General features: G+C 55.1%; 51 protein-coding genes (2 of these 51 only partly in view). 25 read left to right on the forward strand and 26 right to left on the reverse strand.

Annotation, left to right across the window (positions count from 1 at the left end):
- A protein-coding gene (gene araD / locus QLG08_RS04430) for an L-ribulose-5-phosphate 4-epimerase (RefSeq protein WP_015700217.1) crosses the window boundary here: on the forward strand, nt 1-643 show its 3' portion. It extends 56 nt beyond the left edge of the window; the window shows 643 of its 699 coding nt (coding positions 57-699); the start codon falls outside the window, past its left edge; it ends in the stop codon at nt 641-643.
- A gap of 271 nt (nt 644-914) precedes the next feature.
- Nucleotides 915-1,781: a crotonase/enoyl-CoA hydratase family protein gene (locus QLG08_RS04435; protein ID WP_013025921.1), complete on the forward strand. Its 867-nt coding sequence runs from the start codon at nt 915-917 to the stop codon at nt 1,779-1,781.
- 4 nt (nt 1,782-1,785) lie between these two features.
- Here the strand turns inward: QLG08_RS04435 and pdeR are convergent, their stop codons facing one another.
- The 5 genes from pdeR to QLG08_RS04460 form a co-directional block, all read right to left on the reverse strand.
- Complete coding sequence (gene pdeR / locus QLG08_RS04440; RefSeq protein WP_014605742.1) at nt 1,786-3,771, reverse strand: cyclic di-GMP phosphodiesterase; 1,986 nt, start codon at nt 3,769-3,771, stop codon at nt 1,786-1,788.
- Nucleotides 3,772-3,927: 156 nt separating this feature from the next.
- The gene (locus QLG08_RS04445; protein WP_072403963.1) at nt 3,928-4,218 is read right to left on the reverse strand and encodes a CstA-like transporter-associated (seleno)protein; all 291 of its coding nucleotides are present in this window, start codon (nt 4,216-4,218) and stop codon (nt 3,928-3,930) included.
- Nucleotides 4,211-6,277, reverse strand: a complete 2,067-nt coding sequence (locus QLG08_RS04450; RefSeq protein WP_013025918.1) for a carbon starvation CstA family protein — start codon at nt 6,275-6,277, stop codon at nt 4,211-4,213. Before QLG08_RS04450 ends, QLG08_RS04445 begins: the two co-directional genes overlap by 8 nt.
- Nucleotides 6,278-6,467: 190 nt before the next feature.
- Complete coding sequence (locus tag QLG08_RS04455) at nt 6,468-8,402, reverse strand: exoribonuclease II (protein ID WP_014593800.1); 1,935 nt, start codon at nt 8,400-8,402, stop codon at nt 6,468-6,470.
- A gap of 111 nt (nt 8,403-8,513) precedes the next feature.
- Nucleotides 8,514-10,817, reverse strand: coding sequence for an FdhF/YdeP family oxidoreductase (locus tag QLG08_RS04460; RefSeq protein ID WP_105077031.1), 2,304 nt, complete (start codon nt 10,815-10,817; stop codon nt 8,514-8,516).
- A gap of 250 nt (nt 10,818-11,067) precedes the next feature.
- Here QLG08_RS04460 and QLG08_RS04465 point away from each other — a divergent pair, with 250 nt between their 5' ends.
- From QLG08_RS04465 to QLG08_RS04475, 3 genes are all read left to right on the forward strand, one after another.
- A complete protein-coding gene (locus QLG08_RS04465; protein WP_210475686.1) occupies nt 11,068-12,654 on the forward strand; it encodes a PTS transporter subunit EIIC in 1,587 nt (528 codons plus the stop codon).
- 256 nt (nt 12,655-12,910) lie between these two features.
- Nucleotides 12,911-13,048: a hypothetical protein gene (locus tag QLG08_RS04470; protein WP_014605744.1), complete on the forward strand. Its 138-nt coding sequence runs from the start codon at nt 12,911-12,913 to the stop codon at nt 13,046-13,048.
- A gap of 271 nt (nt 13,049-13,319) precedes the next feature.
- Nucleotides 13,320-14,216 carry a LysR family transcriptional regulator gene (locus QLG08_RS04475; RefSeq protein ID WP_282472824.1) on the forward strand — a complete coding sequence of 299 codons (897 nt, stop codon included), beginning with the start codon at nt 13,320-13,322 and terminating at the stop codon, nt 14,214-14,216.
- Here QLG08_RS04475 and QLG08_RS04480 read toward each other — a convergent pair.
- The 7 genes from QLG08_RS04480 to sapA all read right to left on the reverse strand — a co-directional run bounded on the left by QLG08_RS04480 (nt 14,213) and on the right by sapA (nt 21,719).
- Nucleotides 14,213-15,328 carry an oxidoreductase gene (locus tag QLG08_RS04480; protein WP_014605754.1) on the reverse strand — a complete coding sequence of 372 codons (1,116 nt, stop codon included), beginning with the start codon at nt 15,326-15,328 and terminating at the stop codon, nt 14,213-14,215. The two genes, QLG08_RS04475 and QLG08_RS04480, sit on opposite strands and share 4 nt — an antisense overlap.
- A gap of 189 nt (nt 15,329-15,517) precedes the next feature.
- Entirely contained in the window at nt 15,518-16,306 is a 789-nt protein-coding gene (fabI, locus tag QLG08_RS04485) for an enoyl-ACP reductase FabI (protein WP_014605755.1), read from the reverse strand.
- A 141-nt stretch (nt 16,307-16,447) separates the two neighbouring features.
- Complete coding sequence (sapF, locus tag QLG08_RS04490; protein ID WP_014605756.1) at nt 16,448-17,251, reverse strand: putrescine export ABC transporter ATP-binding protein SapF; 804 nt, start codon at nt 17,249-17,251, stop codon at nt 16,448-16,450.
- A 1-nt stretch (nt 17,252) separates the two neighbouring features.
- Nucleotides 17,253-18,248, reverse strand: a complete 996-nt coding sequence (gene sapD / locus QLG08_RS04495) for a putrescine export ABC transporter ATP-binding protein SapD (protein ID WP_210452693.1) — start codon at nt 18,246-18,248, stop codon at nt 17,253-17,255.
- A complete protein-coding gene (gene sapC, locus QLG08_RS04500) occupies nt 18,248-19,138 on the reverse strand; it encodes a putrescine export ABC transporter permease SapC (RefSeq protein WP_210452692.1) in 891 nt (296 codons plus the stop codon). The genes sapD and sapC overlap by 1 nt, the downstream gene beginning before the upstream one ends.
- Nucleotides 19,125-20,090, reverse strand: coding sequence for a putrescine export ABC transporter permease SapB (sapB, locus tag QLG08_RS04505; RefSeq protein WP_014605757.1), 966 nt, complete (start codon nt 20,088-20,090; stop codon nt 19,125-19,127). The genes sapC and sapB overlap by 14 nt, the downstream gene beginning before the upstream one ends.
- Nucleotides 20,091-21,719 (reverse strand): ABC transporter substrate-binding protein SapA, encoded by a 1,629-nt coding sequence (gene sapA, locus QLG08_RS04510; protein WP_210452691.1) that lies wholly within the window; start codon nt 21,717-21,719, stop codon nt 20,091-20,093.
- Between the two features lie 191 nt (nt 21,720-21,910).
- Between sapA and QLG08_RS04515 the strand changes: the two genes are divergently transcribed.
- The gene (locus QLG08_RS04515; RefSeq protein WP_243408592.1) at nt 21,911-22,180 is read left to right on the forward strand and encodes a GNAT family N-acetyltransferase; all 270 of its coding nucleotides are present in this window, start codon (nt 21,911-21,913) and stop codon (nt 22,178-22,180) included.
- 485 nt (nt 22,181-22,665) lie between these two features.
- Here the strand turns inward: QLG08_RS04515 and pspF are convergent, their stop codons facing one another.
- Nucleotides 22,666-23,679, reverse strand: a complete 1,014-nt coding sequence (gene pspF / locus QLG08_RS04520; protein WP_041457657.1) for a phage shock protein operon transcriptional activator — start codon at nt 23,677-23,679, stop codon at nt 22,666-22,668.
- Nucleotides 23,680-23,841: 162 nt separating this feature from the next.
- On the opposite strand from pspF, the gene pspA reads away from it, so the two are divergent.
- The 7 genes from pspA (at nt 23,842) to tyrR (ending at nt 29,685) form a co-directional block, all read left to right on the forward strand.
- On the forward strand, nt 23,842-24,507 hold the full coding sequence (gene pspA, locus QLG08_RS04525) for a phage shock protein PspA (protein WP_014605758.1): 666 nt from the start codon (nt 23,842-23,844) through the stop codon (nt 24,505-24,507).
- Between the two features lie 37 nt (nt 24,508-24,544).
- Nucleotides 24,545-24,772 (forward strand): envelope stress response membrane protein PspB, encoded by a 228-nt coding sequence (pspB, locus tag QLG08_RS04530; RefSeq protein ID WP_013025903.1) that lies wholly within the window; start codon nt 24,545-24,547, stop codon nt 24,770-24,772.
- On the forward strand, nt 24,769-25,119 hold the full coding sequence (gene pspC, locus QLG08_RS04535; protein WP_014593793.1) for an envelope stress response membrane protein PspC: 351 nt from the start codon (nt 24,769-24,771) through the stop codon (nt 25,117-25,119). The genes pspB and pspC overlap by 4 nt, the downstream gene beginning before the upstream one ends.
- 57 nt (nt 25,120-25,176) lie before the next feature.
- Nucleotides 25,177-25,425, forward strand: a complete 249-nt coding sequence (gene pspD, locus QLG08_RS04540; RefSeq protein ID WP_014605759.1) for a phage shock protein PspD — start codon at nt 25,177-25,179, stop codon at nt 25,423-25,425.
- On the forward strand, nt 25,406-26,803 hold the full coding sequence (locus tag QLG08_RS04545; RefSeq protein ID WP_015700229.1) for a YcjX family protein: 1,398 nt from the start codon (nt 25,406-25,408) through the stop codon (nt 26,801-26,803). Before pspD ends, QLG08_RS04545 begins: the two co-directional genes overlap by 20 nt.
- Nucleotides 26,800-27,867, forward strand: a complete 1,068-nt coding sequence (locus QLG08_RS04550) for a YcjF family protein (RefSeq protein WP_013025899.1) — start codon at nt 26,800-26,802, stop codon at nt 27,865-27,867. Before QLG08_RS04545 ends, QLG08_RS04550 begins: the two co-directional genes overlap by 4 nt.
- A 252-nt stretch (nt 27,868-28,119) precedes the next feature.
- A complete protein-coding gene (tyrR, locus tag QLG08_RS04555; RefSeq protein ID WP_044042545.1) occupies nt 28,120-29,685 on the forward strand; it encodes a transcriptional regulator TyrR in 1,566 nt (521 codons plus the stop codon).
- 37 nt (nt 29,686-29,722) lie between these two features.
- Here the strand turns inward: tyrR and tpx are convergent, their stop codons facing one another.
- Nucleotides 29,723-30,226, reverse strand: a complete 504-nt coding sequence (tpx, locus tag QLG08_RS04560) for a thiol peroxidase (protein WP_013025896.1) — start codon at nt 30,224-30,226, stop codon at nt 29,723-29,725.
- Nucleotides 30,227-30,376: 150 nt separating this feature from the next.
- Between tpx and ycjG the strand changes: the two genes are divergently transcribed.
- The gene (gene ycjG, locus QLG08_RS04565; RefSeq protein WP_013025895.1) at nt 30,377-31,360 is read left to right on the forward strand and encodes an L-Ala-D/L-Glu epimerase; all 984 of its coding nucleotides are present in this window, start codon (nt 30,377-30,379) and stop codon (nt 31,358-31,360) included.
- On the opposite strand, the gene mpaA is transcribed toward ycjG, so the two are convergent.
- Nucleotides 31,311-32,042, reverse strand: a complete 732-nt coding sequence (mpaA, locus tag QLG08_RS04570) for a murein tripeptide amidase MpaA (RefSeq protein ID WP_013025894.1) — start codon at nt 32,040-32,042, stop codon at nt 31,311-31,313. The two genes, ycjG and mpaA, sit on opposite strands and share 50 nt — an antisense overlap.
- A 152-nt stretch (nt 32,043-32,194) precedes the next feature.
- On the opposite strand from mpaA, the gene QLG08_RS04575 reads away from it, so the two are divergent.
- The 3 genes from QLG08_RS04575 (at nt 32,195) to QLG08_RS04585 (ending at nt 35,334) form a co-directional block, all read left to right on the forward strand.
- Complete coding sequence (locus tag QLG08_RS04575; protein WP_014605763.1) at nt 32,195-33,814, forward strand: peptide ABC transporter substrate-binding protein; 1,620 nt, start codon at nt 32,195-32,197, stop codon at nt 33,812-33,814.
- A 117-nt stretch (nt 33,815-33,931) separates the two neighbouring features.
- The gene (zntB, locus tag QLG08_RS04580) at nt 33,932-34,915 is read left to right on the forward strand and encodes a zinc transporter ZntB (protein ID WP_013025892.1); all 984 of its coding nucleotides are present in this window, start codon (nt 33,932-33,934) and stop codon (nt 34,913-34,915) included.
- Between the two features lie 290 nt (nt 34,916-35,205).
- Nucleotides 35,206-35,334 carry a hypothetical protein gene (locus QLG08_RS04585; RefSeq protein ID WP_022623200.1) on the forward strand — a complete coding sequence of 43 codons (129 nt, stop codon included), beginning with the start codon at nt 35,206-35,208 and terminating at the stop codon, nt 35,332-35,334.
- A 54-nt stretch (nt 35,335-35,388) separates the two neighbouring features.
- On the opposite strand, the gene ttcA is transcribed toward QLG08_RS04585, so the two are convergent.
- Nucleotides 35,389-36,324 carry a tRNA 2-thiocytidine(32) synthetase TtcA gene (gene ttcA / locus QLG08_RS04590; RefSeq protein ID WP_014605764.1) on the reverse strand — a complete coding sequence of 312 codons (936 nt, stop codon included), beginning with the start codon at nt 36,322-36,324 and terminating at the stop codon, nt 35,389-35,391.
- A gap of 441 nt (nt 36,325-36,765) precedes the next feature.
- Nucleotides 36,766-37,422, reverse strand: coding sequence for an MgtC/SapB family protein (locus QLG08_RS04595; protein ID WP_013025890.1), 657 nt, complete (start codon nt 37,420-37,422; stop codon nt 36,766-36,768).
- Nucleotides 37,423-37,604: 182 nt separating this feature from the next.
- Between QLG08_RS04595 and QLG08_RS04600 the strand changes: the two genes are divergently transcribed.
- A complete protein-coding gene (locus QLG08_RS04600) occupies nt 37,605-37,880 on the forward strand; it encodes a DUF333 domain-containing protein (protein ID WP_014605765.1) in 276 nt (91 codons plus the stop codon).
- Between the two features lie 33 nt (nt 37,881-37,913).
- On the opposite strand, the gene QLG08_RS04605 is transcribed toward QLG08_RS04600, so the two are convergent.
- Complete coding sequence (locus QLG08_RS04605) at nt 37,914-38,906, reverse strand: 2-hydroxyacid dehydrogenase (protein ID WP_015700235.1); 993 nt, start codon at nt 38,904-38,906, stop codon at nt 37,914-37,916.
- A 142-nt stretch (nt 38,907-39,048) separates the two neighbouring features.
- Here QLG08_RS04605 and QLG08_RS04610 point away from each other — a divergent pair, with 142 nt between their 5' ends.
- Genes QLG08_RS04610 through QLG08_RS04620 form a run of 3 tightly spaced genes read left to right on the forward strand, consistent with a single transcriptional unit; the run spans nt 39,049 to nt 42,199 of the window.
- The gene (locus tag QLG08_RS04610; protein WP_133344790.1) at nt 39,049-41,682 is read left to right on the forward strand and encodes a YdbH family protein; all 2,634 of its coding nucleotides are present in this window, start codon (nt 39,049-39,051) and stop codon (nt 41,680-41,682) included.
- Nucleotides 41,679-41,867, forward strand: a complete 189-nt coding sequence (locus QLG08_RS04615) for a YnbE family lipoprotein (protein ID WP_014605768.1) — start codon at nt 41,679-41,681, stop codon at nt 41,865-41,867. Before QLG08_RS04610 ends, QLG08_RS04615 begins: the two co-directional genes overlap by 4 nt.
- An 11-nt stretch (nt 41,868-41,878) precedes the next feature.
- A complete protein-coding gene (locus tag QLG08_RS04620; RefSeq protein WP_105079471.1) occupies nt 41,879-42,199 on the forward strand; it encodes a YdbL family protein in 321 nt (106 codons plus the stop codon).
- A gap of 70 nt (nt 42,200-42,269) precedes the next feature.
- On the opposite strand, the gene azoR is transcribed toward QLG08_RS04620, so the two are convergent.
- A complete protein-coding gene (gene azoR / locus QLG08_RS04625) occupies nt 42,270-42,869 on the reverse strand; it encodes an FMN-dependent NADH-azoreductase (protein ID WP_013025884.1) in 600 nt (199 codons plus the stop codon).
- Nucleotides 42,870-43,116: 247 nt separating this feature from the next.
- Here azoR and hrpA point away from each other — a divergent pair, with 247 nt between their 5' ends.
- On the forward strand, nt 43,117-47,016 hold the full coding sequence (gene hrpA / locus QLG08_RS04630) for an ATP-dependent RNA helicase HrpA (RefSeq protein ID WP_089517325.1): 3,900 nt from the start codon (nt 43,117-43,119) through the stop codon (nt 47,014-47,016).
- Nucleotides 47,017-47,104: 88 nt separating this feature from the next.
- Here hrpA and QLG08_RS04635 read toward each other — a convergent pair whose 3' ends face one another.
- The 5 genes from QLG08_RS04635 to rstA all read right to left on the reverse strand — a co-directional run bounded on the left by QLG08_RS04635 (nt 47,105) and on the right by rstA (nt 52,387).
- Entirely contained in the window at nt 47,105-47,914 is an 810-nt protein-coding gene (locus QLG08_RS04635) for a serine protease (RefSeq protein WP_013025882.1), read from the reverse strand.
- Between the two features lie 278 nt (nt 47,915-48,192).
- Nucleotides 48,193-48,690, reverse strand: a complete 498-nt coding sequence (gene asr, locus QLG08_RS04640) for an acid resistance repetitive basic protein Asr (protein WP_013025879.1) — start codon at nt 48,688-48,690, stop codon at nt 48,193-48,195.
- A gap of 167 nt (nt 48,691-48,857) precedes the next feature.
- The gene (locus QLG08_RS04645) at nt 48,858-50,345 is read right to left on the reverse strand and encodes a carboxypeptidase M32 (protein WP_238493375.1); all 1,488 of its coding nucleotides are present in this window, start codon (nt 50,343-50,345) and stop codon (nt 48,858-48,860) included.
- Between the two features lie 18 nt (nt 50,346-50,363).
- On the reverse strand, nt 50,364-51,665 hold the full coding sequence (gene rstB, locus QLG08_RS04650) for a two-component system sensor histidine kinase RstB (RefSeq protein ID WP_013025877.1): 1,302 nt from the start codon (nt 51,663-51,665) through the stop codon (nt 50,364-50,366).
- Nucleotides 51,662-52,387: a two-component system response regulator RstA gene (gene rstA, locus QLG08_RS04655; RefSeq protein ID WP_014593781.1), complete on the reverse strand. Its 726-nt coding sequence runs from the start codon at nt 52,385-52,387 to the stop codon at nt 51,662-51,664. The genes rstB and rstA overlap by 4 nt, the downstream gene beginning before the upstream one ends.
- Nucleotides 52,388-52,561: 174 nt before the next feature.
- Between rstA and QLG08_RS04660 the strand changes: the two genes are divergently transcribed.
- A complete protein-coding gene (locus tag QLG08_RS04660; RefSeq protein ID WP_013025875.1) occupies nt 52,562-52,972 on the forward strand; it encodes a hypothetical protein in 411 nt (136 codons plus the stop codon).
- Here QLG08_RS04660 and QLG08_RS04665 read toward each other — a convergent pair.
- The gene (locus QLG08_RS04665) at nt 52,969-54,357 is read right to left on the reverse strand and encodes a basic amino acid/polyamine antiporter (protein ID WP_064373842.1); all 1,389 of its coding nucleotides are present in this window, start codon (nt 54,355-54,357) and stop codon (nt 52,969-52,971) included. The two genes, QLG08_RS04660 and QLG08_RS04665, sit on opposite strands and share 4 nt — an antisense overlap.
- 210 nt (nt 54,358-54,567) lie before the next feature.
- Nucleotides 54,568-55,521: a DUF1471 family protein YdgH gene (ydgH, locus tag QLG08_RS04670; protein WP_013025873.1), complete on the reverse strand. Its 954-nt coding sequence runs from the start codon at nt 55,519-55,521 to the stop codon at nt 54,568-54,570.
- A gap of 533 nt (nt 55,522-56,054) precedes the next feature.
- Here ydgH and pntA point away from each other — a divergent pair.
- Both pntA and pntB read left to right on the forward strand, forming a co-directional pair.
- Complete coding sequence (gene pntA / locus QLG08_RS04675; protein ID WP_029568811.1) at nt 56,055-57,587, forward strand: Re/Si-specific NAD(P)(+) transhydrogenase subunit alpha; 1,533 nt, start codon at nt 56,055-56,057, stop codon at nt 57,585-57,587.
- A gap of 3 nt (nt 57,588-57,590) precedes the next feature.
- Nucleotides 57,591-57,671: the beginning of a Re/Si-specific NAD(P)(+) transhydrogenase subunit beta gene (gene pntB, locus QLG08_RS04680; protein WP_238493374.1), read on the forward strand. 1,308 nt of this gene lie beyond the right edge of the window; only the first 81 of its 1,389 coding nucleotides appear in the window; its start codon is at nt 57,591-57,593; its stop codon lies beyond the right edge, outside the window.

The raw sequence follows: 57,671 nt of genomic DNA on the forward strand, positions 1-57,671 counted from the left end.
CAACCTTGTCACCTTCACATGGGGAAACGTCAGCGCGATTGACCGTGAGCAAGGTCTGTTAGTGATTAAACCTTCTGGCGTCAGTTACGATGTCATGAAAGTGGAGGACATGGTGGTGGTCAACCTGGCGACCGGCGATGTGGTGGAAGGCGAAAAACGGCCTTCATCCGATACGGCTACGCACCGGGCACTCTACCTCGCCTGGCCTGAGGTTGGCGGAATCGTCCATACGCATTCACGTCATGCCACCATCTGGGCGCAGGCCGGACGTGCCATCCCCGCGTGGGGCACCACCCACGCGGACGACTTTTACGGTGAGATTCCCTGCACCCGAGCCATGCGCGATGAAGAAATCAAAAATCAGTATGAGTGGAATACGGGGGAGGTGATCATTGAAACCTTCGCCGAGCGCGGACTTTCTCCTTCGGCCATTCCTGCCGTGCTGGTGAATTCTCACGGGCCTTTCGCCTGGGGCAAAGACGCACATGCGGCCGTCCACAGTGCAGTGGTACTGGAAGAAGTGGCTTACATGGGATTGTTTAGCCAGCAGCTCACGGCCGGGCTGCCTCCCATTCAGCAGACCCTGCTTGATCTGCACTATTTGCGCAAACACGGTGAAAATGCCTGGTACGGCCAGAAATAATGCCTGGGGCGCAGCGGTGCCTGCGTCCCGAAATGGCTCGTGATGAGCGAGCCTTAAGGGAAGGACAGTCCCATCAATGCCGGTTATCGGTTCGCGCCTTTCTGTGGTAAAGGCTGCGGATATCAAGAAAGTCTACTAATCATTTAAAGGTGGTGCATCGGGGATCACTCTGGAATTTATGTTGTAAATCAATCTCTCATTTGGTCTGGCCTCACTCTGGATTAGGCTGATGTGGCGCAATTAGCGCATCAAAATAATAGAGGATGAGACAATGACCGTGATTAACCAACCCACATGCAGACTGTTTTCCGAAGCCGGACAAACCACGCAGTTAGTTGCCTATTACGAGGAAGGACGTCGCACCATGTGGATGATGTTGCGCGCCCAGCCACGCCCCAGTTTTAATCATGAGTTGATTGAAGAGATCATGAATCTGAGTTACACGGCGCAGCGATCGGGCTTACCTATCGACTTCTGGGTCACCGGCTCGTTAGTCCCACAAATGTTTAATGCCGGTGGCGATCTGCGCTTTTTTGTGGAATGTATCCGCAACAACCGGCGCGAAGCGTTACGTGCTTATGCCCGTGCCTGCGTTGACTGCATCCACTCGGCGGCACGTGGATTTGACACCGGCGCGGTAACGCTGGCGATGATTGAAGGCAGTGCGTTAGGCGGCGGTTTTGAAGCCGCGCTGGCCCATCACTTTATTCTGGCGCAAAACAATGCGCGGATGGGGTTTCCGGAAATCGCCTTTAACCTGTTTCCCGGAATGGGCGGCTACTCATTAGTCGCGCGGCGTTCGGGCATGAAACTGGCTGAAGAGCTGATTATGGAAGGCGAATCGCACAGTGCCGAATGGTATGAAACCCGTGGTCTGGTCGATAAGGTTTTCCAGCCGGGCGACAGCTACCGCGCCACCCGCACCTTTATCGATACGTTGCGACCTAAGCTCAATGGCGTACGCGCCATGCTAAAGGCGCGCCAGCGGGTACTGCAGCTGTCACGCGCGGAACTGATGGATATCACCGAGGACTGGGTAGATTATGCATTCACGCTCGAAGCGAAGGATATTGCCTATATGGAACGTTTAGTCCAGTTACAAAACCGCCATAGCGCATCACTGCGTAAAGCGGGTTAGATAATTACACGCGGGCAGGATGCTGAGCCAGCCAGTGCCCAAACTGATCGGCGGGCATTGGTTTTGCGTAAAAATAGCCTTGCCGCCCATCGACGCCGCTTTTTAGCACAAAGGCTTCTTCATCGACGGTTTCAATACCTTCGGCAATCACCTGCAAATCAAGCGCCTTCGCTACCGCAACAATCGCCCTGACGAGTGACTGAGAAACGGGACGTTTATTCACATTACGGATAAAGCTTTGATCCAGTTTGATGGCATTAATAGGGACGCGAGCCAGCTGTGAAAGGGAGGAATAACCGGTGCCAAAGTCATCAAGGTGAATCTGGGCACCCAGTTCCTGAAATTTACGCATCAGCTTGAGCGCTTCGGCTTCATTCTCAATCAGGCAGCTTTCCGTCAGTTCGATATCCACCGGGCACTCGGTTAAACCGGCATCCGTCAGGGCTTGTTTCAGGTCACTGTAGATTGTCTGGTCGAGTAACTGGCGCGCCGAGACATTAACCGCGACGCGCAGATAAATATTCTGCTCCCGCCAGGCAATAATTTGCTTCAGCACGTTAAGCATGACCCAGCGACCCAGTGGCACGATCAGCCCGGATTCTTCCGCGTAGGGAATAAATTCCCCGGGTGAAACCAGCCCGCGCTCGGGTGAGTTCCAGCGAACCAGCGCTTCCGCACTGCGCACTTTACCGTCAGCATCCACTTTGGGCTGGTAGTGCACTAATAAATGGTCCTGCTCCAGCGCTTTACGCAGGTTGGTGTCGAGCCAGAGATATTCAAAAACCCGACGGTTCATCTCTTCGGCAAAAACACAATAGCTGCCACGGTTGTTCTCTTTGGCGTGATACATCGCCGTATCAGCGTTACGAATCAGACACTCACGGTCCTCTCCGTGTAGCGGAGCCAGGGCAATCCCGACGGAGCAGCCGCTGTAAACCTCGATGAGGCCGATGCGGAAAGGCTGACGCAGGCGATCGAGAATGCGCGTAGCCATTGCTTCCAGCGCAGCCTGACTGGTGTGCTCAGCCAGCACCACAAACTCGTCACCGCCCAGCCGTCCAAGCGTCTGGTTCTTGCTCAGACAGCTCAGAATCGCCAGGGAAACGGCCTGCAACAGTTGATCGCCGAACATATGACCGTAGGCATCATTCACTTTTTTGAAATTATCTAAATCCAGGTAGACCACGCCGGTTTCACTGCCCTCAGCCCGCTCCAGCGCATGGCTGATTTGCTGGTGAATCGCGTGGCGATTGGGCAGGCCAGTGATGCCATCGGTGTTGGCCATCACGCGCAGGCGCTCTTGCGCACGGCGTTCTTCCGTAATATCCGTTCCTGAACAGATGAGGAAAATTTCATTTTTACCGCTGCCACTGTGAACAAACTTATTACGAAAAAGAAACAGTCGCTGTCCTTTCATCGTCTTGATCCAGCGTTCCACTTCGTAGGAATTTCCATCGCGAAAGAACCCTGCGATGTTCCTGCGTGAGGCCGCGGCTTCCTGTTTGGTCATAAACAGCTGGAAAACATTACGGCCGATCACATCCTGTTCATACAGGCCGGTATACTCTTCGCTGAGGCGGTTAAAGCGTTGAATGTTGCCGCGCTGATCAAGGATAACGATGACCGAGTTGGCCTCCGACACGACCTGTTCAGCAAATGACAGGCCCAGCGTCAGATCGCGCGCCACCGCCGACGTATCGCCCCATGCCGAAGCGGTGCCCGCCCACACGGACTGGTTGATCCGCCGGCCAACAAAATGCATGGCGACCTGCTCGCCGTGAATCGTTAACGTCAGATTAATACTGGAAGTAATAACGGGCATCGCGCGCAATAAACTGCACTGGCCGGGCGTCAGTGGCACAGCAACGCTGGTGTTCGATGATTCATCTAAGGCAAAAAGCAGCGCATCACTGTCTGCGGTTAATCGCCAATGAGGGCTGGTTGTACCAAACAAGGTATACAACAACGATTGCCCTTGTTCATCGGTCATGGTCACTCCCTCCAGGAAGTACATTGCTGGCGTTATCTCGTTATTTTAGCAACAGTATTCATCAACTGACGCCAGCACAAGACGAAACTGTATTTATTTTGCTTTCCAGAAAAAACGGGCAGAAAAAACCCCGCCGAAGCGGGGCACACTTTCTGTTCAGCACGGACATTTTCCCAGCTTACCGGCCTGGCTGGGGAAGCGGGCATCCAGACAATAACGATGAAAGTCCCGCTCGCTCATCGGCGCAATGTCAGGATGATGTTGCCGCATATGCTGCAGGTATTTCGGATAATCCTGCACGCCGACCATCAAACGAAAACTTTGCTGAAGTCCCTCCCACAGCGCTCGCCAGCGAAAACCCACGGGTTTTGGCCTGGAAAGTAACGTGCAGCGCATTATATGCCAGCGACCCTGTGGGCGCGCTACGCGATGGATGCTGTCAACCATGACGAAGCTCCTTACGTAAGGATATGTCTGACTCATGCGTAGTGGGCACATCGCTACGCAGCGCGCGACGAATGACAAAGAAGGCCGCAATCAGCATCGTAACGGCAACCAGCATAAAGAACCCGCACAGGGCAGCATTAATCTGGTTACTGAATACGATGGTTTGCATATCGGCCACGGTTTTCGCGGGGGCGATGATCACGCCATCATCCAGGCCTTTTCGGAATTTATTGGCCTGAGCAAGAAAACCAATTGACGGTTTTTCGTGGAAAATTTTTTGCCAACCTGCTGTCATCGACGTAATAAACAGCCAGATAGTGGGCAGAATCGTCACCCACGCATAGCGCTGCTTTTTCATCTTAAACAGCACGACCGTGCCCAGAATCAGCGCCATCGATGCCAGCATCTGATTACCAATACCAAACAGTGGCCACAACGTGTTAATCCCGCCCAGAGGATCGATCACGCCCTGATAAACGAAGAAACCCCAACCTGCGACGGCGACGGTCGTGCCGGAAAGGTTTCCTAGCCATGAGCGGTTATTGGCCAGTGAAGGCACAACCGTACCGACCAGATCCTGCACCATAAACCGGCAAGCGCGCGTACCGGCATCCACGGCGGTTAAGATAAACAAGGCTTCAAATAAGATGGCAAAGTGATACCAGAAGGCCATCATCGCGCGGCTGTTGAACACCTCCGTAATGATGTGCGCCATGCCGACCGCAAAGGTTGGCGCGCCCCCGGCGCGTGACAGAATTGAGGCTTCTCCCACGTCTCTGGCGATACCGCTTAACATTTCAGGTGTGACGACAAAGCCCCAGCCGTTAATCACCTGAGCGGCATTTTCTACCGTAGTGCCAATCAGTGCAGCAGGGGCGTTCATCGCAAAGTAAACGCCTGGGTCCAGCACGGAGGCGCATATCAGCGCCATGATTGCCACAAACGACTCCATCAGCATCGCGCCATACCCGATAAAGCGAATATGGCTTTCACGCTCAATCAGCTTCGGCGTGGTGCCGCTGGAGACCAGCGCATGGAAGCCGGAGATGGCGCCACAGGCAATGGTGATAAACAGGAACGGGAACAGAGCGCCGGAAAAAACCGGGCCTGAGCCATCAATAAATTTGGTCACAGCGGGCATTTTCAGTTCTGGCATGGCAAAGACGATGCCAACGGCCAGCCCGACAATCACGCCGATTTTCAGGAAAGTAGACAGGTAATCTCTGGGAGCCAGCAGCAGCCAGACCGGCAGCACCGAGGCGATAAAACCATAGATGACCAGTACCCAGGTCAGAGAGGTGCCTTTCAGTGTGAAGAACGGGCCCCAGTAAGGATGCTGAGCCACATCACCACCGTAGATAATGGCCGCCATCATCAGCACAAAACCGATCAAGGAGACTTCGGCGATCTTACCCGGGCGCAGAAAGCGCATGTAAATGCCCATAAACAGGGCGATAGGAATCGTTGCTGCAATGGTGAACAGCCCCCACGGGCTGTTCGCCAGGGCTTTAACCACCACCAGCGCCAGCGCGGAGAGAATGATGATCATCACGCCCAGCGCACCCAGCATGGTAATAACCCCGGCAAAGGCGCCCAGCTCCTGACGGGCCATTTCACCTAAGGAACGGCCGTCACGTCGCGTAGAGATAAACAGGATCAGAAAGTCCTGCACCGCGCCCGCCATCATAACCCCAATCAGGATCCAGATCGTGCCTGGCAGAAAGCCCATCTGGGCCGCCAGAATAGGGCCGACCAGCGGCCCGGCGCCCGCGATCGCCGCAAAATGGTGACCGAACAGCACCCACTTATTGGTGGGCACATAGTCAAGACCATCGCTGAGGCGCTCGGCGGGGGTAAGACGGCGATCGTCCAGTTCAAAAATGTTGCGGGCGATAAACAGGCTGTAAAAACGATAAGCGATGCTGTAACAGGCTACGGCGGCAATCACCAGCCAGACTGCGTTGACGTGCTCGCCGCGGTTAAGCGCCAGCATCGCGAACGCACCCGCGCCAATTAACGCCACTGCCAGCCAGAGCACGCCGTTTTTGACGTTCTTCATAACTCACTCCTTGTAGAGACCGAATGGAAGGCGATCGGATACAACGAGCTAACGTTAATGTAATGTAATGTAAGTGGAAGTTAATAAAGATAAAACTGTGAAGCGTGGAGCAAATTTAACGCGAAGATACAGGGGCAGGCGGAGGAAAAAAGACCGTCGGAGCAGGCTGTGCTGTCCCGACGGTGGTGTCTTAGGCGGCAGGGCGTGCAACAACGCTGCGTGTTTCCATGCGAACTTCCGCAATGGTCACGTCAATCACGTCGGATACGCGGTAAACCACGTCACCTTTAATCTGTACCGTACCGCTTTCCTGGCTGCACACCAGCTCATCGCGCACGGCATGCAGGAACGGCGCAGGAATAAACGCGACGGCGCCATTTTCCAGCAGACGGACCCGCATGCCACCACGCGATACATCAATGATTTCTGCGCTAAACTTGCGGTCAGTTGCGGCAAACGGCGACAGATAGCGGGCATAGAGCCAGTCACCCACGTCGCGCTCGGCCATGCGGTTTAGACGACGACGCTCGCTCATGGTGACTGTCAGCGCATCGTCCGGACGGCCGATGGGTTCGCCGCGCACGATCGCCTTCAGCAGACGATGGTTGATCATATCGCCAAACTTACGAATCGGTGAGGTCCAGGTGGCATAGGCTTCCAGCCCCAAACCAAAGTGCGGGCCCGGCTCGGTGGTGATCTCTGCATAGGTCTGGAAACGACGAATGCGGCTGTCAAGGAACTGAGTAGGCTGCGCATCCAGCTCACGACGCAGTACGCGGAAACCGTCGAGCGTGGTGATCGCCTGCGGATCGGCCGTGATGCCGTGAGTTGCCAGGACAGCGGCGGCCTGTTCGGCGTTTGCTGCGTCAAAACCGGCATGGACGTTGTAAATACCAAAGCCCAGCTTTTCGCGCAGGACGTTGGCGGCACAGATGTTCGCCAGAATCATCGCTTCTTCAACCATCCGGTTCGCTATGCGGCGCGGTTCGGCGACGATTTCCAGCACTTCGCCTTTTTCGCCCAGCAGGAAACGATAGTCCGGGCGATCTTTAAACACCAGCGCGTGGTTTTGACGCCACTCGGCGCGTGACAGGCACAGACGGTGCAGCAGACGAATCTGGTCAGCAATCGCGTCGCTCTGTGGTTGCCATTCGCCACTGTTTTCCAGCCAGTCTGAAACCTCGTCGTAGACCAGCTTGGCTTTGGACTCGATCCAGGCCGCAAAGAACTGCACATCGTCCGCCAGGCTTCCATCCTGAGCCACGGTCACGCGGCAGGCCAGAACCGGCCGACGCACGTCAGGGCGCAGCGAGCAGACATCGTCAGACAGCTCGCGCGGCAGCATGGGAATATTGAAGCCCGGCAGGTAGTTGGTAAAGGCACGCTGCGCCGCCAGCTTATCCAGCTCGCTGCCTTCGGCAACATAAGCGGTCGGATCGGCAATGGCGATAGTGAGACGCAGGGCGCCATCGTCCAGTGCTTCAGCATACAGCGCATCGTCCATATCTTCCGTGCTGGCGCTGTCGATGGTCACAAAATCCAGCGCGGTCAGGTCTTCACGCGTCAGGCTTTCGTCCAGCATCTCGCCAAAGCCGATTTCTGGCGCTTCACGCTCCAGATTATGACGTGACAGTGTCACCCACCACGGTGCAAGGTGGTCGTCGGCTTTAACGATAAATTCGGTGAGTTCGGCATAAAAGCCACGGTCGCCTTTTAAGGGATGGCGACGCATTTCTGCCACGGCCCAGTCGCCATTCTGGAAATCATGGCTCAGTCCACGGACCGGACGACACTGAATCGCGTCTTTGAGCAGAGGATGATCGGGCACGATAGAAAGGCGGTCATCTTTTTTCTGCACGCGGCCAACAAAACGGCTCAGAAAGGGCTCGACCAGCGTTTCAGGCTCGGCACTTTCGCGATCTTTATCGCTGTGGACGATGGCAACGATACGGTCGCCATGCATCACTTTTTTCATCTGTGGCGGCGGGATGAAATAACTTTTCTGTGCATCGACTTCCAGAAAGCCGAATCCCTTTTCGGTGCCTTTAACAACGCCTTCTGCACGGGGCGTTTGCGAGTGAAGCTTCTCTTTAAGCTGCGCAAGCAGCGGATTATCCTGGAACATGATTTTTACGTTTCGTGGCCTAATAGCGGCTGACAGTTTTACGCGAATCGGGGTCTCGCGGCAAGGCAAAAAGCCGGACGAACCGGCTTTTTGCCTGGAGAAAAGCCTGAATCAGGCGATGCGTTGGGTTGCCAGCGCCTGCGTCAGTTCGAGCTTAACCGGCACGGATTTTGAGGTGGGCGTGCCGCTGATATCACCGAAGCTGTTTAACGGAACCAGCGGGTTGGTTTCGGGATAGTAGGCGGCCAGGTTGCCGCGAGGAATGTTATAAGGCACCAGCTTGAAGCCGCTGACGCGACGCGTGACGCCATCATTCCACAGCGTTTCAATATCCACATTCTGCCCTTCGCTGAACCCTAATTCAGCCATGTCATCGGGGTTGATGAAGACGACTTCGCGCTGACCGTAAACGCCGCGATAGCGGTCGTCAAGACCGTAGATCGTCGTGTTGTACTGATCGTGCGAACGCAGCGTTTGCAGCGTGAAGGGCACGTCCTGATCCAACTGCGGAAACAGCGAGTGGGGCAGCGCAGCAGGGCTAAACTCAGCCTTGCCGGTCGGCGTATTAAAACGCAGTTCTGCCGCCGCGTTGCCAAGATAGAACCCGCCAGGCTGATCGCATTTGGTATTGAAGTCGGCAAAACCCGGAATCGTTGCCGCGATATGATCGCGAATCAGGTTGTAATCCGCCGCCAGATCTAACCACTTCACCTTGTCATCACCGAGAACCGCGTGAGCAATACTCGCCACAATTGAGGTTTCAGAACGCTGCGTCTCCGCCAACGGAATCCCCACGCCTTCAGAGGCATGAACCATGCTGAAGGAGTCTTCGACCGTAATGAACTGGTTACCCGTAGCCTGCAGATCGCGCTCGGTGCGGCCCAGCGTAGGCAGAATCAGTCCTTCATGACCCGGCACGAGGTGGCTGCGGTTAAGCTTGGTGCTGATGTGCACCGTCAGACCACAACGGGACAAGGCTTCTTCGGTGCGCGGAGAATCCGGTGCCGCCGCTGCGAGGTTGCCCCCGAGCGCGATAAGCACTTTGATTTCATCACGCAGCATGGCGTTGAGCGCTTCAACAGTATTGTGGCCTGCAGCACGCGGGGGTTCGAAGCCAAAGTGCTGACCCAGCGCGTCGAGGAAAGGCTTAGCCGGTTTTTCATCAATGCCCATGGTGCGGTTACCCTGAACATTGCTGTGACCGCGAACAGGGCACAGGCCCGCCCCTTTTTTGCCTAACTGCCCAAACAGCAGCTGCAGGTTGGTGATTTCACGCACGGTATCAACCGAATGCTTGTGTTGGGTGATGCCCATCGCCCAGGTGCAAATAACCCGATCGGCACTCTGATAAATTGCCGCCGCTTCGCGGATTTGCGCCTCTGTCAGGCCGGACTGCGCCACAATCTGCATCCAGTCGGTGTTATCAACCGCTTCAAAATAGGCCTCAACGCCATGGGTTTTGGCATTCAGGAAAGCCTGGTCGAACAGGCCGCTTTCGCCTGCCGCAAGGCGTGCACGATGCGTTTCCAGCAGGGCTTTCACCATGCCGCGAACGGCAGCCATATCACCGCCCAGATGCGGCTGGTAATAGGCAGAGCTTATGGTGCCCGCTTTAGACGTGACAATTTCCAGCGGCTTTTGCGGATCGGCAAAACGTTCCAGACCGCGCTCGCGTAGCGTGTTAAAGGTCACGATTTTTGCGCCATGGTCGGCGGCGTGACGCAGGCTGTGCAGCATGCGCGGATGGTTTGTCCCCGGATTTTGGCCAAAGACAAAAATGGCATCGGCATGGTCAAAATCGTCAAGACGGATGGTGCCTTTACCCACGCCGATGCTGCGTTTCAGGCCCGCACCGCTTGCCTCGTGACACATATTGGAGCAGTCCGGGAAGTTATTGGTGCCCAACATGCGGCCAAACAGCTGATAAAGCCAGGAGGCTTCATTACTGGCGCGACCAGAGGTGTATAGCTCCATCTGATCCGGGTTATCCATCGCTTTAATATGTTGTGCGATGAGCGCAAAGGCATCATCCCAGCTGATGGGTTCGTAATGATCGCTTTCGGCGTTGTAGCGCAACGGATGTGTCAGGCGGCCCTGATATTCCAGAAAATAGTCGCTTTGTGCATACAGGGTTGCCACGCTGTGTTTGGCAAAAAAGTCGGTATCAACAACGCGGCGCGTGGCTTCCCAGGTGACGGCTTTTGCACCGTTTTCGCAGAAGCTAAAGGTACTTTTATTGTCATCGCCCCAGGCACAGCCCGGGCAGTCGAAGCCGCGTGCTTTGTTCATGCGCATGAGGTTACGCAAATTTTTCAGCGCAGCTTTACTGTCGAAAACAAAACGTGTGGTGGCTTCCAGTGAACCCCAGCCGCCCGCTGCGGCACGGTATGGCTTAATTTGACGCTTAAATTTCATCATGTGTGCAGGCTTATTTTTATGTTGGACGAATGTTGCAAGGATATATCCTGATGGTAAAGATTAGTGTGCTATTCACGACAAAGCTTGTCTAATTGATTGGCTTAATGGTGCGATAGCTGGCGTTTATCGTGGGGCACGCCAAGTGTGATGGTGTTCATGTTTTACCTTTTCGTAACCTTGCCATAACGGGTGTTATCGGCACATCGCGCTAATACTTGCTGTTTAAAACAGAAAAGGGCGCGACACCATGAAACAACTGACCAGCCAGATCCATGCGTTTGGCAAGGCGTTGATGATGCCGATTTCGGTGATTGCGGCGGCCGGCATCTTTCTGGGGCTGGCAGCCGCCATGCAGAATCCCGCCGTCACCGGTGAAGCCTTCGCACAGATGCAGGTTGCCCAGCTTATCATCGGGTTTATTCGCAAAGTCGCAGGCGCGCTCTTTGCTAATCTGCCGCTGTTCTTTGCCGTGGCCAGCGCCATCGGGCTGGCAAAAGCGGAAAAGCCGACGGCAGCCTTTGCCGCAGTTATCGGCTATATCGCCATGAATGTCGGCATTAACGCCACGCTGGCCGCCAGGGGCATTACCGCCGCCACGACCACACCTCAGGCGCTGCAGCAGGCCGGAATGGATCAAACCACGGCCATGATGACCTCGGCGGAATATATCCAGATGCTGGGCATCTTCACCTATAACATGAGCGTACTGGGCGGCGTGATTGCCGGACTGCTTACCGTCATGTTGCATAACCGCTTTTATACGCAGCAGCTCCCCACGGCGATCAGTTTCTTTGGCGGACGCCGTTTTGTGCCCATCGTGACGGTGGTTTTCCTGCCGCTCATCGGCGTGCTTCTGGCGCTCGTCTGGCCCACTATCGGTGAAGGTATTGCCTGGGTAGGACAGATGATCGGTCGGAGCGGGCAGTATGGTGCGTTCCTGCTGGGCGCTTCAGAACGTATTCTGATCCCGACGGGCCTGCATCACATCCTGAATGAAACCGTGCGCTTTACGCCCATCGGCGGTATGGCCATCGTGGACGGGCAGACGATTGTTGGTGCGTTGAATATCTTCAATACCTCGCTGACCCATCCCGGGATGATTCCTGATGCGACGCTCCGCACCGCCACGCAGTTTCTGGCGCAGGGAAAAATACCGGTCATGATGTTTGGCCTGCCGGCCGCGGCCCTGGCGATCTATCACACCGCAAGGCCTGAGCATAAACAGCGCGTTAAGGCGCTGGTCATGGCTGGCGCGATGACGTCCTTTACCACCGGGATCACCGAACCACTGGAGTTCTGCTTTATTTTTGTTTCGCCGGTGCTCTATCTGCTGCATGCATTTCTAACGGGCCTGTCATTTATGCTGATGTCGATGCTACATCTGATGATTGGTAACGTGCAGGGCGGCATTATCGATCTGGTGGTCTTCGGCGTGCTGGGTGGCAGTAAAACCCACTGGTGGTGGACGCTGGTGCTTGGGGCAATCTACGCACCGGTTTATTACTACGCGTTTCGTTATGTGATTACGCGCATGCATGTCGAAACGCCCGGGCGGGAAACGGACGATGAAAAACCCCAGCTTGTTGAAGCCAGCGAGCGCACTAACGTGATCATCAGCGGACTGGGCGGGGCGGCCAATATAGAGGATGTCGATTGCTGCTTCACGCGTTTGCGGGTTCGCGTCAAAGACATGAAAGAAGTGGTGGATCAGACGTTAATGCGTACCGGCGCGAATGGTATTAACCGCGTGAGCGAACAGGATGTGCAGGTGATTTATGGCCCACAGGTTGAGAAAATCGCACAAGAGGTGAAATCAGCGTTGGGCGTCGGATAATCCCCCTTCACCCGGCAAAGGTGCGAGCACGGTGCCTTTGCCGTTTGTCACTCCTGTGCATTGCCCGCCTTCCTGCTCACTGTCCATTGTCCCCTTAAAGCGCGCCTCCGCGACAATCCATACGCTTGTAACAAACTGGTCACAATATATAAGCAGGGCTTTATGTTTCATTTTGTGAACGGGGCTTGTACTTTACCGGTAACACTCTAAGGTAAGAGGTGAAGGTTAAATACACGCAATCAAAAGGGGGTTATTAATGGCTAAACACAGTCTGATTAAAATCGTTGAAATATCAGCAATTATATTCTTTGCGCTGGTGGTGATTTATTTACTGGCTACCGGCGTCCTGTCTTCCACAGGGATTGATCACGCCTGGCCGTATCCCACGAAGTGAGTGTCGCAATACCAGGGAAACACCAATAAAAATTACAAATAATACAATGTTAAGATCAACAATAACCCCAATCTATTGCCCACATGGGGCGTTCTCCACCTGATTGTCTGATGTATCGCCGTCTTAATAGCGCTTCCACACTACGCCGCATGCACGAAACCGCAAGCGCCCGCGATCTCTTTACCACAATGCTATCTCCGACTGGCAATCTGTTAACCCATCGGCACATAATAGGTGTTCATTAGAACGGTGTGACGGCGGGTAAAAGAAAATCGATATCAAGCAACTCATCTATCTCTGTAATCTCGAACGCGAACGCCATTTTGGTCGTGCCGCCGAAGCCAGCTTTGTCAGCCAGCCAACCTTATCGATGCGGTTAAAAAACCTGGAGCGTGAACTGGGCCTGTCGTTGATCAACCGCAGTAACAACTTTGCCGGTTTCACGCCGGAGGGCGACAGGGTGCTGGCTTGGGCACGGGAAATCGTTTCGGTTTATCAGGGGCTGAAGCTGGAGGTCGAGTCGTTAAAACACGGCGTGAACGGTACGCTTCGCCTCGGTGTGGTCCCGCAGTGCAGCGTTTCGTTGGCAGAACTGTTAAAAGCGGTGCAGGCTCGTTATCCGCAGCTGGATTACCGCATTGCCGTGTTAAGTGCCGATCAACTGCTGGACGCGCTGAACAGCCACACGGTTGATGTCGGCATTGGCTTTTTTGAAATGGCGACGCTGCGGGAACTGCATTTTCAGGCATCGCTGCTGGCGGACAGCGGCGTTGAGGCGGTTTTTCATCCCGCCCATTTCCCCCCGTTATGCGCCCATGAAACGCTTGACCTGCCAACGCTGGCGCAGCAGCCGCTGTGTCTGGCGGAGCCAACCCGTTATTTTCGCCGCTATCTGGATATGACGTTTCGCGATGCTGCGCTGGTGCCGCGCGTGGTGGTTGAAAGCGCCTCTGTCATGCAGCTGTTGCAGTGTACCCAGGTCGGTCTGGGTGTTCTGATCTCGCCACGGGGCCATTTGCTGCCTGAATCCTTACACGGCCTGGAAAAGCGCACTATTTCGATGCCAAAAATGGCGCGTCAGGCCGCGCTGGTGATCGCCGAGCCTGGCCGGGCCACGCCGCTCGCACAGCATTTTTATGACGAAGCGCGAAGCTATCTGGTCAGCTAGCTGGCTTCACCGCAGGCATAAAACAAACGGCTGTTCCAGTTGGCCAGCGCGATAGCCTGTATCACGCTGAACTGCCTGGCATGCGACCAGCCAGCTTGCGCAAGCGGTTGCAGATCGAGCGCACTGACGCGCTCTGGCTGGCGGGTGAGCTGAGCGGTTAGTGTAATGACAGCCTGCTGCTCACTGTCGGTTTTCGCCTCGTCCGCCTGACTCATTCGCTTCTCTGCATCTGCAGCATGCTGCCAGATCCAGCGGCTGCCCAGTATCCGTGCGGCGGTCGCCTCCACGCTTGCGCTTGCGCCATCTTGCAGCTGTTGACGCAGGGCAAACCAGCTTTGCAGCAGCGCAGGCGCGTGAGCCAGCAGCCAGACTGTATCTTTAAGCACCGGCGCATGCTGACACGCGGCGACAGCGGCATGTTGCGCCTCGCTGGCATAGCGCGGCTCCAGCGGCGTCAGCACAGGCTGCCACGCGCAGGGCTGGGCAAACGTCGCCACATCGGCGTCAGGAGCCGGTGACATACCCGGCATCCAGCGCACCGGCCGTTCCAGCAGAGCATGAATCCCGGCGATGACGCGCGCCTGATAGCAGACAAAGCCCACCAGATGGTTGAGTGTGACGATATCGGCTTCGCTCAGCCCTACCGCATGCAGCGCGCGGATGCTCTCCGCCGTAATTAAGGCGGGCTGCATCGCCAGCAGGCGGGCATATTGCGTAATTTGCGTCAGGCGATTGTTGCTTTCACGAGAGGAATCAGGACCCGGCAGGGGATTCAGGCGGGCGGAATAGTGGTTACACAGACGTTGAATGCCTGCCACCTGAGCCACCGTCAAGGCGGTGCTTAGCCGGTCATACAGCGTAAGCGTATGGGTCAGTGTGGTTTCAATCTGGTCGGGAAACAGCTGGTCAACAACGTGATGGGCGATCTGTATGGCGGGCTGGTCGGCCTGAAGTAAAGGCTGAATAACAGAAGCGTCCTGTGCTAACCCCAGCAAAAACCGGTCATCGACATGGGCGGCTTCTGGAAAAAGCGGGGCAGCCTGTACGCTGCGCGGACTGGTCTGACTTTCATAAAACCAGTGGTCCTGGCCGGGATAGCGGCGTTGTTGCATCATCAGTCCTTTTGCAAAATCTGATGCGGCGCATGCGGTGATTCAGTCGCAGGCCGCAGGGCTGACTTATCGTCGCCCACGGGCAGGTCAGGGCAAAAGACCAATCGGTGATAATTAATAGCGATAAGGAATAACGCGGGGATCGGACAGGGGGCGCGCAGGGCGAGCAACGCTCGCCCGTGAGGAAACTTATTTCAGTTCCAGTTCATTCATCGCAGCGATGCTGAAACCGCCGTCAACGTGAACGATTTCACCGGTGATCCCACCCGCAAGGTCGGAACACAGGAAGGCCGCAGAGTTACCTACGTCTTCAATGGTGACGGTACGACGAATCGGGGTGACCGCTTCACAGTGGGCCAGCATCTTACGGAAATCTTTGATGCCCGATGCCGCCAGGGTACGAATTGGACCCGCAGACACGGCGTTAACACGCACGCCTTCAGGACCCATCGCGTTCGCCATGTAACGGACGTTTGCTTCAAGGGACGCTTTCGCCAGGCCCATTACGTTGTAGTTAGGGATAGCGCGCTCTGCACCCAGGTAAGACAGCGTCAGCAGGGCGGAGTTAGGGTTCAGCATCGCACGGCACTCTTTTGCCATTGCAACAAAGCTGTAGGCGCTGATGTCATGTGCGATTTTGAAACCTTCGCGGGTTACGGCATTGACGTAATCGCCATCCAGCTGGTCGCCAGGGGCGAAGCCAATGGAGTGCACGAAACCGTCAAATTTCGGCCAGGTTTTTGCCAGCTCAACGAACAGGGATTTGATGCTTTCATCTTCTGCAACATCACATGGCAGCACAATGTCAGAACCCAAATCTTTGGCAAACTCTTCCACACGACCTTTCAGTTTGTCGTTTTGGTAGGTGAAAGCCAGTTCTGCGCCCTGTTTGCGCATCGCCTGTGCAATACCGTAGGCGATGGAAAGTTTACTGGCAACACCAGTAATCAGAATGCGCTTACCGGAAAGAAAACCCATAGCTGTAATCCTTATGGTCATGGTAGTTGGCGGTCGCGTTGTTTAAATAATAGACGACCGACGTTAATCGACGTGCGGATTCTAGCACGTCTGCTTGAAATCAGGAAAACCGCTCAGCGTTTTCCACAATATGCCGCAAAATCAACGCTCACGCCGCCAGGCTTCGGCGGTCAGCGCCTCGCCAAAATGGCTGTTGATCAGGCGTTTGGTCATCTCGTGCAGCGGCGAGGCGAGCACGTCTGCCGTTCCGCCGCGTTCCACCACTTCACCGTGATGCATGACGAGTACTTTATCGCTGATGTGCTTCATCATGCCAAGATGCTGGGTCACATAAATATAAGCAATGCCGTGTTTTTCCTGGAGTTCCAGCATCAGATTGACCAGTTGAGAGCGCATGGTCATATCCAGAGAGGCCAGCGCCTCGTCGGCCACAATCACTTTGGGCTGCAGGATCAAGGCCCGTGCCAGCCCAAGGCGCTGTTTTTGGCCCGGTGCCAGCATGTGGGGATAGTAACCCGCGTGATCGCGCAGCAATCCCACCTGACGCAGCGTTGCAATGATGCGTTTTTCCCGTTCCTCAGCATCCAGCCCGGTATTCAGGCGCAGCGGCAGATCCAGAATCTGGCTCACGCGCTGGCGCGGGTTGAGCGACGTTGACGGATCCTGAAAAATCATGCGAATGCGTTGGCTACGATAGCCGTAATCACCAAAGCTGAGCGGATGATCGTCAATGATGATCTCCCCGTCGCTGGGGGCAACGGTGCCGCTAAGCATTTTCGCCAGGGTCGATTTACCCGATCCGTTCTCGCCGATAATCGCCAGGGTCTGCTTTTCACGCAGCGTAAAGCTGACGGATTTAACGGCTTCAACGTGCTGGCGGCGAAACAGGCCGGTGCGGTAGCGAAAGGTTTTGCTGAGATTGCGGACTTCCAGCAACGTTTCCATGTTATTGGCCCTCAACGTTAAGCGGGAAGTGGCAGGCGTACAGGTGCGAGCGGGTGCCCGTCAGCCGCGGCGTTTCAATGCACTTACGCTGTGCGTAGGGACAACGTGGTCCCAGGCGACAGCCAATCGGCAGGCTCTCCAGCGACGGAATCGCGCCGGATAAGGTGTTCAGCCGGCTTTTGTGCGGCAGCGGACGACCAAAATCAGGCATGGCGCGAATCAAAGCCTGAGTATAGGGATGATGCGGGGTCGTCATCAGGTCTTCGCTTTGCGCCGTTTCGACCGTCTGGCCGCAGTACATGACGTTAATGCGGTTAGCCCACTGGCTCATCGTGCGCAGATCGTGGCTGATCAATAAAATGGTGGTGGTGTTGTTCTGGTTAAGACGGCTCAGCAGGCGGAATATCTGCGCCTGGGTTGTAGGCTCCATCGCATTGGTTGGCTCATCCGCAATCAGCAGGCGGGGCTGATTCGCCAGCGCGATGGCGATCATAACTTTCTGGCACTCGCCCTCGGTTAACTCATAGGGAAAGCTGCGCATGATGTCTTTATGATCCTTAATGCCCACCCGATGCAGCAGTTCAATCGCTCGGGTTTTACGCCAGAACCAAAAACGCTTCATCCACGGGCCTTTATAGGTCCAGCGCGGAATCGCCTGCATCAGCTGACGCCCGACACTTTCAGAGGGATCGAGACAGGATTGCGGCTCCTGAAAAATCATCGATACGTTATGACCCACGATGCGGCGGCGCTCACGGGCAGACAGACGCAGCAGATCAACGTCATCAAAGACCATGCGGTCTGCGGTAACGCGCCAGTTGTCGTTAGTCACGCCGCAAATCGCCTTGGCCACCAGACTCTTGCCCGAACCGGACTCTCCGACCAGACCGCGAATTTCGCCTTCACTGAGGGACAAATTAACACGATCGACCGCTTTAACCGGCCCATCCGCGGTCATAAATTCAATCGTCAGATTACGAATATCCAGTAACGGCATTATTCCACTCCCGCCTCGACGGCCCGACGAATGCCATCACCGAGCAGGTTAACCACTAATACGCTTAGCATCAGCGCCGTACCGGGCAACATCACGGTCCAGGGAGCCACGTAGACCAGCTCCAGGGAATCGCCCAGCATCGCGCCCCATTCCGGTGAGGGCAACTGCGCGCCAAGGTCAAGAAATCCCAGGGCGGCAATATCAAGAATGGCCATGGAGAGCGCACGCGTAATTTCGCTGATCAGCATCGGTAACACGTTAGGGAGAATCGCATGCCACATAATATTAATGCTGGTCGCCCCATCGAGACGCGCCGCCACCACATACTCTTTTTCCAGTTCATCATGAACGGCGCTGTAAATTTCCCGCACCAGCCTTGGCATCAGCGCCAGCCAGACCGCCAGCAACGCATGTTCAAGGCGTGGGCCGAGAAAGGCCACCACGATGATGGCCAGCAAGAGAGAAGGAATTGACAGTAACGTGTCCAGCACGTGATTCAGCACGGCAGAGCGCACGCCGTGCGTCATGCCCGCCACGATACCGAGTACCAGTGCCCAGAAAGTGGCAAACAGCGTAACGACAATGGCTGAACCCACTGTCGGGGCCACGCCATTGAGCAGACGGCTGAGTAAATCACGCCCTAAATCGTCTGTTCCAAGGAAGAACGATACTTCACCGTAGCGCGACCAGGAGGGCGGTAACAGCTGGTAGCCCAAAAACTGCTGGTCGATGGGATAAGGTGCCAGGAAATGCCCAAACAGACAGAGCAGCAGCAGTGCGCCAAAGCCGTACAGACCTATCATCGCAGGCATGTCGCTATAAAAATGGTGCCAGCTCTGACGAAATGCGCTCGGCAGGCGTTTTTCGGCGTAGATGTTATCGTAAGGCATACCATTCCTTATGTTTCAGCGGATTCAGCGCCGCACCGACAATGTCAGAGAGCACATTCACCACAATCACCACGCCGCCGGTCACCATCACACCGGCCGATATCGCCGCATAATCCTGCTGGCGGATAGCGTTAATCAGCCAGCGCCCCAGGCCGGGCCAGTTGAAGACCATTTCCGTGATCATCGCCAGCGTTAACATGCTGGAAAACTGCAGACCCAGGCGTGGAATGACGGGCGGAAGGGCATTATGCAGAACGTGACGGCGAATCACGGTAAAACGGGATAACCCACGGGTGGCGGCCGCCTTCACATAGCTTTTATCCACGACATCAATGGTGCTGATGCGCAATAAACGCACGATCTCGGTCGTTGGCGCCATGGCCAGAACGGTCACCGGCAAAATCAGATGCATCAGCACGCTAATCATCATTTCATGCCGCCACGGCGAGGGGCTGAGCCAGGCATCGATCAAGGCAAAGCCGGTAATGTTCTGGACCGGATAGAGCAAATCGTAGCGGCCGGAAACCGGCAGCCAGCCCAGCGTCAACGAAAAAAACAGCGTAAATAGCAGGGCAAGCCAGAACACAGGAATCGAGAACCCTAACAGGGCGAGAGCGCTGATCAGTTTATCCTGCCATTTATGCCGCATCGCACCGGCGCAAATGCCCAGCGGAATCCCGACGATCAGCGCTAAGCTAAAGGCCATCAGGCACAGCTCCATCGTAGCGGGAAACACCTCACGCAGCTGTACGCCAATTTCCTGCCCATTGGTGCTGGAAACCCCAAAGTCCAGCTGCAGCATGCCTTTAAACCAGAACCACCAGGCATCGAACAGCGATGCGCCTTCCAGGGGCGCGTTAGGGGTGAAATAGCTCAGGCTGAAACTCACCAGCGAAAGAAAAAACAAGGTAATCACCAGCAATACCAGGCGACGCAGGATATAGATGACCACTTAACGTTCCTCTCGCTCATCACGATACACGCCGGCAAATGACGCATTACCAAACGGACTCAAAACCAGACCTTTAATATCATGCCGATAGGCTTGCAGACGCAAAGATGAAGCCAGCGGCAGAACGGGCAGCTCGCGCGCCAGAATCTGCTGGGCTTTATCATAATTTTCAATACGCCCCGACAGCTGCTGTGACAACAGGGCATTTTTCAGCGTGTCGTCAAACGTGGGTGAACACCAGTGAGCATAGTTGGTCTGCGAACTGATGGCGGCGCAGCTGAGCAGCGGACGAAAGAAGCTGTCGGGATCGTTACTGTCAGTTGCCCAGCCCGCCAGCGTCAGATCGTGGTTCATTGCCATCAGCTGTGCCTCCTGAAAACGCCCCTCAACCGGCACGATGGTGACCTGTACGCCAATTTGCGCAAGGTCAGCCTGGATAAGCTCTGCCGTTTTCAGCGGTGCAGGGTTCCAGGACTGCGAGGCCGCGGGCACGACCAGGCGCAGATGAAGATCGTGGACGCCAGCGGCTTCCAGCGCTTCTTTGGCCTTTTTGGGATCGTAAGGGGTAATGCTGGCATCGGTATCGTAAGCCCAGGACGCGCGAGGGAGTATGGATGCAGCCGTCTCGGCAGTGCCGTAATAGATAGATTCCATCAGACGCTCATTATTCATCGCCAGCGCCAGTGCGTGACGGACTTCCGGCCTGTCGAGCGGCGGTTTGCGGGTATTAAACGCTAAATAGGCGATGTTCATCCCGGGCCGCAGCGTCATGCGCAGTCGGGGATCGTCACGCAGAATGGATATTTGGCTGGCGGCAGGATAGGCGAGCACGTCGCATTCGCCCGTAAGCAGCTTCGATAAACGGCCTGTTCCGCCGGCTCCGAGATCGATAACCACCTGCTGCAGGCGCGGCACGCCTTTCCAGTAATGCGGGTTACGCGCCAGACGAATATATTGCCCGCTGCGGTATTCGCTCAACTGGAAAGGACCGGTGCCGACAGGTAAACGATCCAGCTCTTCCTGGCGGCCCACTTTATCCAGGCTGTCAGCATACTCTTTCGACAAAACGGGCGCGTAGTGCGTCGCCAGGTGCCAGAGAAAAGAGGCGTCCGGACTATTCAGACGGAATTCGACGGTATCGTTATCGATTTTTTTAATGCTCTGAACGGAATCGGCGAACTGCAGGCTGTCGAAATAGGGGTAATAGCCACCGTTGACGTTATGCCAGGGATGTTTGCGATCGAACATGCGGGCAAAGCTGAATACCACGTCATCCGCATTCATGGCGCGGGTGGGTTTAAAGGTTGCGGTGTGCTGGAACTGCACCCCATGACGCAGGTGAAAACGGTAAGTGGCACCGTTATCACGCACGTCCCAACTGGCAGCCAGATCGGACTGCAACCGGTAGGTGTAAGGATCCACATCTAACAGGCGGTCGTACAGCTGCGCAGCCAGCGTATCCACCGTTAAACCACTGCTGGCCATCTGCGGATTGAAGGTATTCAGCGTGCCGTTAACGCAATAGACGAATCCGCTTTGACGGATATCACCCTCCAGCGTCGGCGCAGACCACACAGGCGCGCTCAACACGCTGAGACTCAGTAACAGCGAAGGAATTAGTTTTAACATAGAACTCAACGATTCTCAGGCATTAGGCAGAGTGTATCGCAAAGCGGGCCTGGCCCCAAATACGCATCAGCGATTGCCAGCTCTTTGCGCGCGCACCAGCGTAAAAGTGGGATTGGCTGCCGCTGCCGATCGCGATCAGTTTTTACCCAGGCAGAACCTGTTTGTGTCGATGGCACAGGAGGAAAGCACTCATGACTATCGATGAAGTGACGGAAAATAAAAAAATCTACCTGCCGCTATTGCTGTTGGCCGATGAACAGGAAGATATGATTGACCGCTATCTTGCCAGCGGACGCATGTTCAGGCTGTGGGATAACGGAGTGAAGTGCATTGCCGTGGTGACGCGTTTAAACGAGACGGAATGCGAGCTTAAAAATATGGCGACCTGCCCGGCAGATCAGGGTAAAGGCTATGGACGCGCGATGCTGGCTTATCTTGCAGAGACGTTTTTAAAAGCGTGAAAGACGATGTACGTCGACACCGGGGACGTGCCAGGCATACTCCGTTTTTATCATAAAAGCGGTTTCGCGAGTCACACTGGATCAAGGATTTTTTCACGGACAATGATGACAAACCGATTATCGAAGAGGGCGTACAGTTACGTGACATGGTCTATTTACGCAGAGACTCAAATGACGCGTAAGCACGCGGAGTTGCGTGAAAAATAAAGGCATAGCGTTGATGTGGAAATGAGAAAAGTTCTCAATAAGGCTTTACAGATGCGAACAGGAATGATTATTATTCAGTTGCGCTTCGACGGTGGCTCTACCGAAGAAGAGCACGACATTGCTCACATTGCTTCCAGTTGCCCGCTTCGGCGGGCCCTTTTTTAGGCTCCCGCCCGCTTTCTGACTCACTCTCTTGTCTCAGTCGTATCAAAGAATCGCCCACGGCAAATGCCGAATAAAAACAATGTCTTGCCACGTATCGGAACCGGCCAGATCCTTTATGCTTGTCCGTCTCGCGCCTGAATCCCGTGCTTTTTCATCATCGCTCTGAGCTGGTGGTAGGTCACACCCAGTAAGCTGGCGGCACGACGTTGATTGTACTTCGCCTGTTGTAAGCTGATTTCTACCACATCGTGCTCCTGCTGATTCTGCCACTGACGCAGGTCAAGCGGTAAAGAAGGCAGGGCCGATGCCGCATCCGGCACCAGGGCAGGCGGCGGGGCATCTTCGGGGGCGGTGCGTCGTTCAAACGGGTTGATAATGATGTTATCCAGAGGTTCATCGCTGGTGTTATGGCGATAGACCGACCGCTCAACGACGTTTTTTAGCTCACGCACGTTACCCGGCCACGGGTGCTCCAGTAAGGTTTGCTGAGCCTGCTGAGTAAAACCGGGAAACAGGGGCAAGGTCAACTCCCGGCACATCTGGATGGCGAAATGGTCCGCCATCACCAGAATATCGCTACGGCGCTCGCGGAGCGGCGGCAGTTGAACCACATCGAACGCCAGACGATCGAGCAGATCGGCACGAAACTTCCCGGCGGCGGCCAGCGCGGGCAGGTCTTCATTGGTGGCGCAAATCAGGCGCACATTCACCTGAAAAACGTGATTCCCGCCTACGCGTTCAAGCTGACCGTATTCAATAACCCGCAGGAGTTTTTCCTGAACCAGCATCGGGGCGGTTGCCAGCTCATCAAGGAACAGCGTGCCGCCGTCTGCCCGTTCAAAACGGCCCAGATGACGCTTTTGCGCGCCGGTAAAGGCGCCTGCCTCATGTCCAAACAGCTCCGAATCCAGCAGGTTTTCATTCAGCGCGGCACAGTTGAGCGAGATAAAAGGGCCCTGCCAGCGATCGGACAGATAGTGCAGACGACTGGCGATCAGCTCTTTACCGGTACCGCGTTCGCCCACGACCAAAACCGGTTTTTCCAGCGGTGCGAGTTTAGATACCTGCTCCAGCACTTCCAGAAAGTTGTTCGATTCGCCCAGCAGGTTATCGTTGTTAGGAGACATGATGAATTTCGCCACTGATTAATCAATTTAACTATCTTAGAACAGATAAAAAAAACTGCAAAGCCAGCAATGCAATAAAAATCAATAAGATAAAAGTTGGCACGCATCTTGAATTAACCCGTACAGCAAGTTGAAACTATGACAATCAAGAGGAACATCATTATGGGTATTTTTTCGCGTTTCGCTGACATCGTTAATGCCAACATTAATTCCCTGCTGGAGCGTGCAGAAGATCCGCAGAAGCTGGTGCGCCTGATGATTCAGGAAATGGAAGATACGCTGGTTGAAGTCCGCTCCACCTCTGCGCGCGCCCTGGCAGAGAAGAAACAGCTGGCACGGCGGATTGAGCAGGCAGAGCTTCAGCAGGCCGAATGGCAGGACAAGGCTGAACTGGCTCTGCGTAAAGACAAAGAGGATCTGGCCCGCTCCGCGCTGATCGAAAAACAGAAACTCACCGATCTGATCGCCACCCTGAAACAGGAAGTTGACCAGGTTGAAGAGACGCTGGCTCGAATGAAAGGCGAAATCACCGAGCTGGAGAAAAAGCTGAGCGAAACCCGCGCACGCCAGCAGGCTCTTACGCTGCGCCACCAGGCGGCATCGTCTTCACGCGACGTCCGCCGTCAGCTGGACGGCGGTAAAATTGATGAAGCGATGGCGCGTTTTGAATCCTTTGAGCGTCGCATCGATCACATGGAAGCAGAAGCAGAGAGCCACGGTTTTGGCAAACCGAAAACCCTGGATCAGCAGTTTACCGATCTGAAAGCGGATGACGAAATCAGTCAGCAACTGAACGCGCTGAAAGCCAAAATGAACCGCAGCGAATAAGACGCCGCTTTCTGCTGGACAGGATTAAGGAGAGTCAATGAGCGCATTATTTTTAGCCATTCCATTAACGATATTTGTGCTGTTTGTGGCACCCGTCTGGCTATGGCTACACTACAGTAACAAACGCAACGGGGGCACCGATCTGTCGCAGAGTCAGATGCAGCGCCTGCAACAGGTAACCAAAGATGCCCAGCGCATGCGGGAGCGCATTGAAGCGCTTGAAGCCATCCTCGATGCTGAACATCCTAACTGGAGGCAGCCATGATGAAAGGCCGCAAGTTATGGCGTAAGCCTGACGAAGGGAAGCTGATGGGCGTGTGTGCCGGTTTAGCCGAATACCTTGACGTTCCGGTACGACTGCTTCGCATCATCGTCGTCTTGTCACTGTTCTTTGGTCTGTTTGTGTTTACCGTGATCGCCTATTTCGTGTTGGGTTTTGTGCTGGACGTTAAACCGGCCGGCGTGGATAACGGAGAATACGCGCCCAGCGCCGGTGAACTGCTGGACCAACTGGAAACGACGCTGCAACAGGATGAGCGTAATGTTCGGGATATTGAACGTTACGTCACCTCTGAAACCTTCAGCGTGCGCAGTCGTTTCCGTCAGATTTAATCGTTGTTCTGCAGCGGGCCAGTGTCTGGCCCGTTTGTGAACCGTTTGGAGGAAGTGATGACTGTTTCACGCACTGCGGCTTTTCGTCATCGTGCAACACCTGCGTTGAAGTCCGCCGCTAAATTTATCATTATCAATGCGATAACTTATGGTCCTGCGGGCGTGACCGGCTGGGCGGTGAAATCGGTGGCGCGTCGTCCGTTGCGTATTCTGTTAGGACTGGCGCTTGAGCCACTGCTGAAACGCGTGATGAACACTGTGGCATCACGCTTCATCAAGGAGAAAGATGAAAAGACTGCAAACTGAATTGCTGGCATTGATGAACCGCGGCGTCGATCGCCATCTTCGTCTGGCGGTAACCGGATTAAGCCGCAGTGGCAAAACGGCCTTCATTACCTCGCTGGTTAACCAGCTCCTGTCTGTTCACAGCGGTGCCCGACTGCCGCTGTTTTCCGTGGTGCGCGATGAGCGCCTGCTGGGCGTGAAACGCGTCCCCCAGCGGGACATGGGCACGGCGCGTTTTACCTACGATGAGGGGCTGGCGCAGCTTTACAACACACCGCCTGCCTGGCCAACCCCGACGCGAGGCGTGAGTGAAATGCGCCTGGCACTGCGTTATCGCCCCAACGATTCGTTACTCCGCCATCTCAAAGACACCGCCACGCTCTATCTTGAAATCGTCGATTACCCGGGTGAGTGGCTGCTCGATCTGCCTATGCTGGCACAGGATTATCTGACCTGGTCGCGGCAGATGAACGGCTTATTACAGGGCGATCGCGCCAGCTGGGCCGCGCCATGGCGTGCACTGAGTCAAACGCTTGATCCTTTCGCTCCGGCGGATGAGAACCGCCTGGCCGACATCGCTGCGGCCTGGACTGACTACCTGCATCAGTGTAAAGCGGAAGGGCTGCACTTCATTCAGCCGGGACGTTTTGTTCTGCCTGGCGATATGGCCGGTGCGCCAGCGCTACAGTTTTTTCCCTGGCCAACTGACGATGAAGCCCAGGCGGCGAAGCTAGCGCAGGCCGATAAAGGCAGTAACTTTGCCATGCTGCAGCAGCGATTCAATTACTACTGCCAGCATGTCGTAAAAGACTTCTATAAAAATCATTTTCTGCGCTTTGATCGCCAGATTGTGCTGGTGGACTGCCTGCAGCCGCTCAACAGCGGGCCGCAGGCGTTTAATGATATGCGGCTGGCATTAACGCAACTGATGCAGAGCTTTCATTACGGGCAGCGTACGCTGTTCCGACGACTGTTTTCACCCGTCATCGATAAGCTGTTATTTGCTGCGACCAAAGCCGATCACATCACCAGCGACCAGCACGGCAATATGGTCTCTTTGCTGCAGCAGCTTGTGCAGGACGCCTGGCAAAACGCCGCGTTCGAAGGCATCAGCATGGACTGTATTGGCCTGGCCTCGGTTCAGGCCACACAAAGCGGGCTGGTCGATCACCGTGGCGAAAAAATCCCGGCACTTCGCGGTCATCGCCTGCAGGATGGCGAGGCATTAACCGTTTATCCGGGTGACGTTCCGCCCCGGCTACCGGGCAGCGCGTTCTGGCAGCAGCAAGGCTTTCAGTTTGAGCAGTTTCGCCCACAGCAGCTGGATATCGATCGCCCACTGCCGCATATCCGCATGGATGCGGCGCTGGAATTTTTACTGGGAGATAAATTGCGATGAGCGATCCGTTAAAACCGCGTATCGATTTTGCCCACCCGCTGGAGGATAAGCCCGAAAGTGTGCTGCGGCCTGCTCAAACGTTTGAAGACGATGCCCAGGCCGCTTTTTTGGCTGTGCAAGACAGCGACGCGACGGTTGAAGAAGAAAGCGCAGGGGAAAGAGCCGTCGAGGCCGCGCTGAAACCTAAACGCAGCCTGTGGCGCAAAATGGTGGGCGCAGGCCTGGCGCTGTTTGGCGTCAGTGTTGTGGCGCAGGGCGTGCAGTGGAGCCACAATGCCTGGCTGGCGCAGGACTGGTTTGCGCTGGGCAGCGGCGTCGCCGGCGGACTGATTGTTCTGGCCGGTGTGGGCGCGCTGACCCAGGAATGGCGCCGCTTATATCAACTGCGGCAGCGTGCGGAAGAGCGCGATCGGGGCCGGGAACTGCTTAACAGCCACGGCGTGGGCCAGGGGCGGGCTTTTTGTGAAAAACTGGCGCGTCAGGCCGAACTGGATCAGGCTCATCCAGCGCTGCAACGCTGGCATGCCTCGCTTCACGAAACCCACAATGATGGTGAAACGGTCCGGCTCTATGCCCAACTGGTGCAGCCGGTTCTTGATCGCCAGGCCCGGCGGGAAATCAGCCGCCATGCTGCCGAATCGGCGCTGATGATCGCCGTCAGCCCGTTGGCACTGGTCGATATGGCCTTTATCGCCTGGCGTAACCTGCGGCTGGTCAACCGCATTGCGGCCATTTACGGTATTGAGCTGGGCTATTTTAGTCGACTGCGCCTGTTCCGACTGGTGCTGCTTAACATGGCGTTTGCCGGGGCCTCAGAGCTGGTGCGCGAGGTCGGAATGGACTGGATGTCGCAGGACATCGCGGCCCGCCTGTCGACGCGTGCCGCGCAGGGCATTGGTGCGGGGCTGCTCACCGCCCGGCTGGGTATCAAAGCGATGGAGCTGTGTCGGCCTTTACCCTGGCTGGAAAATGATAAACCTCGTCTCGGCGATTACCGCCGGGAGCTGTTAGGGCAGTTGAAAGACGCGCTACAAAAGGGCGGGAATAAACATCCGCAAAACTGACTATAGATTGGGGCCGTTATTCAACGTTCCCTGTTTAGCGCGCCAAATCTGCGGGGGACCGTTCCGGGATACTGGGAAGATTAACTGCGAAAGACGTCGAAAACTCAAGACGTTATGGCGCGCCGCGTGCGAGGGATGTTTAAAAAAAACGCGCTTGCGTTAACGCTGTCAACTTTTCCTGACAGCCCCCTTTCTGCGGACGGGCTGTTTAGCGTATTATCGCGACATATCAAACGGATTAAGGCCCACGCAATGCGTTTAGAAGTGTTTTGTCAGGACCGTATCGGACTGGCGCGTGAATTGCTCGACCTGTTGGTGGCGCGCAGTATCGATCTTCGCGGCATTGAAGTCGCCGCCTCAGGCCGTATCTATCTCAATTTCTCCACGCTTGAATTCGAACAGTTCAGTAATCTGATGGCGGAAATCCGTCGTACACCCGGCGTCACCGATGTCCGCACGGTCCCCTATATGCCGTCTGAACGTGAACATCGGGTACTCAGCGCCTTGCTGGTTGCCATGCCAGAGCCGGTATTTTCGGTCGATTTGAGAACGAAGGTTGAGCTGGCGAACCCGGCGGCGCAAAACCTGTTTAATCTTGATGAAAACAAGATCCGCAATTTTACCGCCGACCACCTGATTAACGGTTTTAATTTTGCGCGCTGGCTGGAGAGCGATCGCGTTCAGGCGCAGGCGCAACATGTGGTGATAGAAGGGCGCGACTTCCTGATGGAAGCACACCCGATTTACCTGTCAGAGGACAACGACCAGGCCGACCAGCTCGTCGGCGCAATGGTGATGCTGAAGTCTACTGCCCGTATGGGGCGACAACTGCAGAACCTGGTGGTGACTGATGAAACCGAGTTCGATCATATTGTCGCCGTTACGCCCAGGATGCGGCAGGTCGTGGAACAGGCGCGCAAGCTCGCGATGCACGATGCACCGCTGCTGATTATCGGCGACACCGGCACGGGCAAAGACATGCTGGCGCGGGCCTGTCATTTACGCAGCGCACGCGGAAAGATGCCTTTTCTGGCGCTTAACTGTGCATCGCTGCCGGATGACGTAGCGGAAAGTGAGCTTTTTGGTCACGCAGCCGGGGCCTATCCCAATGCGCTGGAGGGCAAAAAAGGCTTTTTCGAACAGGCAAACGGTGGCTCGGTGCTGCTGGATGAAATTGGCGAGATGTCACCCACTATGCAGACGAAGCTGCTGCGTTTTCTGAACGATGGCACTTTCCGCCGCGTCGGTGAGGAGCATGAGGTACACGTGAATGTCCGCGTGATCTGCGCCACCCAGAAGAACCTGTTTGAGCTGGTTCAGCGCGGCGAGTTCAGGGAAGACCTTTTCTATCGCCTGAATGTGCTTACGCTGAATCTGCCGCCGCTGCGCGAGCGCGTTCAGGACATTATGCCGCTGACGGAAATGTTCGTGGCGCGTTTCGCCGATGAACAGGGCATTCCACGGCCGCGTCTTTCCTCACAGCTGAATGCTTTTCTGATGCGCTATAACTGGCCCGGAAACGTGCGGCAGCTTAAAAATGCCTTGTATCGTGCATTAACCCAGTTGGAAGGCCATGAGTTACGGCCGCAGGATATCGTCTTGCCGGAACAGGCGCTGGATGTGTCACTGGGGGAAGAAGCGATGGAAGGCACGCTGGATCAGATCACCAGCCGCTTTGAACGATCTATTTTGACGCGGTTATATTTGTCTTATCCGAGCACGCGCAAACTGGCAAAACGACTGGGGGTTTCCCATACCGCCATTGCCAATAAACTGCGTGAGTACGGTCTGGGGCAGAAGCGCGGCGACAACGAATAAAACGCAGCGGATAAGTCTGGCTTATCCGCTGTGGCCATTATTTCAGCGCAGCGAGTGCGGCATCATAATCGGGTTCAGTGGTGATCTCATTCACCAGCTGGCTGTAAAGCACTTTGTCATGCTCATCCAGTACGATAACGGCACGGGCCGTCAGACCCTGAAGGGCACCATCAGCAATTTCCACGCCAAAATCTTTTTTGAATTCCCCGCCGCGCAGCGTTGACAGCGTAACTACGTTGTTGAGGTTGTCTGCGCCACAAAAACGCGATTGAGCAAAGGGCAGGTCGGCGGAAATACATAACACCACCGTGTTATTCAGTTCGCCCGCTAACTGGTTAAACTTGCGCACCGAAGAGGCGCACACGCCGGTATCGACGCTGGGAAAAATATTCAGAATCTTGCGTTTTCCTGCATACTCAGAGAGTGAAACGTTAGACAGGTTTTTCGCCACGAGGGTAAAAGCGTTAACGCTATCGCCCGGCTGCGGGAACTGACCTGCAACCGCTACAGGGTTGCCCTGAAAGTGAACAGTCTGAGACATAAGAATTCCTTCTAATGATGTTATCTGACAGAAAAGAAAGCGTCAGTACAGGTATAGCCATTGTTTATGACATAAATTTTAAGGGTTTACGAGAGCATTTGTTGCCTAAAGTTAAATGGCGATGATGAATCCCAGAGAAAAGGAGAGGTAATGAGAACGGTAAAATGTTATCCCGAAGCATGGCCGCTGCATACGCCGTTTGTCATTGCTCGTGGCAGTCGCACCGAAGCCAAGGTCGTTGTCGTCGAAATCGAAGAAGAGGGCGTGAAAGGGATCGGCGAGGCCACGCCTTACACGCGCTACGGCGAAAGCGAAGCCCTGGTGCTGGAACAAATTGCGACCGTTATGCCTCAACTGCAGCAAGGGCTGTCGCGTGAAGCCTTGCAGAGCCTGTTGCCTGCCGGTGCGGCAAGAAACGCCATCGACAGTGCTCTCTGGGACCTTGCCGCTCGCCAGCAGCATGTGACGCTGGAGCAGTTAGTGGGCGCGGAACCGACCCAGTCTGTTGTGACTGCACACACGGTGAGCATCGATACGCCGGAAGCGATGGCCAGCAGCGCGCAGGCGTTGTGGCAACATGGCGCAACCCTGCTCAAAATCAAAATGGACAATAACTTTATTACCGAGCGCCTGATGGCGATTCGCGCTGCTGTTCCCGACGCGACATTACTTGTGGATGCGAATGAATCCTGGCATGCCGAAGGGCTGGCAGCCCGTTGCCAGCTGTTAGCCGATCTGGACGTGGCCATGCTGGAACAGCCGTTACCGGCAGGTGAAGACGCGGCGCTGGCGAACTTTATCCATCCTCTTCCGATCTGCGCCGATGAAAGCTGCCACACGAGGGAAAGCCTGCCTGCTCTCCGTGGACGCTATGAGATGGTGAATATCAAGCTTGATAAAGCGGGCGGACTCACTGAAGCGCTTGCCCTGGCACATGCTGCGCTGCAGCAGGGCTTTACGCTGATGTCCGGCTGTATGATCTGTACCTCAAGAGCGATTCGCGCGGCGCTGCCGCTGGTGCCGCTGGTGCGTTTTGCCGATCTCGATGGCGCAACGTGGCTGGCCGTGGATGTTGAACCGGCGCTTAAGGTACATGACGGGGCGTTAATGACGGCTGCCAGCGCAGCAGAGTAAGCATCGTCTCCAGATACGTTTCTGTGGCTTCGTCCACCGAGATAGCCGGCATCTCGGCAGTGACGCAGGGCAGACTCAGGTCGTGGCACCAACTGCCAAAGGAGCCCGGCGTGGCATAGCCCACGCTGCTCACCCGCGGTAATTGGGTCTGCGCCGCCAGCCAGGCGCCTACGTCTGTCTGTTCGGGGTCATCAATGCAGGCCAGAGGCTCGTGCCACGAGACGACCCAGGCCGGTTTAAGCTGATGAATGAGCGCGCACAGCGCCTGGGTTTCCGGCTCCGATGCCGGATGTGTCCCCGTTGACAGCTTAACGTCCCGCGCGTCTGCCGCGCTGTTCCAGCGGTAAACCGTTTCGCCCGACTGCCAGTTGGCGGCCGGAAAGTTTCGGTTCAGATCCACGCCATTCGCATTGGCACGCAGGCCCAGCTGACAGCCGTCGGGGTTCATCGCCAACACCACATGATGCCGACGCTGTGCCTCCGGCAAGGTCCGCAGCGCAGCGGAAAGGGCGGCTATCGCCGCGTTTTCATCACCGTGAGTGCCGGCCAGAATCAGGCCACTGTCGCCGTCCGCCTGCACGGCGGGAAACCAGAGTAGCGGGGCGCCCAGAACAGAGCGGCCATACTGCTGCCAGGAAATAGCCAGTTTGCCGCGCAGCGGTCGCGGATGAATGGATGACATAATGACGTTCTCCTGAGTTTATTTAAAAGTAGCGGAAAAGCCGGTCGGGGAAAATAGCTATTTATCAATCAGCAATTTGCGATAAAGTGGCCGTTAACAGGCTGAGTCAGTAATGCGCTGATCCAGCGCGTCTTTATTGCAAAGGGGTGATAATGGTAATCCGCTTTTCATTAACGCTAACGGCCCTGAGCCTGCTTAACGCGTTTGTGCCCGCGTTGGCCGCCGAGGTTCCTGCCGGTGCACAGCTTGCCGCGAAACAAGAGATTGTCCGCCATATCAAAGATGAACCCGCTTCCCTCGATCCGGCCAAAGCCGTGGGCCTGCCTGAAATCCAGGTGATGCGCGATTTGTATGAAGGGCTGACCAGTCAGGATGCCCACGGCAAAATTGTGCCCGGTGTCGCGCAGAGCTGGAGCAGCAGTGACAATAAGGTCTGGATACTTACTTTACGTAATAATGCCCGTTGGTCTGATGGCAAACCGGTGACCGCGCAGGATTTTGTATACAGCTGGCAGCGCGTTGTCGATCCTAAAACCTCATCGCCTCAGGCCTCCTTTATCGCACTGAGCGGCATGAGCAACGCGGGCGCGATTACCAAAGGCGAAATGACACCGGATAAGCTGGGCGTCACCGCCCTGGACAAGAATCGCCTGAAGATTACGCTGACCCGTCCGGTTCCCTGGTTTCCTGCGATGCTCTCTAACGTCGCGTTCTATCCAGTACCGCAGGGCGTGGTTGAAAACGCAGGTGCAGACTGGACCCAGCCGGGCAAACTGGTGGGCAATGGGGCTTATCAACTCAGCCAACGCGTCGTGAATGAAAAAATCGTTCTGGTGCGCAATCCCCATTACTGGGACAACGCCCACTCCGTTTTAACCAAAGTGACCTTTGTGCCCATCAACGAAGAATCGAGCGCAACTAAGCGCTACCGCGCTAACGATGTGGATATCACCGAATCTTTCCCCAAAAACATGTATGCGTTGCTGAAGAAAACGCTGCCCGGCCAGGTTTATACGCCGGATCAGCTCGGCACCTACTATTACGCGTTTAATACCCAGAAAGGGCCAACGGCCGACGTACGCGTGCGCAAGGCGCTGTCGTGGAGTATCGATCGCGCCGTTATCGCCGAAAAAGTCCTGGGCACAGGGGAAAAACCGGCATGGCATTTTACCCCTGACGTCACGGCCGGGTTCACACCGCTGCCCGCCCTACAGCAACAGCACAATCAAAAAGAGATGGATGCGCAGGCCAGAGCCCTGTTGGCAGCCGCAGGTTACAGCCCCGCTAAGCCGTTAAAGCTGACGTTGCTGTACAACACTTCTGAAAGCCATCAGAAAATCGCGATTGCGGTGGCGTCGATGTGGAAGAAAAACCTTGGTGTGGATGTGAAACTGGAAAACCAGGAGTGGAAAACCTATATAGACAGCCGAAACAGTGGCAACTTTGACGTTATCCGCGCCTCCTGGGTAGGGGATTACAACGAACCCTCGACGTTCCTGAATCTGCTCACCTCAGGCAACAGCAGCAACATTCCGCGCTTCAGTAATGCCGAATACGATGCCGTCATTGCCAAGGCAAGTATGGAAACCAGCGATAAGGCGCGCAATGCGGATTATAACCGGGCAGAGCAGATTATCGCTGACCAGGTCCCAATCGCGCCCCTTTATCAGTACACCAATGGCCGGCTCATTAAGCCGTGGGTCAAAGGTTACCCGATTACTAACCCCGAAGACGTTGCCTACAGCCGGGAATTGTGGATTGAGAAACACTAAGTCACAGCGGCCTGACATCAGGCCGTCTTTTGACATCTTTGTACACAGGCTCAGGATTGCAACTCAACAGCGCCACGCTAGACTGTATCGTATTGATTTTGATAGCGGGGTAACGGTGTGGACGGTGTAAAAGGAAAAGCGCTTCAGGTGACAGATGCCATTATTTCCTGCCAGTTGGATGGCAAGGGTGGCATGATCCCCATTGATGAAACGCAGGTGCTGCACGACGAGCATCCCTGCTGGTTGCATCTTAATTATACCCATCCCCGCAGCGCCGAATGGCTGCAGTCTACGCCTCAAATTCCGGATGCCGTGCGCGATGCGCTGGCTGGTGAAAGCATGCGTCCCCGTGTTTCCCGGCTGGGGGACGGTTTTATGATTGTCCTGCGCAGCGTCAACCATAACAGCGATGCGCGACCTGACCAGCTGGTGGCAATGCGGGTGTTCATTAACGATCAGCTCATTGTCTCCACCCGCCGACGCAAAGTGTTTGCCGTGGATGAAGTGCTGACCGATCTCGAAAACGGCAACGGTCCGGTGAACTGTGGCAGCTGGCTGGTTGAAGTCTGCGATGCCTTAACCGGGCACACCAGCGAATTTATCGAAGACCTACACGATAAAATCATTGAGCTGGAAGATGCCTTACTTGATCAACGTATTCCGCCGCGGGGTGAGCTGGGACTGTTACGCAAACAGCTGATCGTAATGCGCCGTTATATGGCACCGCAGCGCGATGTCTTCTCGCGCCTGGCGAGTGAAAAATTGCCGTGGATGGACGACAGCGAGCGCCGCCGTATGCAGGAAATTGCTGACAGACTGGGCCGCGGCCTGGACGATCTGGACGCGGGCGTAGCCAGAACCGCCGTGCTGGCAGACGAAGTGGCCTCGGTCATGGCGGAATCCATGAACCGCCGAACCTACACGATGTCGCTTATGGCCATGATCTTTCTGCCAGCGACCTTTTTGACTGGCCTGTTTGGCGTCAATCTGGGCGGGATCCCCGGCGGCGCATGGCGCTATGGCTTTAGCGTCTTTTGTCTTTTACTCGTGGTACTGGCGTTAGGCGTGGCTGGTTATCTGCGCAAGCGACGCTGGCTGTAAGGCATGGGAGAGGAGCAGGGCGTCAGTCAGGAAAATTCCATTAACAGGACTAAAGCTGATCGACATCAATATCTGCCAGACGCAAACCGCGCAAAATCTCTCTCGCAGGTGAATGCAACGTCAAGCGATGGGCGTTGCGCTCCATATTGTCTTACTTCCTTTTTTGAATTATTGCATAGCATATTTAATTCGAAATACGCCGGCTAACTAGCCGGCTTTTTTTTTGCCCGCTGGCTGAGATGTCAATTCTTTCCTAAGCTTAAAATCCATTCGCATAAGAGGAGAACGGCATGATGGCGATTCACAACAGCGAGCCCATTCCAACGGATCCGCCCCCCATTCCGCAGCCGCAGCCCGATCCGCCACCGGAACCGGAGTTTCCGCCGGTAATGGATCCGCCCCCTCACCGCAACGTATAAAAAAAGGGCACGCGAGTTGACGCGTGCCCTTTACTTTCAACGAACAGATAAGCGTTACTTAATTTCCAGCACGTTAAGACGTTCGCTGAGGTCAGGCGTTTCTTCTTCCTCGGCGCGCCAGCCAACCGGTGTGACCGGCAGCGTTTCGCGATCAAAGGCCAGATCGCCGCCATCGACCACGGCATCGCCGTGTTGAATACCTTTAAAATCAAAGAGGTTGATATCTGCCATGTGAGAGGGCACGACGTTTTGCATGGCGCTGAACATGGTTTCAATACGGCCAGGATAACGTTTATCCCAGTCGCGCAACATGTCTGCGACGACCTGACGTTGCAGATTCGGCTGAGAACCACACAGGTTGCACGGGATAATCGGAAACTGACGGGCTTCTGAGAAACGAATAATATCTTTCTCGCGGCAGTAAGCCAGAGGACGGATCACGATGTGTTTACCATCGTCACTCATCAGCTTGGGCGGCATGCCTTTCATCTTGCCACCGTAAAACATATTCAAAAACAACGTTTGCAGAATATCATCACGATGGTGGCCAAGGGCGATTTTCGTACAGCCCAGCTCCGTAGCGGTGCGATACAAAATTCCCCGACGCAGACGTGAGCACAGAGAGCAGGTCGTTTTACCTTCGGGAATTTTATCTTTAACGATTGAGTAGGTGTCTTCTTCAACGATTTTGTACTCAACACCCTGGGCATCAAGATATTCAGGCAGAATGTGTCCCGGGAATCCCGGCTGTTTCTGGTCAAGATTCACCGCCACCAGGCTGAATGACACCGGCGCGCTTTTTTGCAGGCTACGCAGGATTTCCAGCATGGTATAGCTGTCTTTGCCGCCTGACAGGCAAACCATAATGCGGTCGCCTTCCTCAATCATATTAAAATCGGCAATAGCCTCGCCAACGTTACGGCGTAAACGCTTCTGAAGCTTGTTGAGGTTGTACTGCTCTTTCTTGCTCGTTTCTTGATTTTGTTGCATTACGCGGTTTCTCAGTCATCAAAAGGGAAGTTCACAGAGTCAGTGTGCGGGTTAACCCGGCCCTGCCCCGTGGGTCAATGCGCACAAACCTTTTTACGCACTGCCGCGCCCCTTTGATTGGCTCTCTATGACGGCTTGCCGCCGGCAGTAAAAAACCAGCGGACAAAAGTATGCCGCGTATGGTACGGATTACGCGTTCAATTTCCAATATCAATTTCTGCGTGCAGCAGAAAGTTCAAGGCTAACGATTCAGCCACGACAGGTCTGTTAGCCCTGTCTGGCGATAACGATAAACAGGAAGACCTGGCTATTCTGCCTGCAAAGGTCAGGCCACCATCCAGAGGTCTGTCAGGCCTCTGTCATTTTCTATGCTGGCGCGGTTCATCATTCGCCCGGCAGGGCATCTTTATTCCCATAGCGTCCCGTTTATTCAGGCCCTGATCACATCATTTCCAGCGACTGCACGCCTTTGACTTCCATGATTTTGTCATACAGGTGCGCATCGCTGGATTTGCGCGATAAGGTAACCTGCACGCTTAATTCACACTGGCCGCTTTCTTCATCCCGGTTAATCACCGAAATATTGCCGTAGCGGATGCCTTCACGTTGCATCACCAGTAACACCAGCGGCACGCTCTTGGCTTTGAGGTAAACAATCAGCGTATGATGTTTACCAATTAATAAATGGCTCAGGCGGCGGAACACCTCCAGCACCACCAGTGCCAGCACCGTGCCGTAAATCCCAATCTCATACATACCGCTCCCGATCACCAGCCCGATAGCGGCGGTAACCCAGAGTCCGGCCGCCGTGGTCAGGCCTTTTACCACCTGCTTTTGAATCAGGATGGTGCCGGCACCCAGAAAGCCCATGCCGCTTACCACCTGCGCCGCAACGCGGCTGGGATCGAGCGCCACATGATCTTTCATCAGCATGTCGGCAAAACCGTATTTCGAAACCAGCATAAACATGGCGCTGCCGATACCGACCAGGATATGGGTACGTAACCCGGCTTCTTTGGCACGCATCTGGCGTTCCAGGCCAATCAGCCCGCCTAAAATGCCGGCCAGCGCGATACGAATCAGCATATCCATTAACATTGTTTTTCTCCGGTAATCATCATGTTCAGATAAGTGCAGTTACGTGACAGTGTGATAACAGGATAATTCTGCTTGCAATTAGCTGTGAGGTTTTTTGTAAAAAGCTGTTTCTTCTATCGACCCCGCGTCAGGGCTGACATATTCTTGCTAAGCCTTTAACTCACCTTCCCGGAGTCTGATTGATGAAAGCCGCTACTTTTCTGCTGGCTGGTGCCGCGTTGATACTGTCTGCCTGCAGCAGTAACAGCGATGACAACGAGCCACCACAACAAGCTACTGCCGCCCATGTTCAGCCACACGTGGTGATGTCGTCTATGGCAGAGGCAAACTGTGCCAATGCAGGAGGGACACTGGCGTTCTCAAGTCAGCTGGACGGATCGCGCATCGGGATGTGCCAGTTAGTTAACGGCCGCCGCTGCAGCGAACAGGCGCTGATCGGCGGTAACTGCGCACGCTAACGGGTTCAGGCCGGATAACACCGGCCGGATACGTCAGGCGGTAACCCGATTCTGACAGGTTTCGCCGCGGTTTAGCTGGCTGAGGTTTTCCAGCGTGGTGTCTGAAATTGCCGTCAGGGCTTCGGCGGTGAGAAACGCCTGATGACCGGTAAACAGCACGTTATGACAGGCTGACAGGCGGCGGAATACATCATCCTGAATCACATCATTAGATTTGTCTTCAAAGAACAGATCCCGCTCGTTTTCATAAACGTCCATGCCCAGCGCGCCTATTTTTTGCTGCTTCAACGCATCAATCGCAGCCTGAGAATCAATTAATCCGCCCCGACTGGTATTAATGATCATGACGCCGTCACGCATCTGCGAAAAAGCCTGTGCGTTGAGTAAATGATGGTTCTCCGCCGTCAGTGGACAGTGCAGGCTGATGACGTGCGACTCGGCAAACAGGGTTTTCAGATCGACATACTCCGCGCCGAGCGCTAAAGCCTGCTCGCTGGGATAAGGATCAAACGCCAGTAAACGCATTCCGAACCCTTTTAATATGCGCAGCGTGGCGATGCCGATTTTGCCGGTGCCAATGATACCGGCCGTTTTGTTATGCATGTTAAAACCGGTCAGGCCGTCCAGCGAAAAATTGGCGTCGCGGGTGCGCTGGTAAGCGCGATGAATCCGGCGGTTCAGCGTCATCATCAACCCCACGGCATGCTCGGCAACGGCCTCCGGGGAGTAGGCAGGCACGCGGACGACCTGAAGCCCCAGTTCGGCTGCCGCGTCGAGATCGACATTGTTAAATCCCGCACAGCGCAGGGCAATGTAGCGGACGCCCAGCCCCGCCAGCTCTTCGAGCACAGGGCGGCTGCCGTCATCATTCACAAAGATACATACCGCATCGCAGTCTACCGCTGTCTTCGCCGTGCTTTCGCTGAGTAAAAAATCAAAAAAGACCAGTTCGAAACCATACTGTTGGTTGACCTGTTCAAGGTACTTCTGGTCATAGTGTTTAGTACTGTATACGGCGATTTTCATCGTTGTGCTCCTGAAAAGGGAATGTAACAAGAATAACGTTTTCTGTTGCTTTTTGCTGGTCGCTGTTTACCTTTCGCGGTGAAACCTTCACCTTCCGGACGTTACGTGCCATCATTATTCTCAGGATAGTGAGAAAAAAAGGATGCTTGTCTTCATGCCGCGGATTTTCCGTCGACGACTCGCCGCTGTTCTGGCGCTGATTTTATTGCTGCTGGGATTACTACTGACGATCACACAGTGGCTGCCGCGCCTGGTGGGCATTTGGCTGCCTGCAGGTACGCGCGTCGAACTGGAGGGCGCGCCACGCTGGCGGAACGCGCAGGTGCTGTTTCCCAACATCCATTACCTGGCGGATGACTGTCGTCTGGCGAGTGTCAAAAACGCCGCGCTGGGTTGGCATCACGCGCGCTGGGCGCTCAATGCGGATCAGGTCACGCTGGAAACTGAATGTCTGCAACAGCTACCTGAAACGCAAAACGATACGGCCGCGCCCAAAACTCTGGCCCAGTGGCAGGCAATGTTGCCGGGCGCCGACATTCACATTGGTAAACTGACCGTTTCCCCCTGGCAGGATTATGCTGGCGGGCTGGATCTGACGCTGGATAAATCGCGACAGCAGTTACACTACCGCGGTGATAACCTGCAGCTCGACGCCACATTACAAGGACAGCAGCTCAATATTAGTCAACTGACGGTGACGCATCCCGCTTTACCCGAACCGCTCAGCCTTAATGGCCACTTCGAACTGCCCAAATATGCCAACGGCTTGCCGGTGAACGGTGAAATTACCGGCACGCTGGCGCTGGCGGCATTCCCGCAACCTGTGGACGCTGCGCTCAGTTGGGCGCATCAACGTGGTCTGCTTAATGTCACCACGGGGGGCAGCGATCGTCCTTTACTCCATCTTCCCTGGCAGGCCAGCCGAACCCGTATTGATATCGAAAAAGGTGAATATTACTGGCCACTGGCCTCGCAGCCGCTGTCGGGTTTCGTCAATCTGACGCTGAATAACTGGCAGGACGGGCTGGAGGCGACCCAAATCGTCGGTCGTCTCAATATGCTCACGCAGGGCCGGGGCGGTAAAGGTAACGTGGTGCTGGGGATGGGGCCGGGTCACCTCAGCCTTACGCAAAGCCAGCTGCCTTTGCAACTGACGGGCGAAAGCAAATTCGCGGCGATGCAGCTTTACGGCAGCATTCCCGGCGAGCTGAACGGCTCGTTGCTCAATCCGCAACTGACGATAAAACCCAAAGCACTTTTGCGCCTGCGCGGGCGTTTGCTCTCCACGCTGGAAGTCGATGAAGCGCGCTGGCCGCTGGCCGGCGTGCGCTTATCTTCGCAAGGCATCTCCGGACGCCTGCAGGCCATTCTCCGCGCTCACGATCCCAGCTTTGGCCGCTTTACGCTGCACCTGGATGGCGGCGCGCATAACTTCTGGCCGGATTCAGGCGTCTGGAACTGGCGTTACTGGGGCGAGGGAGAAATGCGTCCCTTACAGGCAAAGTGGGACGTCAATGGCACGGGCGGCTGGCGCGATACGCTGATTCATCTGGATAGCCTGTCTACAGGTTTCAATCAGCTGGAATACGGCAGCGTTCGGGTAGAGAAGCCGCGCTTAACGCTCACGGCGCCGGTGAACTGGCAGCGTGATGCGCACCACCCGTCATTTACCGGCCAATTCAAGATGCAGGCAGGAGAAACGCGCTTCAGCTACGGGGGCAGGCTGGCGGCCTCAACGCTGGACTTCGGTGCGACGGGCAGCGATCCCGGGCATTTCGTCTGGGGCGGACAGCTGAACGCGAGCAAGGTGGGGCCGGTACGTGTTAACGGCCGATGGGACGGCGAGCGTTTACGCGGACAGGCCTGGTGGCCAACGCAGTCGCTGACGGTATTCCAGCCGCTCCTCAGCCCTGAACTTAAAATGAAGATTCAGTCAGGTGAGTTACGCGCTCAGGTGGCTTTTTCTGCCGCCGCCAGACAGGGCTTTCAGGCTGGCGGTCACTGGACGGTGAAAAACGGCAGCGTCTGGACGCCGGACAGCCAGGTCAACGGGGTGGATTTTTCGCTGCCATTCCGACTGCAAAATCAACAGTGGCATTTCGGGTTACGCGGGCCGGTTTCGTTACGTATCGCCGAGATTAAAAATCAGTTTGCGATGCAGAACATTCGGGCCGACCTGCAGGGCGCTTATCCCTGGCGTGAAAACGATCCGCTGTGGTTACAGGATGTCAGTATGGATCTACTGGGCGGACACATTACCCTGCCATCCCTGCGCCTGCCTCAGCACAGCCCGGCGCGCGTTTCGCTCCGTGACATAAGCCTCAGCAAGCTCGTCAGCGCCATTAAACCTAAACAGTTTGCCATGTCTGGAAACGTGAATGGCGAGTTACCGCTGTGGATCAGTAATCCCCACTGGATTATTGAAAATGGCTGGATTGCCAACAGCGGGCCGCTGACTTTCCGTATGGATAAAGATATGGCCGATGCCATTACCCGCAACAATGTCGCCGCCGGTGCGGCGATGGACTGGCTGCGCTACATGGAGATTTCGCGGTCATGGGCCACGCTTAATCTGGACAATCTCGGGGAACTGACGATGGAAGCCCAGGTAAAAGGCACCAGCCGCTTCAGTAATCGTAATCAGACCGTTAATTTAAATTATCGTCATCAGGAAAACCTGTTCCAGCTGTGGCGCAGCCTGCGCTTTGGCGATAATTTGCAATCCTGGGTGGAGCAAAATGCCACCTTGCCGTCAAAAAAGGATCAATCACCATGAGCCTCAGGGCCTTACTGCTGATGGTAGCCTGGCTACCGCTGATGGGTTGTGTGCCACGCATCGAAGTGGCGGCGCCAAAAGACCCCATTACTATTAATATGAATGTGAAAATTGAGCATGAGATCCACATTAAAGTGGACAAGGATGTCGAAGCCTTACTGAAAAACCAGAGCGGCCTGTTCTGAGGAGAGCCAGCATGAAACGCATTGGTCTTGCACTTTTACTGGCGACGACGATGAGCCAGCCGGCCTGGGCTCTGACGCTTGATGAGGCCCGTCAGTCGGGCCGGGTCGGCGAAACCCTGTCCGGTTATATTGCCCCTCGATCAGACGACAGCGAAACCCTCGCACTGGTTAAACGCATCAATGACGGACGGCGCGCAGAGTACCAGCGTCTTGCCGGGCAGAACAACCTGAAAACCGATGAGGTGGCCCGCATCGCTGGACAAAAGCTGGTCACGCGGGCGGGGACGGGGGAATACGTTCAGGGCATTAACGGGCAGTGGTTGCATAAATAGCCCTATTGAGCAGGGCGATGCAGGCATAAAAAAACCGGGCTGATGCCCGGTTCCGCGTCAAACAGCATTATCACGCAGTAGCAATCTGCTTAATCGCGTCTTTGGCTTCGCTGGTTGCTTTCGTGGCTACTTCCGGGCCGTAAGCGATGCCTTCAGCCAACACGAACTCAACGTCGGTGATGCCGATAAAGCCCAGGAACAGCTTGACGTAAGGGGTCAGCAGGTCAGAAGGGCTGTCTTTATGAATGCCACCACGGCTCGACAGAATCACCGCACGTTTACCTTTCACCAGACCTTCCGGGCCCGCTTCGGTATAACGGAAGGTCACGCCAGCACGCGCGATCAGGTCGAAATAGTTCTTCAGCTGAGTCGGGATGTTGAAGTTGTACATTGGGGCCGCCATGACGATAACGTCGTGCGCCTGCAGCTCAGCAATCAGTTCATCAGACAGTGCCAGCGCTTCCTGCTGACGCGGTGACAGTGGCGCATCAGAAGGGCGCAGTGCGCCAACTAACTCACCGTCCAGTACCGGAACCGGGTTAGCAGCCAGATCGCGCACGGTGATCTGGTCGCCCTTAGCCTGTGCCTGCTCGATATAGAAGTCTGCCAGCTGGCTTGACTGAGAATAACCCGCAAGAATGCTTGATTTCAGAACGAGTACTTTGCTCATAGTAGTTTCCTGTCTGTTATGCGGAAGGCTTTCCGCTCAATGGTTTACACTTTACAAACATCGGCCTTAGGGTGAAAGCGCAATATTTCGAGAGCTATATTCGAATTAATTGAACAAGCCGGTTTTGCCAACCATCACGGCGTAAAAGGGAATGTGCTATGCTAGGCGCAATTATTAGCGTTAATCAGCGGGTTATCTTAGCACTGTACGCTGAATCCACACCGTCTGAGTAAGGTACGTCACTACTATGTCTTCTCCGGTTTCATCCCCATTAACGCCGCTCTGGTCGCGGCTTGATGCGTTAATGCTGCGTGACCGTCAACGCTTGCAGCGTCGGTTACATGGCGCCAAAAAAATCAAAAATCCCGACGCTCAGCAAAGCATCGCCGCCGAGCTTGAGCAGGATATCATTGTTGCAGAGCGCCGCGTTGCACAACGTGTTGCGGCGACGCCGCGCATCACGTTTCCGGAAAATCTGCCAGTCAGCCAGAAGCAGCAGGTCATCGCAGAGGCGATTCGTGAACACCAGGTGGTTATCGTCGCGGGTGAAACCGGATCGGGCAAAACCACCCAGTTGCCCAAAATTTGCCTGACGCTGGGTCGCGGTATTACCGGCTTAATTGGTCACACTCAGCCGCGTCGGCTGGCGGCACGTACCGTTGCCAACCGCATCGCCGACGAGCTGGAAACTTCGCTCGGTGGCTGTGTGGGTTACAAAGTGCGGTTTAACGATCAGGTCAGCGAAACGACCCAGATTAAACTCATGACAGACGGAATTCTGCTGGCGGAAATCCAGCAGGACCGCATGCTAATGCAGTATGACACCATCATCATTGATGAGGCTCATGAACGCAGCCTAAATATCGACTTCCTGCTGGGCTACCTGCGGGAGTTACTGCCGCGTCGTCCCGATCTGAAAGTGATTATTACGTCAGCAACCATCGATCCCCAGCGCTTCTCTCGTCATTTCAACAACGCGCCGGTGATTGAGGTGTCGGGCCGCACCTATCCGGTAGAAGTGCGCTACCGTCCGGTGGTGGAAGAGGCGGAGGATGTTGACCGCGATCAACTGCAGGCCATCTTTGACGCGGTCGATGAGCTGGGGCGGGAAGGCCGGGGCGACATCCTGATTTTTATGAGCGGTGAGCGCGAAATTCGCGATACCGCCGACGCGCTGATGAAGCGCGATCTGCCCCATACCGAAGTGTTGCCGCTCTATGCCCGTCTGTCTAACAGCGAGCAGAACCGGGTATTTCAGTCGCACAGCGGGCGGCGTATCGTGCTGGCAACCAACGTCGCCGAAACGTCGCTGACCGTACCGGGCATCAAATACGTTATCGATCCCGGCACGGCGCGTATCAGCCGCTACAGCTATCGCACGAAAGTGCAGCGCCTGCCGATAGAGCCGATTTCGCAGGCCTCCGCGAATCAGCGTAAAGGACGTTGCGGGCGCGTGTCGGAAGGGATCTGCATACGGCTCTATGCCGAAGACGATTTCCTAAGCCGTCCGGCCTTTACCGATCCTGAAATCCTGCGCACCAATCTGGCCTCGGTTATTCTGCAGATGACCGCGCTGGGGCTGGGCGATATCGCGGCCTTCCCGTTCGTGGAAGCACCGGATAAACGCCACATTCAGGACGGCGTAAGGCTCCTGGAGGAGCTGGGGGCATTAACCCTCAATGACGACGGACATTACTCACTCACCGGCTCCGGCCGCCAGCTGGCGCAGTTGCCTGTCGATCCGCGCCTGGCGCGCATGGTGCTGGCAGCACAGCAGTATGGCTGCGTGCGGGAAGTGATGATCATCGCTGCCGGCTTATCGATTCAGGACCCGCGCGAACGTCCCGCCGACAAAAAGCAGGCCTCGGATGAAAAACACCGGCGCTTTGCGGATAAAGAGTCAGATTTTGTGGCGTTTGTGAACCTGTGGAACTACCTGGGCGAACAGCAGAAAGCGCTGTCCGGTAACCTGTTCCGCCGTCAGTGTAAAACAGACTATTTAAACTATCTGCGCGTGCGCGAATGGCAGGATATCTATACCCAGCTCCGTCAGGTGGTGCGCGAACTGGGCATTCCCGTTAACAGCGAACCAGCGGAGTACAGAGAGATTCACTGTGCCTTGCTGACCGGCTTACTGTCACATATCGGTCAGAAAGACGCCGATAAACAAGAGTTTACCGGCGCACGCAACGCCCGTTTTGCTATCTTTCCCGGCTCTGGGCTGTTTAAAAAGCCGCCTAAATGGACAATGGTCGCTGAACTGGTGGAAACCAGCCGGCTGTGGGGCCGCATGGCGGCGCGCATCGATCCCGAGTGGATTGAGCCGCTGGCGCAGCACCTGATCAAACGCAGCTACAGCGAACCGCACTGGGAGAAATCGCAGGGCGCGGTGATGGCCAGTGAGAAAGTGACTCTTTACGGTTTGCCGATTGTGGCTGCGCGCAAGGTGAATTACGGCACCATCGATCCCACGCTCAGCCGCGAGCTGTTTATTCGCCATGCGCTGGTTGAGGGCGACTGGCAGACGCGTCATGCGTTTTTCCGCGCTAATCAGAAACTGCGCAGCGAAGTCGAAGATCTGGAACATAAATCGCGCCGCCGCGATATTCTCGTGGATGATGAAACGCTGTTTGCTTTCTACGATCGGCGCGTGGGCAAGGACGTTGTTTCAGCCCGCCATTTTGACACGTGGTGGAAGCAGGCCAGCAAAACCAATGCTGAACTGCTAAATTTTGATAAGCAGATGCTGATCAAAGAGGGCGCGGATAAAGTCAGCCAGCTCGACTATCCCAACGTCTGGCATCAGGGAAATCTTAAACTCAAGCTAAGTTATCAGTTTGAACCCGGTGCGGATGCCGATGGCGTCACGGTCCATATACCTTTACCGCTGCTTAACCAGGTGGAGGAAGCGGGTTTTGAATGGCAGATCCCCGGCGTGCGGCGCGAGCTGATCATCGCCCTCATCAAATCGTTACCAAAGCCACTGCGCCGCAACCTGGTGCCTGCACCCAACTATGCTGAGGCGTTTCTGGGCCGTGTTACCGCCATGGAGATGCCATTGCTGGATGCGCTGTCGCGGGAATTCCGCCGCATGACCGGCGTGACGCTGGAGCGAGACAACTGGCAATGGGAACAGGTGCCCGATCATCTGAAAATGACGTTTCGGGTTGTCGATGAGCACAACCGCAAACTTCAGGAAGGCAAAGATCTTGCTGGGCTGAAACGCCTGTTAAAAGGAAAGGTGCAGGAAACGCTCTCTAACGTGGCGGACGATGGCCTGGAGCAGAGCGGTTTACACCTCTGGAGCTTCGGCGATTTACCGCGCAGTTACCAGCAAAAACGCGGCAGCTATGAGGTTAAAGCCTGGCCTGCTCTGGTTGACGAGAAGGACAGCGTGGGCATCCGCTTATTCGACAGCGAGCATGAACAGCAGAAAATGATGTGGCGCGGTCAGCGTCGCCTGTTGTTGTTGAATATTCCGTCCCCCGTGAAGTATCTGCATGAAAAGTTGCCGAACAAAGCCAAGCTGGGGCTGTATTTTAACCCATACGGCAAGGTCATGGAGCTGATTGATGACTGCATTGCCTGCGGCGTTGACAAGTTAATCGCGGAAGCCGGTGGCCCGGCATGGGAGCAAACGCAGTTTGAAGCGCTAAGGGAAAAAGTGCGCGCCGAACTCAATGATACCGTGGTAGAGATCGCAAAGCAGGTTGAGCAGATTCTGACAGCGGTATTTTCGATTAACAAACGTCTGAAAGGGCGGGTAGATATGACGCTGGCGCTGGCACTGGCGGATATAAAAGCGCAGATGAACGGCCTGGTTTACCGGGGTTTTGTCACCCAGAATGGCTGGCAGCATCTGGCAGATACGCTGCGTTATCTGCACGGCATTGAGCGACGGCTGGAGAAGTTGCCGGTCGATCCTCATAGCGATCGCGCCCGAATGCTCAAAGTGCAGGCCGTCGAGCAAGCGAGGCAGGCATGGTGGAATAAATTGCCGCCGCAGCGTCAGGATGACGCGGACGTGCAGCATATCCGCTGGATGATTGAAGAGCTACGAATCAGCCAGTTTGCGCAACAGCTGGGAACGCCTTATCCGATTTCGGATAAACGCATCCTGCAGGCAATGGAGCAAATCGCAGGCTAGTTGCCGAGACAGCTCGCGTATAAAAAGCCCGCACCTTGATGGATGCGGGCTTTTTTATGTGTTCAGATCGTGTAACCCTTCAGGCAACCTACTGGGCCAGCGCTTCAAGCCGGTCTTTAAAGGAGGTCACGGCAATCGCCCGGTTATCCGCAAGATAGCGATCTTTTGCGGCAGGTGCCGAACTCTGCACGGCAATCAGCTGCCAGCCTTTATCGCCTTTCAACAGTAGCGGCGAACCGCTGTCACCCGGCAGCGTATCACACTGGTGCGATAACACGGCACGCTGCGCCCAGCCGGTGATCAGGCAGTCGCTGTGTGAATACAGGCTGTCAAGATGATCGGCAGGGTAGCCAGCCTGAGTCACTTTACGTCCGGCTTCTTTAAGCGCGTCCGTTAAATCACTGCGTGAGCCATCAAACAGCGGAATCGGCGTAATGGCAGAAGGGGGGTTGCGTAAAATAACCAGACCATAGTCAAACGGTGCTGCGCTGCTGGGGACGATCCATCCTTCGCCATCGGCTTTTAGCCTGTGGACCAGAGAAGGTTCAACGCGGGCATCAATGTCGTGGATCTCGTAGCGCCAGCCTTTTTTGGTCGACATAAAGCGCAGCGCGACCGGTTTATCAAACTTGCCCGGTGGCGTCAGTAAACAGTGGCCTGCGGTCAGTGCCAGATGTGGTGAAATAAGCGTTGCGGTGCACAGGTTACCACTTTCGGTTTCCAGTTGACCTATCGCATCCCAGGGCGCGTCGCTGACGTCGGTAATCGCCTGACGATGATCCTTACCAAAAAACAGCATTTTTATTTCGGCAGGCGTCGGTGAATCATCATTATCATCGGCATGAACAACGGCGGTGAAACTGAAAAGTCCAACGATTAACAGGGTAGCCAGGCGCATAGAACTCTCAATAGCGAGAAAAAGAAAACGTTTTTGTTATTACTGAAGTGACATAACTATAGTCAGTGAGCGGTAAAAAAGGGAGTCTTTTCAGTTAATCAGTACGCGACAGCGACTAAATAAAAAAACTGGCCGCGATAACGCCACATAAGATCATCACAATCAGAATAATTTCGAAGCGATAGCGACGGACCATATTAGCCACTCCAGTAAAGAAACACCCGGCAGAACCGGGTGTTTTAATTATTAACGCTTACTCGGAACCCTAAAGGGTGACCTTATTTTTTAGCGGCTTTTTTGTGGTGCTTTTTAGCAGCCTGGGCTTTCTGAGCTGGTTTAGCTTTGTGGTGTTTTTTAGCGGCCTGGGCTTTCTGGGCTGCTTTAGCTTTGTGGTGTTTTTTAGCAGCCTGAGCTTTCTGGGCTGGTTTAGCTTTGTGGTGTTTTTTAGCAGCCTGGGCTTTCTGGGCTGGTTTAGCTTTGTGATGCTTTTTAGCGGCCTGCGCTTTCTGAGCGGTATCTTTCTTAGCGACTTTCTTTTTAGCCGCCTGAGCTTTCTGCGCGGTGTCTTTCTTCACTGCTTTTTTCTTAGCAGCCTGAGCTTTCTGTGCAGCTTTATGGTGCTTCTTGTGAGCGGCAGCTTTGTGTTCGGTCTTAGCAGGTGCAGCGGTAGTAGTAGTGGTAGCAGCAGCGGCTGGAGCAGCAGTTGTCTCGGCAGCGAAAGCAACTGAAGACAGACCCATGGCAGCGGCGATTACCAGTGCAAATAATTTTTTCATTGCAAAACCCTCGGACTATTTTTTCATGTGTAGCCCACTGCGGGGCCGGTGAAATGACTATATGAGAAAATAACAGGCGCGTCCGTGGGTCATTGGTATCGCCGTGTAACCGATTGTACAAAGTGGGCGGGGGGAAGTGAAAGGCGGCCTTCAGACCGCCTGCTACCTTAACTGTTCAGGTAACGCTGCTCAAGGTGTTTGCGGAAATAGTCCGGGTTCAGCGCCTCTCCCGTGGCATTAAGCATCAGCTGATCGGTAGAGAAACGGCTGCCGTGTTGCCAGATATTCTGTTGTAGCCAGTCAAAAACGGGCTGCAGTTCGCCATGCAAAATCAGCTCTGCCGACTGTGGAATCGCTTTTTGCAAAGCCTGGAACAACTGAGCCGCGTACATCGCGCCCAACGTATAGGTCGGGAAATAGCCGAACGCGCCATCGGTCCAGTGAATATCCTGCATGCAGCCGTTGCGGTAATTCCCGCGCGTATCGATGCCCAGAGACTGCTGCATTTTCTCATCCCAGAGTGCGGGGATATCCTCGACCTCAATCTCACCTTCGATGAGCGCACGTTCAATTTCATAACGCAGAATCACGTGGGCCGGATAGCTCAGCTCGTCGGCATCCACGCGAATCAATCCGGGTTTTACCTGCTGAGCTAAACGCACAAAGTTATCAGCCTGCAGTGCCGGTTGCGCCCCCATCTTAGCGATCACCTGCGGCAGGATGCGTTGCAGGAACTGCGCGCTGCGGCCCAACTGCATTTCCATAAACAGACTTTGTGATTCATGAATGGCGGTGGAGCGCGCCAGTGCCACCGGCTGGCCCCGCCACTGTTTGGGCAGGTTTTGCTCGTAACGGGCATGGCCGGTTTCATGGATCACGCCCATCATGGCACTCAGAAATTCATCCTGATTGTAACGGGTGGTGATGCGCACATCGTCGGGGACGCCGCCGCAGAAAGGATGCGCACTGATATCCAGCCGACCATGGTTAAAATCAAAGCCCAGCCCGGCCATAATGCTCAGCCCCAGCTCGCGCTGCGCCTCGATGGGGAATGGCCCCTGAGGGGTTAACTTGGGTTCTTGCGCCTGTTTTTCCACCACCTGTTGCAACAGCGCCGGTAGCCAGGTTTTTAACTGTCCAAACGTCTCATCCAGTCGGGCGCTGGTCATCCCCGGCTCAAAAACATCGAGCAGGGCATCGTACCGGGAACAGCCATTGGCTTGCGCGCGCAGTTGCGCTTCCTCACGACTTAAGCGCACCACCTCTTTCAAATTTGTGGCAAAGCCCTGCCAGTCATTGGCGGGACGCTGGCTGCGCCAGGCATGTTCACAGCGCGAACCCGCAATGGATTTTGCTTCGACCAGTTCGGCAGGCAGTAAGGTCGCCTGGGTCCAGGCGCGACGCATCTCGAGCAGGTTGGCGCGCTCTACATCATTGAGAGATTGCTGTTCTGCCTGCTCAAGCCAGTCACCCAGGCGCTTGTCTGTCAGGATCTGGTGCTGCAAAACACTCATCTCCGCCAGCGCTTCACCCCGCGCAGCACTGCCGCCTGGTGGCATCGTGGTCTGCATATCCCATCCGGCGATGGCGCTGACGTGGCTGAAACGCGACAGGCGCTGAAAAGTGGCACAAAGTTGTTGATAAGCTGAAGTCACATAATGCTCCTGAATGAGTTAACGTCGTGGCAGTTCCCGAAAGGGAAGATCCAGCGGCCAGCAAAAGCGAACGCTGGCCCCGCCAAGCGGGCTGGTTTCAATAGAAACCCGGCCACTTAATGCATGGGCAATAGAGTGAACGATGGCAAGGCCAAGCCCACAGCCCCCGGTGGCGCGGTCACGGCTTGGGTCGAGTCGTACAAAAGGTTCAAATACGCGTTCACGTTCATCAAGGGGAATGCCCGGGCCATCATCTTCGACCTGCAGGTTCCCCAGCGCACCATCAAACCACAGGCTAACCCGCAGGCGCTGACCGGCATAACGCAGTGCGTTATTGACCAGGTTATCCAGTACGCGCTCCATCAGTCGGGTATCTGAAATCCCGTAGTTTTCACGCTGGGGTAAATCGAGATCGATCTGTGTCTCCGGGTTTATCGCCCGGAAATCTTCCATGCGCTCACGTAACCAGTTCGCCAGATCCAGCGACTGCAAATTAAGATCGACGCGGGGCCGATCGAGACGGGCATAGGTCAGCAGCTCTTCAATCAGGCTTTCTAACTGGCTGACATCGCGGTTCAATGCCGCTGACTCCGCTTCGGTCAGATTGTCGCTCATCTCCAGACGATAGCGCAAACGTACCAGCGGCGTTCGCAGTTCGTGGGCGATGCCGTCAATCAGCTGTTTTTTACTGGCGACCAGCGTATTAATGTTTTCCGCCATTTGGTTAAAAGCCACGCCGACCCTGAACAGGCTAGAGGTGCTGTCGAAGTGCGTGCGGACATCAAGCTGTCCCTGACCAAAACGCTGAGCCGCGTGCTCCAGCCGCAGCATCTCTTTCCAGTGCGGACGTAGCCAGATAAAAACCGGCAACCCCAGCGACATCCCGATAAACACCACCAGGGCCATATCCAGCAGGCGCATCTGGTGCAGATAAAACAGGTAAGGGATTGGCCCAACGGTCAGAACGTAGTGGCTGCGGGGAATGTGCTGCAGGAAAGTGTATTTATCATCCAGCGCCACGATTTCGCCTGCGCGCAGCCGGCGCAGTTCATTTTCATCCAGTTCAAACTTACTCATTGGCTCAATATGCAGCTCAAACGACAAGCCGAGATCGAGACTCTTAATCGTCTTATTCCAGTCCCGTGGCGGGATCTCACGCAGTTCGCTGCGGATCAGATAGAGCGAACTGGCCATCAGGTCGTTCATTGACTGGCGACCGGCACGCTCGGCGGTAAATTTGTAAACCAGCCCGACCATTAGCGACATCACCAGGAAACAGACAAACAGCAGCAGGTAGAACTGAATAAAAAGTTTTTTCATACCGAACGCGTGTCCCAGGCCTGTGGCGCAAACAGATAGCCTTTATTACGGATGGTTTTAATACGAAATGGCTCGGTGGCGCTGTCGTGCAGCTTTTTGCGCAGGCGCGAAATCGCTACGTCAATGCTGCGATCCATCCCGTCGTAGCTGACGCCGCGCAGCGTTTTTAGCAGCGCGTCACGGTTCAGAATTTGCCCGGCATGGCTCGCCAGCACCCAGAGCAAATCGAAATCTGCCGTAGACAGGGCAATGTTTTCGTCAAACAGCACGACCTGACGATTGAGCGCATCAATCGTCAGAGAGCCAAAGCGTAACATGCGATTGTTTTTCGCTGGCGCCGGGGCTTCTTCGCTCTGGCCCTGCTGGGACTGGCGCAGATGCAGGCGCAGTCGGGCCAGCAACACCGCAGGGGGCGCCGTTTTCAGGATATAATCCTGGGCGCCCATCTCCAGCGCCAGGATATGGTTCATGTCGCTGTCGAGAGACGTGAGCAGGACAATCGGTCCCTGCCAGTTCGCGCGTAAGTCACGACAGATTGACATACCGTCTTTGCCTGGCAGCATGATATCCAGCATGACCAGGTCGGGCTGCTGCTCGACAATAGTGGCTTCCGCCCGATCGCCGCGCGTCTCCACAATCACTTCAATATCATGTCGTCCAAGGTAAGCGGCAATCAGCGAGCCCACTTCCGGTTCATCTTCAACGTAAACGATTTTGTGCATGATGCTTTCTAACGTAAAAAGGAGGGGTAAAGCATAACTTTTCCTGACGCAGAGCTCTATGCAATCACACGAAATATCCTTGAGTAACTGGGATATATTCCGCAAAATAGACAGTCATTAACCCTGCGTTTAACGTGTGTTCCGGATTCATTGTGATCACCTTGAGGAGCCAAAGTGTTTGATAAAGAGCTGGCATCAGCGGTATACCGCGATCGCATCTGCTTTAATTACAGTGATTTCCTGTCGGCATCCTGTAAAAAACGATGGAGCTTTGTGGATGCAATCTACGGCGTACTGCCTATATTTGGCATGGTGACACGCAAATCTGCGCACAGCTTACAGGCGAGTGAAGATCAGCTTAAAGAATTAGCATTACAAATCATTTCAACGCAGGTCAGCGATGAAATCAACATAGCCCGTTTGATCACGCTTGCCGAGCAGCAACACATTTCCCGCTTCGATATTCAGCTTCCGTACCCGCTGTCAGACAAGCAGCTTGAGGCTATTCATGAAGAATACCCTAAGCCTGTAGCACTGACACAGCAGGATGACCTGCTGTGTGTCGTACTGGATCAGGCGCACTAGGCAAGCAGTTCCCACATCGCAGGAAGGGTTGCCGCCACGATCAGCATCATGGCAACCCGTTCGACCGGCTTCAATGCCACCTCATGCCCGCGACGGCGCGCAAAAATAAACAGTAAAATACCCGGCGCATAGAGCACCACTGACGTAAACAGATGCAGCGGGCCTGACGCATACAACAGCCAGATGCCATACAGGCTGGCGCCCACACCGACGGCAAGCGCCCAGAATTTTTGCTGTCCTTTCACCACTTTAATCAGATAAAGTCCGACCAGCAGATAGGGCACCAGAATCATTTCAGAGGCAATGGTGAGCAGCGTGTTGTAATCTGCGCCGGTCAGGGCAATGAGGATCAGGCAAACCTGAATACTGCCGTTTGTCAGCCATAACGAGGCGGCAGGCGCGTTGCGGGCGTTCTGCCGGGCAATACTGCGTGGAAACGCACCCTGCTGTGCGGCAATAAAGGGCACTTCAGCCGCCATGATCGTCCAGCTCAGGTAAGCCCCGCACACGGAAATAATCAGGCCCACCACAATAATGGCGTTACCCCAGCTCCCCGTCAGGCGCGTCATCAGGCCCGCCATGGAAGGATTCCGCATTTCCGCCAGCTCCGCACGGGGAACGATGCCCAGTGACAGCAGCGTCACCAGCAAATAGACCAGCAGGGCAGCCAGCACCGCCAACAGCGTCGCGCGTCCGACATCCTTTTTATGCTTTGCACGAGAGGATACAACCACCGCGCCTTCCACGCCGATAAACACCCACAGCGTGATCAGCATGGTCTGCTTGACCTGTTCCCACAAGGGGACGCCCAAACTGAGTCCGGAAAAATCGAAGTGAAATCGGTCATAATTGAAGGCCAGAACGGCCAGCACAACAAACAGCAACAGTGGAACCAGTTTGCCAAGGGTTGCCAGCAGGTTGATGCTGGCAGCGGTTTGCACCCCGCGCAGCACCAGCCAGTGAACCAGCCACAGCAGCACCGATGCGCCCAGCATCGCCTGCCACGTGTTACCGTTGCCAAAAATGATCCGATCAGGCGTATCCGTAAAGAAGCTCAGCGCAGAAAAAACGATAACCAGGTAGGAGACGTTAGCGATAACCGCACACAGCCAGTAACCCCACGCGGAACAAAATCCGGTCAGTTCGCCAAATCCGGCGCGGGCATAGGTAAAAATCCCGCCGTCCAGTTCAGGTTTCAGCCGCGTCAGTAACAGCATCGCCAGCGAGAGGAAGATAATCCCCGCGCCCGTGATCAGCCAGCCGATCAACAGCGCCGCCGGACCGGCGACCGCCGCCATATTTTGCGGCAAGCTGAAAACACCTGCGCCCAGCATAGAGCTGAGAACCAGCGCTGTCAGGGCACTGAGGCCTAATTTTTTCTCCAAAACGTTCTTCCTGCTAGCATAAGTGGCTGGATGACCAGCATAAACACAACGTTATATCGTCATTGTGTTACGTATAGCGCGTTAAATACTCTGAAAAACAGGCGGAGGATTTTACGGAGTGCGGTGAAGGATGGCAATGCGTGGCTATGCAAAATCGAGCAGGAATTATGCAAACAGACAACAGGGCGGCTGGCGCCGCCCTGCGGTATTTTATTTGAACAGATCGGCTGTCACGGTCAGGTTGCCACCGCTCTGGTTCTGCCACTGACGCGTCACATGGTAGAATTTAGCCCCTTTCTCGGCAGCGCGTTTCGCGGTTTCCTGTGAAACCTCGGTTGGCGTACCAAAATGTCCGCTAAAGGTTACGGTATCAAACGGCTGCATCTGTGCTGCCGTGACCGCATTCACTTCCTGGATCTCTTTGCCGTCCGGCAAGGTCACCGTATAGCGTTTACCGGTTGAGCTCTGCGTTTCAAAGAAGCGGCCTACCGTGTTGCTAGGGGTTTCTGAAGAGGCGACGCCGGGGATTTCCACTTTCTTAGCGGCTGCACCGCCTGCCGCCAGCGCTGCTTTGCCCGCCTGAGAGTCTGCCGGGATGGTGTCCGGACTCTGCACCACGCGCTGTTTCGCATCGGCCTTATAGATGTACGCGGTAATGAACTGGTTGCCGCCGGTATTGGCATCAACCTGACGCACGATAAAGAAGGAGGCTGCGCCTTTTTCTTTTGCGGCTTTGGAGATCGCGTCATTCACATCAGGCTGGCTCGGGAAGAAGCCGTTGACGGTCACGGTATCGAAGGGTTCCAGGCGATAAGCCTCTGCCTTGGGCAGCTCTTTCAGGCCATTGAACATCCGGTATTCAGTTTCCTGACTGGCTTTAGGCGCGTTGGCCTTGTACAGGTCTGCGGTCACGCGCCAGTTGCCGCTGTTACCGTTGCTGTCGTTAATGCCTTGAATGTAATAAGAATCTGCATTCAGTTCATCAGCACGTTTTGAAACGGCATCGGCCGCATCGCCAATTGCATTGAAACGACCGGTGATATTAATACGTTCGAATGGCTTCAACGCGGCCGCTTGTTCTGGCGTCAGCTCTTTAGCCGCAAATGCATTTGCCGCCAGCAGAGATAACAGGGTAGATGCCAGAATAGTGTTCTTCAGCTTCATAAAAATGATCCTTCGCCTTACGCAAAATGAGTACGAAAACGTGCTGGACTCTTGATGTATAACAGATTAGCCGCTGATTATTACATGTTATAAACACGCTGTCGCAGCCATTTTTTGCGATATATCTCTTGTTGTGAGCCAGATTATTCAATCCTGACCGCGCGCCGCGCGATTTTGCCTTACGCTTAAGACAATAAGATGAAATGCGCTGTGATAACAGTACAAAAATGGTTAATGCATTGTTAATTTTAGCTTTTTTTAAAAGGAATATCAGGGTGAAGCGCGCAACAGTCAGCAGATTGTTTGCTGCTAATGTCCCTGTACAGTGAGGTTATGCGGAATTGTGTCACTCCGGCTGGATATTACGGCGAATGTGACATAACTGCGCCTGTGCAGTAGATCGTCCGTAACAATTTCAGTAGCTTTAGAAACGATTAGGTTATTGCTTTTTATCACATTGCCTGATGGTCGGTATCGGCACGGCAATGTGTACCGCAAGGATCATCCTCCTTTAATCGATGAAAGGGAAAACTATGTTAATTGGAATACCCAAAGAGCGATTGGCTAACGAGTCACGTGTGGCAGCGACGCCCAAGACCGTTGAACAGCTAATCAAGCTGGGTTTTAGCGTGGCTGTAGAGCATGATGCAGGTAAGCGCGCCAGCTTTGATGATGACAGCTATCTTGCCGCGGGGGCCTCGCTGACTGACAGCCAGCAGGTCTGGCAGGCCGATATCGTGCTGAAGGTGAACGCACCCGATGATGACGAGACAGGTCTGACCCGCGAGGGCAGCACGCTGGTGAGCTTTATCTGGCCCGCTCAGCATCCCGAACTGCTTGCAAAGCTCGCCGCGCGACATGTCACGGTGATGGCCATGGATGCCGTTCCCCGTATTTCCCGCGCCCAGTCGCTCGACGCGCTCAGTTCCATGGCGAACATTGCCGGTTATCGTGCGATCGTCGAGGCCGCACATGAGTTTGGCCGCTTCTTTACCGGGCAGATCACCGCGGCGGGTAAAGTGCCACCGGCAAAAGTCATGGTCATTGGTGCCGGCGTGGCTGGCCTGGCGGCGATTGGTGCAGCCGGCAGCCTTGGCGCCATTGTGCGCGCTTTTGATACGCGTCCTGAGGTCAAAGAGCAGGTCCAGAGTATGGGCGCGGAATTCCTTGAACTCGATTTTGCAGAGGACGCGGGCAGCGGCGATGGGTACGCCAAAGTGATGTCCGATGCCTTTATTCAAGCTGAAATGGCGCTGTTTGCTCAGCAGGCGCAAGAGGTCGATATCATCGTCACCACGGCGCTGATTCCGGGAAAACCCGCACCAACGCTCATCACCGAAGAGATGGTGGCCAGCATGAAGCCGGGCAGCGTTATTGTGGACCTCGCGGCGCAAACCGGCGGCAACTGTGCGCTGACGGTTGCCGATCAGGTTACCGTCACCGCCAACGGCGTGAAAATCATTGGCTACACCGATTTACCGAGCCGTTTACCCACCCAGTCTTCACAACTTTACGGCACTAACCTCGTTAATCTGATGAAGTTGCTGTGCAAAGAGAAAAACGGTGAAATTGCTATCGATTTCGCCGATGTTGTCATCCGTGGCGTTACCGTCGTGCGCGATGGCGAGGTGACCTGGCCTGCGCCACCGATTCAGGTCTCGGCTGCACCTAAAGCCACAACCACGTCTGCACCGGTGCAGAAAAAGAGTGAGGTTGCGACGGGATCGCCACGACGCAGCTATCTGCTGCTGGCGCTGGCCATCGTGCTTTTTGCCTGCCTGGCGAACGTCGCACCCCGTGAATTCCTGTCACATTTCACCGTCTTCGCGCTCGCCTGCGTAGTGGGTTACTACGTGGTGTGGAACGTGAGCCATGCGTTGCATACACCGCTGATGTCTGTCACCAATGCCATTTCCGGCATTATCGTGGTAGGCGCTGTGCTGCAAATGGGACATGGCGGTTGGGTCAGCTTCCTGTCTTTTATTGCCGTATTGATCGCCAGCATCAATATTTTCGGTGGCTTCACCGTCACGCAGCGCATGCTGAAAATGTTTCGTAAGGGGTAACACATGTCTGGCGGATTAGTGACAGCAGCATACATTGTTGCCGCAATACTTTTTATTATGAGCCTTGCCGGGCTTTCTAAACAT

It is taken from the genome of Pantoea sp. V106_11 (genome assembly GCF_029967885.1).
GTDB lineage: Bacteria > Pseudomonadota > Gammaproteobacteria > Enterobacterales > Enterobacteriaceae > Pantoea > Pantoea ananatis.

Excerpts from the sequence above, each read along its gene's own strand:
- ydgH (WP_013025873.1), bottom strand. The coding sequence starts at position 55,521 with ATGAAGCTGAAGAACACTATTCTGGCATCTACCCTGTTATCTCTGCTG.
- QLG08_RS04600 (WP_014605765.1), top strand. The coding sequence starts at position 37,605 with ATGAAAGCCGCTACTTTTCTGCTGGCTGGTGCCGCGTTGATACTGTCT.
- azoR (WP_013025884.1), bottom strand. The coding sequence starts at position 42,869 with ATGAGCAAAGTACTCGTTCTGAAATCAAGCATTCTTGCGGGTTATTCT.
- fabI (WP_014605755.1), bottom strand. The coding sequence starts at position 16,306 with ATGGGTTTTCTTTCCGGTAAGCGCATTCTGATTACTGGTGTTGCCAGT.
- ttcA (WP_014605764.1), bottom strand. The coding sequence starts at position 36,324 with ATGCAACAAAATCAAGAAACGAGCAAGAAAGAGCAGTACAACCTCAAC.
- QLG08_RS04620 (WP_105079471.1), top strand. The coding sequence starts at position 41,879 with ATGAAACGCATTGGTCTTGCACTTTTACTGGCGACGACGATGAGCCAG.
- QLG08_RS04460 (WP_105077031.1), bottom strand. The coding sequence starts at position 10,817 with ATGAAATTTAAGCGTCAAATTAAGCCATACCGTGCCGCAGCGGGCGGC.
- QLG08_RS04470 (WP_014605744.1), top strand. The coding sequence starts at position 12,911 with ATGGCTAAACACAGTCTGATTAAAATCGTTGAAATATCAGCAATTATA.
- QLG08_RS04515 (WP_243408592.1), top strand. The coding sequence starts at position 21,911 with ATGACTATCGATGAAGTGACGGAAAATAAAAAAATCTACCTGCCGCTA.
- QLG08_RS04480 (WP_014605754.1), bottom strand. The coding sequence starts at position 15,328 with ATGCAACAACGCCGCTATCCCGGCCAGGACCACTGGTTTTATGAAAGT.
- pspF (WP_041457657.1), bottom strand. The coding sequence starts at position 23,679 with ATGTCTCCTAACAACGATAACCTGCTGGGCGAATCGAACAACTTTCTG.
- pspD (WP_014605759.1), top strand. The coding sequence starts at position 25,177 with ATGACTGTTTCACGCACTGCGGCTTTTCGTCATCGTGCAACACCTGCG.
- ycjG (WP_013025895.1), top strand. The coding sequence starts at position 30,377 with ATGAGAACGGTAAAATGTTATCCCGAAGCATGGCCGCTGCATACGCCG.
- QLG08_RS04465 (WP_210475686.1), top strand. The coding sequence starts at position 11,068 with ATGAAACAACTGACCAGCCAGATCCATGCGTTTGGCAAGGCGTTGATG.
- pntA (WP_029568811.1), top strand. The coding sequence starts at position 56,055 with ATGTTAATTGGAATACCCAAAGAGCGATTGGCTAACGAGTCACGTGTG.
- QLG08_RS04550 (WP_013025899.1), top strand. The coding sequence starts at position 26,800 with ATGAGCGATCCGTTAAAACCGCGTATCGATTTTGCCCACCCGCTGGAG.
- QLG08_RS04595 (WP_013025890.1), bottom strand. The coding sequence starts at position 37,422 with ATGTTAATGGATATGCTGATTCGTATCGCGCTGGCCGGCATTTTAGGC.
- asr (WP_013025879.1), bottom strand. The coding sequence starts at position 48,690 with ATGAAAAAATTATTTGCACTGGTAATCGCCGCTGCCATGGGTCTGTCT.
- mpaA (WP_013025894.1), bottom strand. The coding sequence starts at position 32,042 with ATGTCATCCATTCATCCGCGACCGCTGCGCGGCAAACTGGCTATTTCC.
- pdeR (WP_014605742.1), bottom strand. The coding sequence starts at position 3,771 with ATGACCGATGAACAAGGGCAATCGTTGTTGTATACCTTGTTTGGTACA.
- sapC (WP_210452692.1), bottom strand. The coding sequence starts at position 19,138 with ATGCCTTACGATAACATCTACGCCGAAAAACGCCTGCCGAGCGCATTT.
- pspC (WP_014593793.1), top strand. The coding sequence starts at position 24,769 with ATGATGAAAGGCCGCAAGTTATGGCGTAAGCCTGACGAAGGGAAGCTG.
- QLG08_RS04575 (WP_014605763.1), top strand. The coding sequence starts at position 32,195 with ATGGTAATCCGCTTTTCATTAACGCTAACGGCCCTGAGCCTGCTTAAC.
- QLG08_RS04450 (WP_013025918.1), bottom strand. The coding sequence starts at position 6,277 with ATGAAGAACGTCAAAAACGGCGTGCTCTGGCTGGCAGTGGCGTTAATT.
- pspA (WP_014605758.1), top strand. The coding sequence starts at position 23,842 with ATGGGTATTTTTTCGCGTTTCGCTGACATCGTTAATGCCAACATTAAT.
- hrpA (WP_089517325.1), top strand. The coding sequence starts at position 43,117 with ATGTCTTCTCCGGTTTCATCCCCATTAACGCCGCTCTGGTCGCGGCTT.
- pspB (WP_013025903.1), top strand. The coding sequence starts at position 24,545 with ATGAGCGCATTATTTTTAGCCATTCCATTAACGATATTTGTGCTGTTT.
- QLG08_RS04435 (WP_013025921.1), top strand. The coding sequence starts at position 915 with ATGACCGTGATTAACCAACCCACATGCAGACTGTTTTCCGAAGCCGGA.
- sapD (WP_210452693.1), bottom strand. The coding sequence starts at position 18,248 with ATGCCGTTACTGGATATTCGTAATCTGACGATTGAATTTATGACCGCG.
- QLG08_RS04635 (WP_013025882.1), bottom strand. The coding sequence starts at position 47,914 with ATGCGCCTGGCTACCCTGTTAATCGTTGGACTTTTCAGTTTCACCGCC.
- tyrR (WP_044042545.1), top strand. The coding sequence starts at position 28,120 with ATGCGTTTAGAAGTGTTTTGTCAGGACCGTATCGGACTGGCGCGTGAA.
- QLG08_RS04445 (WP_072403963.1), bottom strand. The coding sequence starts at position 4,218 with ATGGTTGACAGCATCCATCGCGTAGCGCGCCCACAGGGTCGCTGGCAT.
- QLG08_RS04455 (WP_014593800.1), bottom strand. The coding sequence starts at position 8,402 with ATGTTCCAGGATAATCCGCTGCTTGCGCAGCTTAAAGAGAAGCTTCAC.
- QLG08_RS04615 (WP_014605768.1), top strand. The coding sequence starts at position 41,679 with ATGAGCCTCAGGGCCTTACTGCTGATGGTAGCCTGGCTACCGCTGATG.
- QLG08_RS04585 (WP_022623200.1), top strand. The coding sequence starts at position 35,206 with ATGATGGCGATTCACAACAGCGAGCCCATTCCAACGGATCCGCCCCCC.
- rstA (WP_014593781.1), bottom strand. The coding sequence starts at position 52,387 with ATGCACAAAATCGTTTACGTTGAAGATGAACCGGAAGTGGGCTCGCTG.
- QLG08_RS04545 (WP_015700229.1), top strand. The coding sequence starts at position 25,406 with ATGAAAAGACTGCAAACTGAATTGCTGGCATTGATGAACCGCGGCGTC.
- sapA (WP_210452691.1), bottom strand. The coding sequence starts at position 21,719 with ATGTTAAAACTAATTCCTTCGCTGTTACTGAGTCTCAGCGTGTTGAGC.
- sapF (WP_014605756.1), bottom strand. The coding sequence starts at position 17,251 with ATGGAAACGTTGCTGGAAGTCCGCAATCTCAGCAAAACCTTTCGCTAC.
- QLG08_RS04610 (WP_133344790.1), top strand. The coding sequence starts at position 39,049 with ATGCTTGTCTTCATGCCGCGGATTTTCCGTCGACGACTCGCCGCTGTT.
- tpx (WP_013025896.1), bottom strand. The coding sequence starts at position 30,226 with ATGTCTCAGACTGTTCACTTTCAGGGCAACCCTGTAGCGGTTGCAGGT.
- rstB (WP_013025877.1), bottom strand. The coding sequence starts at position 51,665 with ATGAAAAAACTTTTTATTCAGTTCTACCTGCTGCTGTTTGTCTGTTTC.
- QLG08_RS04605 (WP_015700235.1), bottom strand. The coding sequence starts at position 38,906 with ATGAAAATCGCCGTATACAGTACTAAACACTATGACCAGAAGTACCTT.